This window comes from Mesorhizobium sp. P170090 (assembly GCF_057786115.1).
This window is the reverse complement of the sequence record NZ_JBYNWH010000001.1, coordinates 3731031-3786632: the sequence shown is the minus strand read 5'-3', so window position 1 is coordinate 3786632 and position 55602 is coordinate 3731031. Positions and strand designations below refer to the sequence as shown.

At 61.7% G+C, this 55602-nt stretch carries 56 protein-coding genes and 4 pseudogenes (2 of these 60 running past the window's edge); 20 read left to right on the top strand and 40 right to left on the bottom strand.

What is annotated here, in order from left to right:
- Positions 1–803: the 3' end of an ABC transporter ATP-binding protein gene (locus tag AC3EML_RS18195; protein WP_023694068.1), read on the top strand. 829 nt of this gene lie to the left of the window's left edge; the window shows 803 of its 1632 coding nt (coding positions 830–1632); its start codon lies beyond the left edge, outside the window; it ends in the stop codon at positions 801–803.
- A gap of 147 nt (positions 804–950) precedes the next feature.
- Here the strand turns inward: AC3EML_RS18195 and AC3EML_RS18190 are convergent, their stop codons facing one another.
- From AC3EML_RS18190 to AC3EML_RS18180, 3 genes are read right to left on the bottom strand one after another with little or no spacing between them, the layout of a single operon-like run.
- Positions 951–1733, bottom strand: a complete 783-nt coding sequence (locus AC3EML_RS18190; protein WP_488505282.1) for a hypothetical protein — start codon at positions 1731–1733, stop codon at positions 951–953.
- Between the two features lie 56 nt (positions 1734–1789).
- Positions 1790–2182 (bottom strand): phage holin family protein, encoded by a 393-nt coding sequence (locus tag AC3EML_RS18185; protein WP_023693628.1) that lies wholly within the window; start codon positions 2180–2182, stop codon positions 1790–1792.
- A complete protein-coding gene (locus tag AC3EML_RS18180; protein ID WP_023752870.1) occupies positions 2179–2787 on the bottom strand; it encodes a hypothetical protein in 609 nt (202 codons plus the stop codon). The genes AC3EML_RS18185 and AC3EML_RS18180 overlap by 4 nt, the downstream gene beginning before the upstream one ends.
- 347 nt (positions 2788–3134) lie before the next feature.
- Between AC3EML_RS18180 and AC3EML_RS18175 the strand changes: the two genes are divergently transcribed.
- A complete protein-coding gene (locus tag AC3EML_RS18175; RefSeq protein ID WP_023690440.1) occupies positions 3135–3458 on the top strand; it encodes a nucleotidyl cyclase domain-containing protein in 324 nt (107 codons plus the stop codon).
- Between the two features lie 262 nt (positions 3459–3720).
- Here the strand turns inward: AC3EML_RS18175 and AC3EML_RS18170 are convergent, their stop codons facing one another.
- From AC3EML_RS18170 to AC3EML_RS18125, 10 genes and pseudogenes are all read right to left on the bottom strand, one after another.
- Positions 3721–4641, bottom strand: coding sequence for a DUF2493 domain-containing protein (locus tag AC3EML_RS18170; RefSeq protein ID WP_023690439.1), 921 nt, complete (start codon positions 4639–4641; stop codon positions 3721–3723).
- A 340-nt stretch (positions 4642–4981) separates the two neighbouring features.
- A complete protein-coding gene (locus AC3EML_RS18165; RefSeq protein WP_023690437.1) occupies positions 4982–6019 on the bottom strand; it encodes a DUF7146 domain-containing protein in 1038 nt (345 codons plus the stop codon).
- Positions 6016–10344, bottom strand: coding sequence for a strawberry notch-like NTP hydrolase domain-containing protein (locus AC3EML_RS18160; protein ID WP_352521854.1), 4329 nt, complete (start codon positions 10342–10344; stop codon positions 6016–6018). The genes AC3EML_RS18165 and AC3EML_RS18160 overlap by 4 nt, the downstream gene beginning before the upstream one ends.
- A gap of 173 nt (positions 10345–10517) precedes the next feature.
- Positions 10518–10637, bottom strand: a pseudogene (locus AC3EML_RS18155) (DUF6117 family protein); the annotation flags it as partial.
- 46 nt (positions 10638–10683) lie between these two features.
- Positions 10684–12804: a ParB/RepB/Spo0J family partition protein gene (locus AC3EML_RS18150; RefSeq protein WP_023806499.1), complete on the bottom strand. Its 2121-nt coding sequence runs from the start codon at positions 12802–12804 to the stop codon at positions 10684–10686.
- 75 nt (positions 12805–12879) lie between these two features.
- On the bottom strand, positions 12880–13200 hold the full coding sequence (locus tag AC3EML_RS18145; protein WP_460221719.1) for a DUF2958 domain-containing protein: 321 nt from the start codon (positions 13198–13200) through the stop codon (positions 12880–12882).
- A 69-nt stretch (positions 13201–13269) separates the two neighbouring features.
- Positions 13270–14238 (bottom strand): ArdC family protein, encoded by a 969-nt coding sequence (locus AC3EML_RS18140; protein ID WP_023690434.1) that lies wholly within the window; start codon positions 14236–14238, stop codon positions 13270–13272.
- A 145-nt stretch (positions 14239–14383) separates the two neighbouring features.
- A pseudogene (gene ligD / locus AC3EML_RS18135) lies at positions 14384–14979 on the bottom strand (non-homologous end-joining DNA ligase LigD).
- Positions 14980–14999: 20 nt separating this feature from the next.
- On the bottom strand, positions 15000–15416 hold the full coding sequence (gene ligD, locus AC3EML_RS18130) for a non-homologous end-joining DNA ligase LigD (protein WP_155927363.1): 417 nt from the start codon (positions 15414–15416) through the stop codon (positions 15000–15002).
- A gap of 1146 nt (positions 15417–16562) precedes the next feature.
- Entirely contained in the window at positions 16563–17312 is a 750-nt protein-coding gene (locus tag AC3EML_RS18125; protein WP_023686036.1) for a Crp/Fnr family transcriptional regulator, read from the bottom strand.
- A 269-nt stretch (positions 17313–17581) separates the two neighbouring features.
- Between AC3EML_RS18125 and AC3EML_RS18120 the strand changes: the two genes are divergently transcribed.
- Positions 17582–18043, top strand: a complete 462-nt coding sequence (locus AC3EML_RS18120; RefSeq protein ID WP_023673144.1) for a Ros/MucR family transcriptional regulator — start codon at positions 17582–17584, stop codon at positions 18041–18043.
- A gap of 219 nt (positions 18044–18262) precedes the next feature.
- The gene (locus tag AC3EML_RS18115) at positions 18263–18454 is read left to right on the top strand and encodes a hypothetical protein (protein ID WP_023673145.1); all 192 of its coding nucleotides are present in this window, start codon (positions 18263–18265) and stop codon (positions 18452–18454) included.
- 575 nt (positions 18455–19029) lie between these two features.
- Here the strand turns inward: AC3EML_RS18115 and AC3EML_RS18110 are convergent.
- From AC3EML_RS18110 to AC3EML_RS18090, 5 genes are all read right to left on the bottom strand, one after another.
- Positions 19030–19692: an outer membrane protein gene (locus AC3EML_RS18110; protein ID WP_352521853.1), complete on the bottom strand. Its 663-nt coding sequence runs from the start codon at positions 19690–19692 to the stop codon at positions 19030–19032.
- 209 nt (positions 19693–19901) lie between these two features.
- Entirely contained in the window at positions 19902–20132 is a 231-nt protein-coding gene (locus tag AC3EML_RS18105; RefSeq protein ID WP_023690431.1) for a DUF768 domain-containing protein, read from the bottom strand.
- A complete protein-coding gene (locus tag AC3EML_RS18100; protein ID WP_023673150.1) occupies positions 20129–20350 on the bottom strand; it encodes a DUF768 domain-containing protein in 222 nt (73 codons plus the stop codon). Before AC3EML_RS18100 ends, AC3EML_RS18105 begins: the two co-directional genes overlap by 4 nt.
- 23 nt (positions 20351–20373) lie before the next feature.
- A complete protein-coding gene (locus AC3EML_RS18095) occupies positions 20374–20523 on the bottom strand; it encodes a hypothetical protein (protein ID WP_023673151.1) in 150 nt (49 codons plus the stop codon).
- A 71-nt stretch (positions 20524–20594) separates the two neighbouring features.
- Positions 20595–21473 carry an ATP-dependent DNA ligase gene (locus tag AC3EML_RS18090; protein ID WP_352521852.1) on the bottom strand — a complete coding sequence of 293 codons (879 nt, stop codon included), beginning with the start codon at positions 21471–21473 and terminating at the stop codon, positions 20595–20597.
- A gap of 126 nt (positions 21474–21599) precedes the next feature.
- Between AC3EML_RS18090 and AC3EML_RS18085 the strand changes: the two genes are divergently transcribed.
- From AC3EML_RS18085 to AC3EML_RS18050, 8 genes are all read left to right on the top strand, one after another.
- Positions 21600–21785, top strand: a complete 186-nt coding sequence (locus tag AC3EML_RS18085; RefSeq protein ID WP_023693356.1) for a DUF3606 domain-containing protein — start codon at positions 21600–21602, stop codon at positions 21783–21785.
- A 193-nt stretch (positions 21786–21978) separates the two neighbouring features.
- Positions 21979–22173 carry a hypothetical protein gene (locus tag AC3EML_RS18080; protein ID WP_023713737.1) on the top strand — a complete coding sequence of 65 codons (195 nt, stop codon included), beginning with the start codon at positions 21979–21981 and terminating at the stop codon, positions 22171–22173.
- Positions 22174–22216: 43 nt separating this feature from the next.
- Complete coding sequence (locus AC3EML_RS18075; protein WP_286456740.1) at positions 22217–22444, top strand: KTSC domain-containing protein; 228 nt, start codon at positions 22217–22219, stop codon at positions 22442–22444.
- Positions 22445–22906: 462 nt separating this feature from the next.
- Positions 22907–23539 (top strand): DUF4142 domain-containing protein, encoded by a 633-nt coding sequence (locus AC3EML_RS18070; protein ID WP_023689422.1) that lies wholly within the window; start codon positions 22907–22909, stop codon positions 23537–23539.
- Positions 23540–23614: 75 nt separating this feature from the next.
- Positions 23615–23971, top strand: coding sequence for a hypothetical protein (locus tag AC3EML_RS18065; RefSeq protein ID WP_023685250.1), 357 nt, complete (start codon positions 23615–23617; stop codon positions 23969–23971).
- 87 nt (positions 23972–24058) lie between these two features.
- Positions 24059–24451 (top strand): hypothetical protein, encoded by a 393-nt coding sequence (locus tag AC3EML_RS18060; RefSeq protein ID WP_023689423.1) that lies wholly within the window; start codon positions 24059–24061, stop codon positions 24449–24451.
- Between the two features lie 203 nt (positions 24452–24654).
- The gene (locus AC3EML_RS18055) at positions 24655–24861 is read left to right on the top strand and encodes a hypothetical protein (protein ID WP_023673164.1); all 207 of its coding nucleotides are present in this window, start codon (positions 24655–24657) and stop codon (positions 24859–24861) included.
- A 317-nt stretch (positions 24862–25178) separates the two neighbouring features.
- A complete protein-coding gene (locus AC3EML_RS18050; protein ID WP_023689424.1) occupies positions 25179–25352 on the top strand; it encodes a DUF3606 domain-containing protein in 174 nt (57 codons plus the stop codon).
- A 993-nt stretch (positions 25353–26345) separates the two neighbouring features.
- Here the strand turns inward: AC3EML_RS18050 and AC3EML_RS18045 are convergent.
- The 13 genes and pseudogenes from AC3EML_RS18045 to AC3EML_RS17985 form a co-directional block, all read right to left on the bottom strand.
- Positions 26346–26638 (bottom strand): annotated as a pseudogene (locus AC3EML_RS18045) (Rieske 2Fe-2S domain-containing protein).
- A 27-nt stretch (positions 26639–26665) separates the two neighbouring features.
- Entirely contained in the window at positions 26666–27760 is a 1095-nt protein-coding gene (locus AC3EML_RS18040; RefSeq protein ID WP_023685252.1) for a fatty acid desaturase family protein, read from the bottom strand.
- A 118-nt stretch (positions 27761–27878) separates the two neighbouring features.
- Positions 27879–29054 carry an aldose 1-epimerase family protein gene (locus AC3EML_RS18035; protein ID WP_023673170.1) on the bottom strand — a complete coding sequence of 392 codons (1176 nt, stop codon included), beginning with the start codon at positions 29052–29054 and terminating at the stop codon, positions 27879–27881.
- Entirely contained in the window at positions 29048–29845 is a 798-nt protein-coding gene (locus AC3EML_RS18030) for an ATP-binding cassette domain-containing protein (protein ID WP_023689425.1), read from the bottom strand. Before AC3EML_RS18030 ends, AC3EML_RS18035 begins: the two co-directional genes overlap by 7 nt.
- A complete protein-coding gene (locus AC3EML_RS18025; RefSeq protein ID WP_050586906.1) occupies positions 29842–30846 on the bottom strand; it encodes an ABC transporter permease in 1005 nt (334 codons plus the stop codon). Before AC3EML_RS18025 ends, AC3EML_RS18030 begins: the two co-directional genes overlap by 4 nt.
- A 61-nt stretch (positions 30847–30907) precedes the next feature.
- Positions 30908–31849, bottom strand: coding sequence for a sugar ABC transporter substrate-binding protein (locus AC3EML_RS18020; protein WP_023689426.1), 942 nt, complete (start codon positions 31847–31849; stop codon positions 30908–30910).
- 55 nt (positions 31850–31904) lie between these two features.
- Positions 31905–32819, bottom strand: coding sequence for a sugar phosphate isomerase/epimerase family protein (locus AC3EML_RS18015; protein ID WP_023689427.1), 915 nt, complete (start codon positions 32817–32819; stop codon positions 31905–31907).
- Between the two features lie 26 nt (positions 32820–32845).
- Positions 32846–33943, bottom strand: coding sequence for a Gfo/Idh/MocA family protein (locus AC3EML_RS18010; protein ID WP_286456739.1), 1098 nt, complete (start codon positions 33941–33943; stop codon positions 32846–32848).
- 35 nt (positions 33944–33978) lie between these two features.
- Complete coding sequence (locus AC3EML_RS18005; RefSeq protein WP_352521851.1) at positions 33979–35040, bottom strand: ABC transporter ATP-binding protein; 1062 nt, start codon at positions 35038–35040, stop codon at positions 33979–33981.
- A 1-nt stretch (position 35041) separates the two neighbouring features.
- Positions 35042–36133 (bottom strand): ABC transporter ATP-binding protein, encoded by a 1092-nt coding sequence (locus AC3EML_RS18000; protein ID WP_352521850.1) that lies wholly within the window; start codon positions 36131–36133, stop codon positions 35042–35044.
- A complete protein-coding gene (locus AC3EML_RS17995; RefSeq protein WP_352521849.1) occupies positions 36130–37086 on the bottom strand; it encodes a carbohydrate ABC transporter permease in 957 nt (318 codons plus the stop codon). Before AC3EML_RS17995 ends, AC3EML_RS18000 begins: the two co-directional genes overlap by 4 nt.
- A complete protein-coding gene (locus AC3EML_RS17990; RefSeq protein WP_023689431.1) occupies positions 37083–37943 on the bottom strand; it encodes a carbohydrate ABC transporter permease in 861 nt (286 codons plus the stop codon). Before AC3EML_RS17990 ends, AC3EML_RS17995 begins: the two co-directional genes overlap by 4 nt.
- Positions 37944–38024: 81 nt before the next feature.
- Entirely contained in the window at positions 38025–39638 is a 1614-nt protein-coding gene (locus AC3EML_RS17985) for an extracellular solute-binding protein (protein ID WP_023682259.1), read from the bottom strand.
- A gap of 351 nt (positions 39639–39989) precedes the next feature.
- On the opposite strand from AC3EML_RS17985, the gene AC3EML_RS17980 reads away from it, so the two are divergent.
- The 4 genes from AC3EML_RS17980 to AC3EML_RS17965 all read left to right on the top strand — a co-directional run bounded on the left by AC3EML_RS17980 (position 39990) and on the right by AC3EML_RS17965 (position 43618).
- Positions 39990–41018 (top strand): LacI family DNA-binding transcriptional regulator, encoded by a 1029-nt coding sequence (locus tag AC3EML_RS17980; RefSeq protein WP_023697399.1) that lies wholly within the window; start codon positions 39990–39992, stop codon positions 41016–41018.
- A 417-nt stretch (positions 41019–41435) separates the two neighbouring features.
- Positions 41436–42326, top strand: coding sequence for an adenylate/guanylate cyclase domain-containing protein (locus AC3EML_RS17975; RefSeq protein WP_023731706.1), 891 nt, complete (start codon positions 41436–41438; stop codon positions 42324–42326).
- A gap of 92 nt (positions 42327–42418) precedes the next feature.
- The gene (locus tag AC3EML_RS17970; RefSeq protein ID WP_023731707.1) at positions 42419–42685 is read left to right on the top strand and encodes a hypothetical protein; all 267 of its coding nucleotides are present in this window, start codon (positions 42419–42421) and stop codon (positions 42683–42685) included.
- Positions 42686–43357: 672 nt separating this feature from the next.
- Positions 43358–43618 carry a hypothetical protein gene (locus AC3EML_RS17965; RefSeq protein WP_023731708.1) on the top strand — a complete coding sequence of 87 codons (261 nt, stop codon included), beginning with the start codon at positions 43358–43360 and terminating at the stop codon, positions 43616–43618.
- Positions 43619–43857: 239 nt separating this feature from the next.
- Here AC3EML_RS17965 and AC3EML_RS17960 read toward each other — a convergent pair whose 3' ends face one another.
- Positions 43858–44865 (bottom strand): DMT family transporter, encoded by a 1008-nt coding sequence (locus AC3EML_RS17960; RefSeq protein ID WP_084569994.1) that lies wholly within the window; start codon positions 44863–44865, stop codon positions 43858–43860.
- 110 nt (positions 44866–44975) lie between these two features.
- On the opposite strand from AC3EML_RS17960, the gene AC3EML_RS17955 reads away from it, so the two are divergent.
- From AC3EML_RS17955 to AC3EML_RS17940, 4 genes and pseudogenes are all read left to right on the top strand, one after another.
- Positions 44976–45617 carry a CGNR zinc finger domain-containing protein gene (locus tag AC3EML_RS17955; protein ID WP_023713722.1) on the top strand — a complete coding sequence of 214 codons (642 nt, stop codon included), beginning with the start codon at positions 44976–44978 and terminating at the stop codon, positions 45615–45617.
- 272 nt (positions 45618–45889) lie between these two features.
- Positions 45890–46093, top strand: coding sequence for a CsbD family protein (locus AC3EML_RS17950; RefSeq protein ID WP_023682266.1), 204 nt, complete (start codon positions 45890–45892; stop codon positions 46091–46093).
- 172 nt (positions 46094–46265) lie between these two features.
- On the top strand, positions 46266–46601 hold the full coding sequence (locus tag AC3EML_RS17945; protein ID WP_488505275.1) for an ATPase domain-containing protein: 336 nt from the start codon (positions 46266–46268) through the stop codon (positions 46599–46601).
- A 320-nt stretch (positions 46602–46921) separates the two neighbouring features.
- Positions 46922–47071: pseudogene (locus AC3EML_RS17940) on the top strand (DUF3606 domain-containing protein); the annotation flags it as partial.
- A 54-nt stretch (positions 47072–47125) separates the two neighbouring features.
- On the opposite strand, the gene ligD (AC3EML_RS17935) reads toward AC3EML_RS17940, so the two are convergent.
- The 8 genes from ligD (AC3EML_RS17935) to AC3EML_RS17900 all read right to left on the bottom strand — a co-directional run.
- Positions 47126–48895, bottom strand: coding sequence for a DNA ligase D (ligD, locus tag AC3EML_RS17935; RefSeq protein ID WP_352521848.1), 1770 nt, complete (start codon positions 48893–48895; stop codon positions 47126–47128).
- Between the two features lie 96 nt (positions 48896–48991).
- Positions 48992–49351 carry a DUF4112 domain-containing protein gene (locus tag AC3EML_RS17930; RefSeq protein ID WP_352521847.1) on the bottom strand — a complete coding sequence of 120 codons (360 nt, stop codon included), beginning with the start codon at positions 49349–49351 and terminating at the stop codon, positions 48992–48994.
- A gap of 55 nt (positions 49352–49406) precedes the next feature.
- Positions 49407–49901, bottom strand: coding sequence for a YidB family protein (locus AC3EML_RS17925; protein ID WP_352521846.1), 495 nt, complete (start codon positions 49899–49901; stop codon positions 49407–49409).
- A 423-nt stretch (positions 49902–50324) separates the two neighbouring features.
- Positions 50325–52301, bottom strand: coding sequence for a D-apionate lactonase family protein (locus AC3EML_RS17920; RefSeq protein ID WP_352521845.1), 1977 nt, complete (start codon positions 52299–52301; stop codon positions 50325–50327).
- On the bottom strand, positions 52298–53392 hold the full coding sequence (locus AC3EML_RS17915; RefSeq protein WP_023693333.1) for an ABC transporter ATP-binding protein: 1095 nt from the start codon (positions 53390–53392) through the stop codon (positions 52298–52300). The genes AC3EML_RS17920 and AC3EML_RS17915 overlap by 4 nt, the downstream gene beginning before the upstream one ends.
- Positions 53393–53403: 11 nt before the next feature.
- Positions 53404–54252 carry a carbohydrate ABC transporter permease gene (locus AC3EML_RS17910; protein WP_352521844.1) on the bottom strand — a complete coding sequence of 283 codons (849 nt, stop codon included), beginning with the start codon at positions 54250–54252 and terminating at the stop codon, positions 53404–53406.
- Complete coding sequence (locus AC3EML_RS17905) at positions 54252–55250, bottom strand: carbohydrate ABC transporter permease (RefSeq protein ID WP_245260549.1); 999 nt, start codon at positions 55248–55250, stop codon at positions 54252–54254. Before AC3EML_RS17905 ends, AC3EML_RS17910 begins: the two co-directional genes overlap by 1 nt.
- Before the next feature lie 27 nt (positions 55251–55277).
- On the bottom strand, positions 55278–55602 hold the end of the coding sequence (locus tag AC3EML_RS17900; RefSeq protein WP_023693331.1) for an extracellular solute-binding protein. The gene runs 1331 nt beyond the window's last position; 325 of the gene's 1656 nt are visible here — the last part of the coding sequence; its start codon lies off the right edge, out of view — the gene reads right to left on this strand; it ends in the stop codon at positions 55278–55280.

Here is a 55602-nt window from a genome sequence, read left to right as displayed (position 1 = left end):
CAGCCGATGACTATCTCTTGACGATAGACAACGTCACCGCGGCTTATGCCGGAGGGGTCAAGGTGCTCCAGGATGTCTCCATCAAGGTTCCGCGCGGAAGAACAGTCGCTGTGGTCGGCGAATCCGGTTCTGGGAAATCGACGCTCGCTCGAGTCGTTACCGGACTCTTGCCGCCAAGTTCGGGTTCGATTTCTTTCGCAGGCCAGCTCCTTTCCAAGAGCCTGAAGGCGCGGCCCAAGGAGGTCCTGCGTCGCGTCCAGATGATTTATCAAATGCCCGACAACGCCCTTAATCCGCGCCAAACGGTCGAAGAAGTCTTAGAGCGGCCACTCGAATTCTACCTCGGCCTCAAAGGCGCGCAGAGAGATCGCCGGATAAGCGAACTTATGCACCTGGTCGAGATGAGCGAGGATTTTCTGGAACGTCTACCTGGCGAGCTATCAGGTGGCCAAAAACAACGCGTCTGCATTGCGCGGGCATTGGCTGCCGAACCGGAGCTTATCATCTGCGACGAGATCACATCCGCGCTCGACCAAATTGTGCAGGAGGAGATCCTCAAGCTTCTGATGCGCCTACAGCGTGAACTCGGGATGAGCTACATCTTCATTACCCATGACATTGCCACGGTGCGCGCGATAGCAGACGAGATTGTCGTCATGCACGGCGGCAAAGTCGTCGAGCAGGGATTGAAGAGCGTGGTTCTCACACCTCCGCATGCCGCTTACACCGAACGGCTTTTGTCCTCTGTTCCCGAAATGGATCCTGACTGGCTGACAAGATTGCTGGCCAGTCGGAAAATCTGACAGGTTGCAAGGTGGTCAGGAATTAAGTCCCCGTCCGCCCATCTTCCACGTGCTTTGAAGGGCATGATCGAGCTCCACGCGCAGCGATCAGCGCGACTATTATGCACGCCTTCTGGAACTGTCTATCGCTGATCCAGGACCATCAGGCTAGGTTTGACGCTGAGACGTATCGGAAATTCGTTCGCGCACGGCATGCTCGGTCTTGTCTGCTGTGGACTTCACGATCTCGCCGAGCTGATCGGCTATCGTGTCTGCTTCCATATCTTGCCGGCCAGCTTCCTGCTTGATGGTCTCATAGGCGTCGGCGGCGACCTGCTTGGCCTCATCGAGGCCCCTGTCGAGCAAAGTTTCGGCGGAATCGCGAAGCTTGTCGCCATAGGCGCCTAGTTGCTCGTCCTCCGTTGCGGTATGGGGCAGAATTGCACCTATAGCGGCGCCGATGGCGAGACCGACGGCCGCAACGGCCAAGGGTTGATCCTCCAACAGATCTTGCGCGGAGCGGCTGGCTTTCGCCGCCATGTCCCCAGTCGTCGAGCTTGCATTGGCAGCGCTTCCCGTCAGACCCGCCGCAGCGGCTCTTGCGGTGCTCGATATGGTGTCGCCGACGCTGGCAGCGCTCGAGGAGAGCGATTCCGCGGCATCGGAGAGCGTGCCGCCCAAGCCGCCGCGCTCCCCTGCTACATCATGTCGTCCCGGCGCTGAAGGCAATGGATAGCCAGCCGAACGGTGGGCGGTGTTTGAGGTACCGCTGCCGAACATCAGCCAGGCCAGACCTGCGCCCACCATGGTGACCGGCAAAGGATTATCTCGGACCTGCGTTCTGAGATTGCTGAGCATGGCCGCGCTCTCCCCTCCCGAGAACAGCCCGGTGAACTCATCCAGCAATTGTCCAGGCGTCATCTTGCCTCGAATGGATTCGGCGGTCTCCATCACCCGAGCGCGAGCAGCCTCGGCCTCGCGTTCAAGTTCGGCTGCGGATTTCTCGTTCATCTCACCTGTTCCTTAATCGCGCTCGCGTCGCGCTTGAGCTGTCCCTGGGTCCGGTCGGGGGTAAGTTCCGAAGGCGCCATGCTGGCCGTCCCGGTCCGCAGCAGGATGACGCCGAGGACCGCCACGACCACACCGACCAGCAGGGAAGACCACCCCGCGCCAAGCCCTGCCCGCGTCAGCGCGATAATGAGCGCCTGCAGCAACACCAAGAGCGCGGCGAGCAGGCAAATCGCGCCGCCCAGCACTTCCGCGGCACCTGCTCCGGCTTTGGTAAGCTTTTCAGAGAGCTCGGCCCGAAACAGCCTCGCCTCGGTTTGCACCAGAGTGGTGACATTCTGGGCCAAATCGGTGACTAGCCCGGCAAGGCTGGGATTGTCCTGGTTGTTCATCTGTCCTGCTCCGCGATCTGCGTGGCCCCATCATCGCCGACCACGCCAAAATCTTGTGGACGATCAGCGGACCAACCCTGTGGCTGATCGGTGTGTGATCTGAGGCCTCCCGGAGCGGCCTCAGAATCGGGCGTTGCCGGCGGAGAAGCCTTGATGAACCGCCCGAGAGCCAATCCGGCCAACACCGATCCCGCAAGCAGGACACCGGGATTTTGCCGGCCGAAGGACTGCACGTCATCAAGGACTTGGCTAAAGGGCTTCTGTTTCAAGGACGATGAAAGCCGCTCAAGGCCACTGGCAGCATCCAAAGCGAACTTCGATGCGTTCCTTTCATCGTTGCTGGCAAGGTGATCGCTGGCCGCTCGCAGTGCACCACCCAACGCCGCCAAGCTCGATCCGATGTCGCGCTGCGCCTCCTCCGCCTTGTCGGAGATGACCTGCGTGGCTTCAGATGCATAGTCGCCAGCCTTACGGGTCACCTCGTCCCGCGCGTCGTGAAGCAACTCGCTGGCACGCTCATTTTCCTGGCGAAGTCTTTCGGAGACGTCGCTTTGCGCCTTGTCGAATTCGGTGGGCTGTCCGCCCTGATCCTTCTCATGCTGCATGAGGCCACCTAGTGAAAACCGAGGAAGGAGAGGACCGCGAGCACGACGACGATAAGGCCGATAAGATAGATTACACTGTTCATGTGCACGTCCTCCGTAGCTTTCCAACTTCGACGAACCTGCGATGTTCCGTAAGTGAGAGCATTTATCTCAGCCGAAACGAAGAGCTTCGTCAGGCACGCACCCAGTCACCAGTGAGTTGCCCTGTCCCTCGTGCGGAGCGCCAGTTGCTCCGTACGAACGGGTGCGCCCGACATGGTTGACGCGATCCCAAAGAAAACCGGAAGAGCGGACTTGGATCGCTTGACCTGGGCAAATATGATCCTGACGCCTTGCAGAGGGACTGGATGGAAATCGGTCGGGTCGAGCGCAAGCTCTCGGCGATCCTTGCGGCTGACCTCGCCGGGTACAGTCAACTGATGGGCGCTGACGAAGAAGGTGCCCTCGAGCGCTTGAACAGCCATCAACGTGACCACCTCGATCCCTGTATTGCCACGCATCGCGGCAAGATCGTCGGCGACATCATCGAACAGGACGGTCACGTCTTGGGCGCGGGGGTCAACATCGCCGCGCGTCTGGAGAGGATCGCCGAGCCTGGCAGGATCTGCGTTTCCGAACGCGTGCAGGAACATGCAGCGGGAAAGATCGGCCTGCGCTTCGAGGACTCGTGACAGTCCGGCGGAGTGCCCAGAATTTTGCCTGGTATCGTCGCGCCTCATCCATTCGGCCCAGCTGAGCATTTGCCGCGAACATAACAGCCTGAGGGCTGGCCGTTTGGCGACGCCCGCTTTTGGTGAATGGACTGAACCGGGGAACCGACTGTCATGAGGCGCGAAGCCGCCGTTCGCGTCGTGAAAGACATACCTCCACATCGGTGAGATTGTGGAATAGCGGTGACCAACCTGGACTAAGATCTAGGGTCAAAGGGGGCGCTCACGAGCCGCCTAATCGATAGACCGGGATGCCGAGCTTGCGGGCCTTGTCGGCGAGGTTCTCCTGAATGCCGGTGCCGGGAAAGATGATGACGCCGATCGGCATGACCGCCAACATCTGGTCGTTGCGCTTAAAGGGAGCGGCCTTGGCGTGTCTGCTCCAGTCGGGCTTGAAGGCGACCTGCGGCACCTTGCGATGATCGGCCCAGCGGGCGGCGATCTTTTCAGCGCCTTTGCGTGATCCGCCGTGCATCAGCACCATGTCGGGGTGCTTGGCGCGGATTTGGTCGAGCTTTGCCCAGATCATCTCGTGATCGGCGGTATCGCCGCCGGAGAAGGCGATCTTGGGGCCGGCCGGCAACATGACCTCGGTTTCCGCGCGCCGCCTGGCCGCGAGGAAGTCGCGGCTATCGATCATTGCGGCGGTGAGATGGTGGTGGTTTACCATCGACCCCGTGCGCGGTCGCCAGGCAGAACCGGTGTACTGATCGTAGTGTTCGGCGGCCTGGTCACGCATGAGCTCGAAGGCGCCCCGCCGTTCGATCATGGTCTGGCCCTGGGCGGTGAGTGTCTCGAGTTCAACCGCCTTGATCTCGCTGCCATCCTGTTCGCGCTGCAGACAGCGCTGGGCCTGCTCGTTGTCTTCCAGTTGCCGCTCGATCCGTTGTACAGCTCGGTGGAAGACATTGGTGAGGGACCAGAGCAAGTCATCGAGGTCGGGTTCGAGGCGCGTGTCAGCCAGGGTGACGATGAGGGCGTCAAAGATGTCGGCCACGGCTCCGGCCACTTGGTCGCCACCGGGGAGCGGTCGCGGATCGGGCTCGTCCGCAAATGGTCGCCAGCCATAGAGCTGGAGTTCGGTGAGGATGTGATCGGTCGCAGAAGCGGCGTGGTGCGGTTCAGTGTCGTCGTGCTCTCTCATGGGGATGCTCCCGTCGGTTTGACCGCGACCCTCGCGGCCTTCATGGCGACGAGAGCCCACGGGCGGGACGGTCCGACACCCGCAGCGATGCGGAGGGCCGGAGCGCAGCGGAGGATGGCGGCGGCCGACTATTTTGCCTCGCGATGGAAAGGCGTCGCGCCCGATCGCTGCCATTCGCGACCAGTCGCGCGCGCCGGAAAATAGTCGGCCGCCGCCATTGCCTGGCCGGCCAGTTCGTGGGCCGATCGCCCTCTCGAAGGCCGGGTCTCGGGTCTCTGCCGGCGGGTCACTCATCCATGCGCCGCACCGGCACCGTGCGCCGCGCGCTTCCCCTCCCGGCTCATGCCGCCTGTGTCAGATATCGGATGCGATCTTTGCGCATGAGCTGGTCTGCAATCGAGGCCCGGAAGGCCGCAAGTCCGAAGCGGCTGAGGTCTTCGTTGAAGTCTTGCATCGCTGGCGACAGCACGATTGCATCGATTCCGGCGTCCGTCGCGCGCTCGAGCAGGCTGTCGCGGGCACCGTCACCGGCCGGATCGTTGTCGCGGATGACATAGAGCCGGCGCAGGGTTGGCGGGAACAGGATGGCGGCTAGATGGGCTGCCGAGAGTGCCGCAGCCATCGCCATATCGGGCAAGGCGCATCTGAGCGACAGCGTCGTCTCAATGCCCTCGCCTGCCGCCATGACGCTGCCGGGTGCACCGAAGCGGACGGCGTGACCCAGAAGGTCACCCATTGCGCGACGCGGCGTGTCGACGAGCGCCTTGCCGGTGCCGTCCGGTGCGAGCCAGGTGCGGTGCGCGCCGGTCAAATGTCCATCAAGGTCGGTGACAGCAGCGATCATTGCCGGCAAGGTCTCGGTCGGTCCATGATCGCCGGGCCGGTAGTAGCAGCGCGGATGGAACCGCAGCGATCCGGTGCCGGACAAAGTCGCAATGCCACGTCCACGCAAATAGGTTTCCACGAGGGTGCCGATAATGGGCTTCGACATGGCGACCAGTCGGCGAGCCGCTTCCGGAGATCCAATGGGGACCTGCGTGATCGGCGCGGCCGGTCGGGGTGGCATGGCATCTGGCATAGCGAGAAACAGGCGCGCCTCATTGGCGACGTCCCGGAAGTTGACCAGTCCGAGGGATTCGCGGATGACGTCGAGCAGGTCGCCATGCTCGCCGGTAGCGGCGTCGGTCCATTTGCCTGGCGGTCCCTTCGGGGATGGCTGCAGACGCACGAACGTCGAGCGGCCCGGCGCATTGCGGACGTCGCCGACGCTCCAATAGTTGCCCTGGCGACGGCCATTGGAGAGGTAGTGGCGGCACACCGCCTCGGCATGTTCGGCGAGGCGGTGTGCGAGGTCGGATGCAGCGTGACGCGGAATCATGCAGCCTCCCGCTCACTGACCCGCTCGATTGGGAAGCGGTCGAGCACGCGCTCCAGCACGGCGAGCCCGTTGGCGTCGATCGGCACGAACATCCTGAGCTTCCACGAAATGATCTCGTGGAAGAGACCGTAGGCGGTGAGGCGCTCCCGCATCATGTCGGTGAAGCCCGACAGTTCGATGCGCCACGCGCCCATGACGCGGCTGCGGCGAAGCTGGAGACCCTCGGCGAGATCAAGGATCGTCCGCCCGTCGATCAGCGCCGCGAGCGCCTGCTCGGGCGATAGCGATGCGACGCCTGTCACCGTGGCGTTGGCGGCCCAGGCCGGCGTGACAAGGCGACCAATTATGCGCTCGCCCTCGTCGGTCTGAAGTCGAAAAACGCGGGTCGACTCGTTTGGCAGACGCTTCCAGATCGGCAACAACAGGCCCGTCACCATGTGCAGCACGGCATCGGCAAACTCGGGAGTCTCGGCGACCTCCGCATTCCATGCTGCAGCGAAAGCTTCACGGTGGGCCTCGACCCAGCGGGTTTCGCCCATAGCCTTGAGCGGCATGTTCTGGCCTTCCATTGGCCGGATCAGGCGGACCCGCGGCTCGATCTCGCCGTCGTCGAGCATGATGCTGGTGGTTGGGATCTGCACGGCGGCGCGGCCAGATTGCTCGTTGATCAGTAGGATGGCGCGCAAATCGCGAAGGTGATGGAGCGCCGCATCGAGCATGACGGGCCGATTGCGCTTGCGCTGGGTGATCGTCAGCAGCCGCGTTTCGGCGCCGGTGCGCGGATGGGCGTAGATGACCTGCCGGTCGGTGATGACGAAGCTCTCGGCCCGCAGGGTCTCCAGCCCGGTGTCATAGGTGCCCGAGGCGATGGCGCCACCGATCCGAGCGGCCAGAAGCTGCTCGAAGGCGCCGAACAGCACGCCCTGCACTTCGATGGTCAGCGCCAACAGGCGATTGAGGAAGGTGGTGATCGGCGGCAACTCGTCCTTGATGCCGTTGTTGTCCATCAGCTTGAGACCGGTCGCCGCCTCGAAACGCTGGAGTGTGCAACCCTCGACCTTGCCGCGTACGATCAGGAGATAGAGCTGCCGCAAGGCATCGCCGGCATAGTGGCTTTCAAGATTGTCCTCTGGCCGGAACAGCCCTTGGCCACCGGTCTGGCGCTGGCCGCGCGTGATTGCGCCCAACGTGTCGAGACGGCGGGCGATCGTCGAGAGGAAGCGCTTTTCCGCCTTCACATTGGTCGAGATCGGCCGGAACAGCGGCGGCTGCGCCTGATTGGTCCGATGCGTGCGGCCCAGGCCCTGGATGGCGGTGTCGGCCTTCCACCCGGCTTCGAGCAGATAATGCACACGCAGCCGCGTGTTCCGTGCCAAGAGTTCGGCATGGTAGGAACGACCCGTCCCGCCGGCGTCGGAAAACACCAGAACGCGCTTCTGATCGTCCATGAAGGACTGCGCCTCGGCCAGATTTGCCGACCCTGCTCGGTGCTCGACGACCAGGCGGTCGCGCTTGCGCACGATGCGGCGCGAGTGGCCAGTGACTTCGGCGACGAGGTCCGCGCCGAAATGTTGGACGATCTGGTCGAGCGCGCCGGGGACAGGCGTCAAGCTGGCGAGTTTCGCGATCAGCTCGTCGCGCCGGGCGACCGCCTCGCGGCTCTCGACCGGCTGGCCATCGCGGTAGACCGGGCGCGACGACAGATTGCCCTCCGAATCCGTGAAGGGCTCGTAGAGCTGCACCGGGAAGGAATGAGCGAGGTAGTCGAGGACGTATTCGCGCGGCGTGATGTCGACGCGAACATCGTTCCATTCCTCGGTCGGCAACTCGGCCAGCCGCCGCTCCATGAGCGCCTCACCCGTCGAGACGATCTGGACAACGGCCGCATGGCCCTCCTCCAGATCGCCGGTGATGGATTTGATCAGGGTCGGTGTCTTCATGCTGGTCAACAAATGGCCGAAGAAGCGCTGCTTGGCGCTTTCAAAGGCGCTGCGCGCGGTCGACTTGGCCTGGGCATTGAGCGTGCCGGTGCTGCCGGTGATGTTGGCCGCCTGCATCGCAGCATCGAGATTGTTGTGGATGACGCCGAAGGCCCCAGCGTACGCGTCATAGATGCGGACCTGTTCGGGCGTCAGCTCATGCTCGAGCAGTTCGTATTCGACACCGTTGAAAGAGAGCGAGCGGGCGGTATAGAGGCCAAGTGCCCTGAGGTCGCGTGCCAGTACTTCCATCGCCGCCACGCCGCCAGCCTCGATCGCCTCGACGAACTCGGCGCGGGTCGAGAATGGAAAATGCTCGCCGCCCCAGAGGCCGAGCCGCTGGGCATAGGCGAGATTGTGCACGGTGGTGGCGCCAGTCGCCGACACATAGACGATGCGGGCATTCGGCAGGGCGTGCTGTAGCCTCAGGCCGGCACGGCCTTGCTGGGAGGGAGCGGCGTCGCCGCGTTCGCTCTTGCCGCCACCGGCATTTTGCATGGCGTGCGCCTCGTCGAAGATGATGACCCCATCGAAATCCGGACCCAACCATTCGACGATCTGCTTGACCCGCGAAAGCCTCTCGCCGCGATCGTCGGACCGCAGCGTGGCATAGGTGGTGAACAGGATGCCGTCCGCCAGCGTGATCGGCCTGCCCTGCGGGAAGCGGGAGAGCGGGGTGACCAGCAAGCGCTCCATGCCGAGCGCGGACCAGTCGCGCTGCGCATCCTCGATGAGCTTGTCTGACTTGGAGATCCAGACGGCCTTGCGACGGCCCTGCATCCAATTGTCTAGGATTACGGCGGCGGACTCGCGGCCCTTGCCTACACCGGTACCGTCGCCGATCATGAAGCCTTGCCGGAAGCGCACGGCCCGCGCCGCGTCATCTGCCGCCGCGCTAATTACGTCAAAGGTATCGTCGAGCGTCCAGGCGCCGGCGAGATACTCGGCGTGAGCATCGCCCGCATAGATGACGGTCTCGAGCTGCGCGTCCGAGAGCAGGTCAAGGACGTTCTTCGGCAGGCGCGGCCGATAACTCGGCTTGGGCGGCGCGACCGAGGCCATGGCCGCCGATTGCACGAGTTGGGTGGGGTGCGGCTGCGCGCCGGGAATGCGGATCGCCTGAAGCGCGTAGTCCTCGTAGATGGCGTCGCTGATGTGGCCGCCCTCGGCGGCCTTCCAGTCGAGCACCTGATAGGCGAGCTCAACGGCATCGGGATCAGTGAGCGGTGGCCGCGGTGTTATTCTTGCCGTGGGACCAAGATAGCCGCGCACTGTGCGGGGTGCGGCCGACGACGATGTGGGAGTTGCACCTGCGGGTATGGTGACCGGCAGCCGTGCCGGCACATGCTCGCCGACCCATGCGATCAGCGTCGCGGCATCCGGGGCAACGCCCTGATCTGCCGGGAACACGTCCGGATCGTCCGCCGGCACCCGGTCGATGACGGTGAGGCGTGTCGGAAAGGTCGTGCCATGCTTGGCGTAGGCCGAGCCGTCGATGGCGGCGGAGAAGACGATGCGGCCACGTTCCTGCAGGCGAGTAAAGGCGGCGGTCCAGGCCGGGTGGTCGGGCGCGAAGTTCGCACCGGTAATCGTCACCAGCCGCCCGCCGGGCGCAAGGCGCGCCAGGGCCGAGGCGATGTGCCGCCAGGCCGCGTCGGCCATGCGGCCCTCGACGTTGGCCATGACCGAAAAGGGCGGGTTCATCAGCACCACGCTGGGCACGGCGCCGGGATAGAGATGGTCGTCGATCTGGGCGGCGTCGAAGCGGCTGGCGCAGACGGCCGGAAAGAGGCCGGAGAGAAGTGCCGCGCGGGTTTCGGCAAGCTCGTTGAGAATGAGCGAGGCGCCGGCTATCTCGGCCAGGATGGCGAGCAGCCCGGTGCCGGCGGAAGGCTCCAGCACACGGTCGGCCGGCGTGATGGCAGCGGCCGTTGCGGCGACCATGCCGAGCGGAATCGGCGTCGAGAACTGCTGGAAGGTCTGTGCTTCTTCGGATCGGCGGGTATGCGTCGGCATGAGCCGGGCGATCTTCGACAATGCTGACAGCCGGAGAGCCGGAGACGCGGCCTTGCGGAACAACGCCTTTCCGTACTTGCGCAGGAAAAGGACCGTCGCAGCCTCGCAGGCATCGTAGGCCTGCTTCCAGTCCCAGGCGCCGGCGGCGTCGGAGGCGCCGAATGCGGCTTCCATCGCCGCGCGCAACTTTGGCGCGTCGATGCTGTCGCCGCGCTCGAGATGGGGAAGCAGAAGGCCGGCGGCGGCGAAGATAGCGCCGGCTGCACCGGTTTGGGGGAGCGGGAGCGGCGCGGCTGCGGGAACTGCCACAGCGGGCGAGATCATGTACATGGTGTGAACCTCGGGAGAGCGGGGACAGGATCGAGCCGCGCGGCGCTCTCTCTGGACCGTGCGGATTCAAAACCATCCCGGCTCGCCTCTCCCTCTCTGGCCTCCACCGAAGCCAAAATGAAACAAGCGCCCCGCCATGAGGTGGAGCGCTTGCCGGTATCAACCGATCTCGATCATATTCCGCCGTCAGGCCCCGACTTCTGTAGGAAACCATTGGCGCTGTCGGGATCGGGCGGCAGGTAGGCATCATAGGGATTGCCGTCGGCAAGATGAGCGAACGGCGTGAACTCGTAGTGAAGAAGAAAGGGCCGAGCGACCCGCGCCACTCCGCCGACGGTGCTATCCGGCGGCGACCGCGTGTGCGGCAGTCTCATGGGTGGCCGAGCCGTCCTCGTCATCACCGGCCAGGAATTCGGGGAGGTCAGCTTCCTCGCCCACATTCGGCCGGGCGGCGTCATTGCCGCGAAGGCGGAGCGGTTCGGGTAGCCAGCCACTATCGGCCAGGAGGCGCTCGGCCTCTTTGGCCATGTCGGCCTTCTTGAGATGGTCGATAAGCTGGGCGGCCTGGTCGCCGGCGCCTTCGCGCACGGCTTCGAGAATGCGGGACTTGGTGACGCGACCGAGATAGTTATCCACCGTCGGCCGCCAGCCGGCATCTACCATGTCAAGCCCGGTGGCACGGGACAACCGATCGGCTTCACGCCGGCGCTGATCGAGTCCATGCTGGGAAACGCCGCTGCCGTAGGGATTGGGTCGTTCGAACAAGGCGTTGATCCCATAGCTGACGCAATGCGCCAGCAGCGTCTGCCGGCTTGCTTCATCGAGTCCGTCGAGCCACGCCCATAGGGCCTCGTCGTCATCCAGTGGAATGTCGCTCTTCCATGCCTCATGGCGCTCATGGACGGCCTTGGCCGCAGGGCTGTCCTTGAGACCGACGTCCTGCCACGGCAAGTGGACATGTCGGACGAAGGCCTCGACGCAGCCGATGGCGGAACGCTGACCGAAGGTGTCGAGGACGAGCCGGTGCAAGAGCGCCGTGATGGCCACATGCTGGTTCTCGGCCAGTGCGTTGCGCAGCGCCAACGTGCGATGGGCAGTAAGTTCGATGACCAGGCGCTCGGGTAGCGGCTTGATGGTGTCGCCGTCATCCTCCTCAGGCTCGGACGCCTGCGCGCCGATGGTGATAATCGCGCGGGCCGAAGGATTGTGTCTGCTGTCTTCGTTCTCGGTGGCGCAACCTGGCTCGGCCGAGTGGCCGTCGACCGCCTGCATCGCTTCGTCCTCGGGGCGCACATGGGCCCGATCGACGACGAGATCGCCATCACGATCGATGCTGATGAACACACCGGCGCGGGCGATCTCGGCCCCATCGTAGTGCATCGGCCGGCTCTCGAAGGCCTCAAGCGCGGTCTCGATTTGACCGAGGCGCTGATCGACATCGTCGGGGAGTTCGTCGGATTCGCCATACTCGGCTTCCAGCCGGTCGTACTCCGCCCGCAGGGCTTCGCGTTCCGCCCGCTCCGCGTCGGTCAGACCGACGGGGGTGCCAGCGATTGCCCGCAGACCGTGATTGTACCCGTAGGGCAGATCGGCATCGACCACGATCCACTTCCAGCCCTCCGCCGCGATCTCGTCGGCGATCGACTTCAGCCTATCGCCGACCAAGCGGTCGAGCAGAGCGGGGTCCTGCAGCCAGCCGCCATTGTCGGCCTCGAACAGGTCGCGCAGCACCACGCCGCCGGCAGCGACATACGCGTCGACACCGACGAACAGCGCCCGGCGATCGCTTGCCCGCACAGTGGTCTCCGTCAGCAGGCGCCGGATCTGCTGCGGCTCCTTCGACCAGGAGTTTTCGAGCGCCTCCCAGACCTGCTCCTGACGGGCGTGATCGTCGGTCACGGTGAACGCCATGAGCTGCTCGAGCTTCATGCCATCCTGCTCGTAAATCTCCTGCAGCTTGGCCGAAACCCTGGCCAGCCTGAGGCGCTGCTGCACGAATGTTGCGGAGACGAAGAAGCGTGCGGCAATCTCCTCATGGCTCGCGCCCTGGTCATGAAGTGTCTGGAAGGCGCGAAACATGTCGAGCGGATGTAAATCTTCGCGCTGAAAATTCTCGGCCAGCGAGTCCTCCTCGATCGGGACCGCGCTGTGGGCGTCGCTTATGACGCAGGGAACTGGCTCGGTCTTGCTTATGCGCTTCTGCTTGACCAGCAGTTCCAGCGCGCGATAGCGGCGCCCGCCAGCCGGCACCTCAAACATGCCGGTCTCGTTGCCCTCGCCGTCCAACACTGGCCGGACGTTGAGGCTCTGGAGCAGGCCGCGCCGGGCGATCGACGCGGCGAGGTCCTCTATGGTTTCCCCGCGCTTGATGCGCCGGACATTGGACTGGCTCAGCATCAGCTTGTTGAAGGGGATGTCACGTGAAGCGTTGAGGGTGATCTTCTGCTTGGGCGTAGCCATGTGGACTATCTCCGCGACGGGCGGCCGAAACTCTCTCGTCCTCCAAACCCGTCAAAAAAGACGGGCGCAGCCCTCTCACTCTGAGGACTGAGCCGCACCGAAGATCCAGAGGTGGGGACAGGGCCGCAGACACGACTGCGCATCTGCGGCTTGCGGATTACAAGCTGAGATCTCACTCGCCGTCTCGGCCAGATTGGCCGGCATGGTCGAGTTGCGTTCGGCGTCGCGAAGGTTTCCGCCCCGGCGGACCGCCTCTGCCCAGACGGAAATCGGCAGGTCGGTGCCAAAGAGCATGTCCCGCTCGATGCCGATGCCGAAAGGCAGCCGGATCGACGTCATCTCGAGCGCGGTTGCGAGCCAATTCCTTCGCCGAGTTGATTTGAAGAGCTTCACCACCCGTACGTGTTCGGCGTCGCGATCGCGGCTATTGGCGAGCAGGCACGCGCAGTTCCTCGGTGAGAACGATCATGCCGCCCTCTTCTCGATTTCGACCTCATCGACGCTGGCGGGCCCTGCCCTGGTTCCGTTGTCGGGTTGCGGAAGGAAGGCGAGCAACCAGTCGGCTGCCTTGCTGGCTTGGGAGGCGGCACGCACGATGGCTCGGTTGTCTTCGCGCAGGACGTCGAGCCAGGAGGCCAGGTAATCGGCGTGGCGCACGGTCGGCGCAATACCTCGCGAGGCGCAGCAGAAGGCTGCGTTCATTTCGGCGACCAGTTCCTCGAAAGCATATCGCTTTGTGCCGAAGGCGCAGCCGAGGTCACGGCCGACGCGGGAGGGATGGCCGGTCGCATGGCCAAGCTCGTGCAGGGCGGTGCGGTGCCAGTCAATGGTCTCGAAATACGCCTGCGGAGGCGGCACCTGCACGTAGTCGTGCGCCGGCACATAATAGGCGCTATTGCCGCCGATGCGGAAATCGATCCCTGTCGCCTTGATCAGTGCCTCGACGGCCGGTTCGATCAGTCCGGGCTCTGGTGCGGGCGGAAACACCGCCAGATCGTCGGGCAGATTTTCGCATTGCGCGACGTTGAAGACGGTGAAGCGCTTCAGAAACTGTATGGCCCGTGCTGCCTCGCCGGTCTCCCGCGCGCGTTTCTTCTCGTCGTCAGGGATGAAGCGGTCAGAATAGACGACGGTGGTCCCGTGTTCGCCCTTGCGGACATGGCCGCCCAGCGATAGCGCCTGGCGGAAAGTCAGCCAGCCCTGGACGGGAAAGCCATGCTCGACGACCGCACCCCACAGGATCAGCACGTTGATCCCCGAATAGGCACGGCCAGAGGCGGCATTGGCCGGCATGGCGAGGGGTGCTTGCTCCGCCGCCGTGCCCCAGGGCACCCAGGGAAAGCGCCCAGCCTCCAGCTCGGCGATGATCTTGTTGGTGATGTCATCATAGAGGCTTGCCCGGTCGGCGCCGGCGCGAGCGTAATGTCTGGACATCTGGTTTCTCCGCGACGGGCGCCGGAGGCCTCTCCTCCAGCTCTCAACCCGTCACGGCAAACCGGTCCGTACTCTCGCTCTAGAGGCTAGCCCAGGCCTCGAAGGGGGACGCTCCCGGACTTGGGGCAAAGGCGGTCCGCGCCAATCAGTAGTGTCGCTGACCTATGGTTATTGCTGCCGGGCGTGCCGAATGCGGTCGGTAAGCGTTTGTGCGACGTCGAAATAACCTTCCCAGGCTTCGCGCACCTGAGCCCGCGCGGCGGCGGCGAAGACATCGAAGCCGTTGGCGTTTTTCGCAGGTGGGCAACTCATCCCAGCTGACAGGCACCGCGCACGACGCCCCCGCGCGTGCCCGAGTCGACCAGGGGCAGATTGCAGTGGAGCCCTGGCCGTTGCGCAGGTAATCGAGAAACATTCGGCCCTTGCGCTTCGCCTTGCTCATATTGGCGACGAAGCGCGACGGATCTGTACGGGCCAGCAGTTCGGCGAAGTCCTGGCAGAAGCTCTTGACCTCGTCCCAGTCTGCCTCCGGGAGGAGCAGGACGACCACATGAACGCCCTTGCCGCCGGACAGCAACGGCCACGACTGCAATCCAAGCGCTTCCAGAATGCTCCGAATGTCGAGGGCTGCCTGCTTGACGGCAGCAAAGCCCAAGCCCTGTCGGGGTCGATGTCGAAGATCATGCGGTGCGGCAGATCCGGCTGCTGGCGACGGCTTCCCCAGATGTGGAATTCGAGCACGTTCGTCTGGACGCCCGCGATCAGCCCAGCCAAGTCATCGACCACGAGATGCGGCTTTCCTTACCGGACACCTTCTCCAAGTGGCCATCATGGATGGCCCTGGGCACGCCTGGCAGGTTGTGCTTCTGAAAGAAGGTCTGCTGCAGGTCGCCGTGAGTATCGCGCACCAGCGACAGCGGCCGATCCTGAATGTGCGGCAGCATCTTCTCGGCGACCACTGCGTAGTAGGCGGCGAGCGTGGATTTGGTCACCTTGGTGCCTGGATACATGACCTTGTCCGGATGCGTCAGCTTGACGCCGACAGCAGCGGCGATCTCGTTGCCGGATCGAGATTGGCCGAGTCTCTGGGCCGTTTGCGCCTTTTGTTGAGAGTGCCGTCTACTCGGACATGAGGAACTCGGATACATGTCAATACGCTGCCTGGGATTCGGTTCCATGCCCAAGCACCGCGCCGGCGACCGTCGGCGCTCAAGGAAGAACGGCGCATAAGCCGCAGTCCTGCGCGCGGCCGCAACAGCGGACAATTGTCACGCGCAGGACGGAGGAAATTCGCCCCCCGCCGCGGGCGGTGAACAGGACAGCCGTAGGAGCGTCAGCATAGCGCCGGCCCCAGGACGGGACGCGGGACCGACTGTCCCCGTCCGCGGTGGTCCGCATGTTTTGGTTCGAAGCCCACCGGCTGAGATCGCGCAGTTCAGTTCTCGACAGTCCGACCGCTGATCCGCGATGATGCAAACAGGATTGAACCACACCAGAGCCGAGTTTGGCTGCAAGAAATCGATCTGGTCTTGCACCCTTTCGGCTTCTTCCTCAATTGCGTTGCAGCTTGTGAATTCCAAGCCTGACAGGCCCTCCCCTGTCACAACTCGTGCAGAAAGCGCTCGCTCGACCGAACTGAGAATGCGGCTTTTCCATTGCGCTCGATGAGGCGTTTTGCCGTTGCATGGTGCGAACATGATCTGCAACAAGCTCGCAACACATGCCACTCGCGAAATGTCGAGCGCCCATACAGGCCACCGTGAACGCTGCCAGGCGCTCTCAAGCGTCAACGCCGGTTGCTGTTTAGCTGGCGACGTCCCTTGGCACGCTTTCGGTCGGAGAAAAGCGAATATCCGCCGTCCTCCCGAAATCTGCAGCGACGCATGAGCCCCGGGCTTGACCCATTGCGTCGCCGAGATTTATTCCCTTGGGCGCCGGCATGGTGTGCCCCAGGAACCTCTTCCACAGTCGCTAGCCAATAGCGGGGCTCGAATTGATGCGGCTGAGCCCACAAATTGGTCGATCGCGCGGCCAATCGAAAGCCATGAAGAGAGGTGGAAACCCTGTAGTGCCGAAGTATCACGTTGAGGGGATGGATGGTGCTACGCAGACGGCCATACGGACAGTCAACGCCCATGTGGGCCGGTAAGCATCCGAATGCACTCTGCGCGCAAGTGAACCCCTTGCGCTAACGCTTCGACGCGCCATCAAAGCATTGACCATGTTGGGGGGCGATCGCACCGCTGATGGCCAGCGAAGGCCAACAAGTGGTCCGGCTACCCTTGGAGCCAATCCGCATTTCTGGCGATTTTTCCCTGGAGCAATCAGTGCATTGACATGAACTCGGCCGTTTTATTGTTCCTTGCTGAGTGCAGGTAATCGTGCCGGAACTCAGCAAGAAAGGCCAGTCCTTCCCAATCATGGATGGTCAATTGGCCATTCACAAGTGATGTAAGGTGCTTCTCCCGAAGAGACTTGAGCGTGCGGTTGATGTGGACTGCCGACAGCCCTGTCGCCTCGCCAAGGTCAGCTTGAGTCACACCAAAAGCGCAGGTTTGATCGGACGCAAGTCCGGCATCTTCCATACGTAGCATGATTTCACAGAGAAGGTGGGCCACTCGGCCAAGCGCTTGGCGCTTCCCGACATTGACCACCCATTCGCGAAAAATCGATGCATCAACCAGTGTCGTTCGCCAAAGATTTGCCGCCAGCCTGGGGTGGCGTTCGCAGAGCAGCCGGATAGCCGAGTGATCTATGAAGCCAACACTGCAAGCGCTCACCGTTCGAACGTCGCTATCCAACAGATCGAGGTGCAGGCTCAACAGATCGGGCATGTCGCCAGGCACATGATAAGCAGTGACCTGACGCTTCCCGTCTCCTGTTACCTTCGAGGTGCTGGCTAAGCCAGCCAGGACCATTATGCACCGGGACGGCTGGTCGCCTTCCCGGACCAAGTTCTGGTTTGCGCCAATCGCAACGATCCTTATTCTTACCGCGTCGAGAGCTTGACGCTCACCTGACGTGAGGGTGAAGGCACGATGGAACTTGGCGGTTAAGGGGCTTTGATAAAGCATGTCGGCTCTCCGTTTGGGCGGGAGCGCTATGGTCTCTCAGTCACCCGCGGCCAGCAGAACGCGAATGATGCCCGACCTTATATCATAAACACCGGACCGACTTAACCTGTGATAAGTCTGGCACTGCTTCCGATGGTCCTTTCCCCATCGGCAAACACAGGCTCAACAGGATTGGTGCTTACGAGGGAAGCGGCCCATCATCGGGCCTCGAGTTGCGCAGCTGCGGCAGCAGCTATAATAGATCGTTCTCAAATTCGAGGACTCACACCATGACCGACGCCCCCGACCACGCCGCTGAACTGGTAGAACTCACGGCGGATGTGGTATCCGCGTACGTCAGCAACAATCCCGTGCCGGTCGCGGGCTTGGCGGACCTGATAGCCTCAGTGCACGGGTCGCTGTCTGGGATTGGCCATCGCGTGGCTGCCGCGACCGAAGAACCAGTGCCTGCGGTAAATCCAAAAAGGTCAGTATTTCCCGATTACATCATCTGTCTTGAAGATGGTAAGCGGTTCAAAACCCTTCGGCGACATCTGCGCGTGGATTTCGGTCTCACTCCTGACGCGTATCGAACGAAGTGGAACTTGCCATCCACTTATCCGATGGTCGCTCCCAACTATGCGGCCTCACGGTCTGCCATGGCGAAGTCGATCGGTCTGGGTAGGAAGGCACCGCAGCCCACGGCAACTGCAACGGGCAAGGCAAGGCCGACGGCTAAGGCTAAAGCGTAGCTTCCGCGATCACACCATTACCACCGCGGCACCAATCGGCGATGTATGCATCGCGGCGGACCTGTCCGCTCTTGGCCGGTGCCCACCCAGGTTCCCCAACCCATGGCGCCGGCCATTTGTGGCCCACACCTCAGCTTCGTATTGCTGCCCAATCTTTTCTTGTTGTAGGCCGCTTACGACGTTAATCTCCGCTTGGCCTGATTGCTGGGAGGCAACGCCATGGCTGACATAATTCCAATTCGCAAAGCACGCCCTTGTGTCGAAGTTGGCAAACCCTGTGGCGAGTGGTTTGTCCGCGTGATCGAGGAAGACCAGGAACTCACCCGATCATTCAAGCTCGAATCCTATGCCGTGGCCTTTGCAGAAGGCCAAAGGTCGCGTCTGCATCTCAACACGTTTTCGCGGCTGTAGAGCAAGCCTATGCAGAGGTCCGCAGGGTTACTGGCGAATTTGGGCGATAGCATCGAAGCCATCGCCGGCCACATTGCGACCATGGAAACGCGACAACTGCACCAATAGCTCAAGTCGTTGCCATCGAGATCGGAAATCGCCAGCGCGGAAATGGTGATGGGCATCCTCGTCTATCGAGAGGTTGAACTGCGCCGCCGGCGGGGGACGGGCGGCAACGTGCTGCCCTTCCCCGGTCTCGGGACTCCACTTATCCAGCACTAGGCAGCGACGCCGGACCTGTAAGAGGCCATCGGATAGCGCATCCCTGTCGGTGATTGTTCACGTTCTTGAGCAGCACTTCATGCGGATCCTGCACGGCCTGGTGATTGTCGCAGATCGGCGACAATCGGGCCGACGATTGCCTTGTGCAGCCGTTCCGCCTCGATCTTGAAGCGGGCGAGCTGTTCCTGCGAAACGTGTTGTGAGGGGTTTTCGTCTTGACCATGGTAGCGAACTCCGTTGAGGGGATCGCCGCAAACGGTTCTTGCACAAAAAAGCCCGTCGCGGTGAGCGACAGGCTATTATGACATCAGGGATTAGAACTTGTAGGCGATGCCGAAGCGAACCTCGTTGGTCTTCAGATCAACGTCGGCATTGACCAGACCACCAAAGGATTCTGTACCGAAGTCGGTATAGCGATACTCGCCTCGCAGCAGCAGATTGTCGGTCATGGCATAATCCAAGCCCACGCCTATCGTCCATCCTGTGAGTGTATCTCCGAACGAAGGCCCGCCTCCATTATTACTTATGTCGACATCGCCAAACGCAACGCCACCCGCAATATAAGGAAGAAAGCGATCAACGGCATATCCTAGGCGCAGTCTTGCCGCCGCACTCCAGTTGAGTTCTTCGGTGGCGATGCCGCCCGGGATCGGGATACCAGGAGCGCTGAAGACTTGGCCGCTGCCATCAACATTCGCATATACGACGTCCAGCTCCGCGCCAATCACAATGTTATTGGACATCTGATAGTTGTAACCGGCGTAGACGCCACCAAGGAACCCGTCGGGATCTGTGTCGACAAAGCCCGGCCCACCGATTTCGTCTATGTTGCCATTCCCCCAAGCATAGCCTGCCTGTAGGCCGACATACCCACCCGTCCAGCTAAAGACCGGCGCGGCTTCTGCAACGATGGCATCGGCAGCATACGCCGACGAAGCCAGCAGAGACAACGACAGACCAAGAAGCAGCTTCTTCATAGGTGATCTCCTGTAACTAACCTTTTTGGTAGCAGAGCGCGCCGATTGATGCAGTTGTTTTTCTGCCACAGTTGGCCGAATTCAAATCGGCCGCCCGCACTTACATGAGAACCTTATGCCAACTCGCTGGTGGCGATCGGATCGCCCCTCGCCACAGTGGGCAACTGCTCGGCCACCCAAACTGTCCGGAACCTTCAGGCCGGGAACACTCATTCCGGTATCCCAAATTTAACATCGAGGAGGGTACGATAAAGGCTGTCGACCTCCTTGTCGTCGAACGCCTCGGTCAGCTCGCTTTCCGCAATCCCCTCAGCCTCTGCGTCGGCGATTAGGCGCTTTGCGAGCTGCTCGATCTCCGCTCGCTCTTTCGGCGCACCGGCGTCGGATAGATCGTGTTTTTTTATCCATTGGTTCAAAAATAGGACGGCCGGCTTGCTCATTCGGAAACACCTGGGGCAAAGTGCACGACGGCATCGACCAGCGTCCGATATAGGCTATCAACCTCTTCGTCGATCTCTTCGCGCTCGATCGTCAAGGCTTTAGCGTCGGCATACAATTTGTGTATGTACTCACTTACCGAAACGGCGTCGGTTTTAGCCGTTTCGGGGAAATTGTTGCCGATCCAGCGATCGAGAAAGTTGACGCCGCGTGTGCTCATGAAGCCTAAGCTCGATCCAGCGCTTAGGTTCCAGCAGGGCGCTCGACGGCAGCTTCGTCGACCTCGGCTTCCATTTCGTCGTTGACAGTCTTGGTCTTGCCGAAGGCGGCCACCGGCTCACCGTCAAAGCCCTGCAGCCACGCGTCGGCATGCTCTCCCCAGTAGGCTGGCACCGCACGTCTCCTTGCCATCCTTGCTCGCTTGGGCGTACATCCAGGCGTAGGTGGCGCGCTCCTGATCTTTCCTAGCCACGGCCATCTGTGTCATCCTCTCGGAAGTCCTGCAGTGAGGCGTGGCGCAGGTCATCCTCGCCGCGCAGGTGCTTTACGCGGCCGATCAGCCCCGGCTTGACCCATTGCGTCGCAGGCCGCTTCATGACGCCCTTGGGCGCCGTGCCTGGGTGCTCTTGGACGCGTTTCCATAGCCTCTCGCGCATTTCCCGGTTCAAGGTGACGAACGCGCTGCCGACATAGCGCCCGGTGCCGCGCTCAGCCATCAGAGCGAAAGCCGGCTTGCCCGCTTCACGCTCGACGCCGAGCAGATCGAACTCGTCAATCGCATAGCACTTGGCCTTCAGCCAGTTGGTCGACGGACCGCTTCGGTATTTGCTGTCCTTCCGCTTCGACACCATGCCTTCAAGTCCGGCCTTGTCGAGCAAGTGAAAGATGGCCTTGGCTTCGCCGGGCAGAGGCTCGCTGAACTGAATACGCCGCCCGGGCTTGATCATGCTGGCCAGGATCTCGCGCCGCACCTCAAGCGCCATGTCGCGCAGATCGTGCCCATTGAGGTGCAATAGATCGAAGGCGACGAAATAGAGGTCTTGCTGTCGGCGGGTGATCGCTTTGCGCAGATCGCCGAAGTCCGAAAGGCCAGCTTCGTTCAAGACGATGATCTCACCGTCGACAATCGCGCTTTCGGCACCAAGGCGCTTGGCCTCTCTCACCAGGTCGCGATATTTCGCAGTCCAGTCGTGGCCGTTGCGCGTATAAATGCGTGTGCCGTCTTCATCGATGATCATCTGCGATCGGTAGCCGTCGAACTTGACCTCGTGGGTCCAGCCTTCACCCTCGGGAGGGTTCTCCACAAGGGTCGGCATCAACGGCTCGATGAACTTCAAACGCATGCACTGATCCGCCCTCCGGCGATTCAATAAGATTGAGCTAAAATAGTTCCGAAACCGGAAATCAGCCTCTTGGGTGCAACAAACACGTCAACTCGGCGTTGCGGGATGAGCGAAGGAGGAATCGATATGGCCGACGACAAGAGCAAGCGGGACTTTCGCGATCGGGACCAGGTCTCGGCCGATGAGGATTATGAAGTCGAGTATTTCGCAGCCAAGGCCGGGATCACCCCGCAGCAGGTCAAGGAATTGATCGCGAAGCACGGCAACCAACGCGAAACGCTGGAGCGAGAAGCGAAGGCTCTGCGGAAATAATGACCAGGCTATCGGATCTCGGCAGACCAATAACTGGGCACCGACATGAAGGCCCGCCCGCGAGCGAACTCGCGCATTTCCTCCCTTGCCCTGTTTGCGGGCAACAGATCGATATGCGCGATTTTCGCCAGGTCGCTTATCATGCCGATCCGGATCACGATCAGCCTCTCGAACTAGACGCTTAGGAACACAAGTGCCGAAATACCACGTTGAGGAAATGGATGGCGATACCGTGACGGCTACCCACATCGTGCACGCGACAACGCCGATCAGGGCGGCGCGGGAAGCGACGGAGCGCGACGTCACCCTGCGCACCAGCGAACCCATTTGGATCAGGGTTGCCGACGAGAAGCGCGGGCACGTCTTCGAATACAGTTTCAGCCTGTAGCTGACGATCCAACTCGGCTGGCTGAGTTTTTGAATGGCATACCATGCCGTCGACCTCGATACGCAAGTTCGACTATGACCCCAGCACCAGGGTTCTCTCGGTTTGGTTTGTAGCGAGCGGGAAGCATTACGAGTTTTTGGACGTACCTGCTGAGGCCTTTGCCGCGTTCAAAGCTGCCTTTGCCAAGGGCGTCTATTTTAACAGCCACATCCGCAATCGTTATGCATTCCGGCTCGCGGCAGGGAGGGTAGCACCCGCTTCGGGCGATTAACAGAATCTCAAATTCGAGGCGGCCCGCGCCACCCCAGGGGAGCAACTGTGCGAATTGACCCAGGTTCCGAGGGCAAACGAAAGAGCCCGCCGGCCGGGGCCAGCGGGCGCGTTTTATACTAAGCTAGGTGTTGGGCCTATTTGCCCATCATCATCGCAGCTTTGCAGAAGTTTTCATGGGCCTGTCGGACAGGTCTGCCACGACGCGTGACCCACGGCGACGGGTCGGCAAACAGCGCACTCCTGCGCATCCACTGGGCTTACGAAGTCGGTCGGCTGCTCTGCGATCATAGTGCCTTGTCGGAGAACCGCGCTGAGCTCCGCGCAGTCACCGGTCCTGCAATACGGCCGGATCTATGATCAAAGCGCTGAGCAGGAGCCATTCGGGGTCTACGCCTGCCGCCCGGTATTTATTGTCACAAAAAGGGGAACAACGGCAGCTCGGCCGTGTTGGGAGCACAACATGTATTTCGTCAAAGTGCTTTTGGCTGCGATCGCCATCGGTCTCATCAGCCCGGGGGCAATGGCTCAGACCGCGACGACGTCCCCGCAGGAATTTGTCAAAGCAGCTGCGAGTTCAGACATGTTCGAGATCCAGTCGAGTGAGTTGGCGCTGCGGAAATCGAAGACATCACGAGTGAAGGAATTCGCTCGCATGATGATCAAGGACCACACGAATTCTTCCAAGCGGCTCATTGCGGCGGCAAAGAAGGACGACGTCGCAGTGGCACCGGAGATGACAAGCAAGCATGCTGCCCAATTGGAAGCATTGAGCAACGACAGCAGAGGGGCGTTCGATAACGCCTACGTCGACGCCCAGGTTGCAGCGCACCAGGAAGCCCTGACGCTGATGACCTCCTATGCGGAAAACGGTCAGGAAAAACATTTGGCGGCCCATGCGAAAAAGACCGCGCCGGCTCATCCGGCAGCATTTCAAACATGCCCAGCAACTGAGCAAGAGCGGTTCTCAGGGCTGAGTGGATCTGGCCACGACGTTGGTTCTTCGCGGCGCTGTGGAGTCTGTGCCAACCCTCTGGCACTGCCTCCGCCCCCAGGGACGCTGCAACCTTCAAGCGGTCGTCGATGCAGGCTCTAAAGGGTGCGTCGCTCAGGTAGTCCGGCGTGCAAGCACCAGCGTCGTCGAATTTGCCAAACGAACAGGAGACCTGACATGCCAAAGCAAAACGAGACCTCGCATTCGAGACGAAGTGACTTCGCCAATGATGAACCCATTCGCCCGGAGGATGCCGCCGTGTTGGACAGCCCCGTGGGCCACGAAGACAGGCACGGCGCGGAGCCAGGTTTCGGGGGAGCCGACGATGTCGACCAGCCGATCGGCGCAAGGCCCCGCAGCGAAATTACCGGTCGTCATGATGAAGGGGCAGGCGCCAATGAGACGATCGACGGCTTAAGCGAAACCGAGGAACTGACCCGCAGCTACGCCGAGGACATACCAACCGGTGACAATGATGAGGAGGAGGAAGACATCCCTGTCTTCGAAAGAGGCCGAAGCAACACCGAACTCTGAGCGCGCCAGGTTGAACCCCGCACGGTGAGGAACATGACAATGAGCACATTCGGACTTCGGGTTGCGTCTTTGGGGCTCCGGGCTTTTTTGGGACTGGCGGCCTCGCTGACTTTGGGCGTCGAGGCATCTGCGCAGACAAGTCAGCCCGCGCAGCAATCCGGCGACTCGTCGCAAACAGCCAAGCAGGGTCGACTGCCGGCGCAAGGATCGTCGCCGACCGGCAAGGATGATGTCGGCGTTGACGTCTCGCTCGGCCGGCCGGAGGTGAAGCAACAGGTTGCAAGACATCTGGGAGTGGCTGAGACCGAGTTGCCACTGGCGGTGCACGTGCCGATCGCGCTCGCTTCGCAAGTCTGCGGGCAAGAGGTATTTACCGCCCGCGCCAATGTAAACCGAAGCTGCACCGCGACGAAATTCATTCCGGAAATCGCCGAGGCGGCACGCAACCATCCACAAACCTCCGCGGTACCGGAGCAGTAGCACCGAAAATGTCCGAACCCGGCGCGACGGTCGTGCCATGCTTACCCGAGGGTAGCGCTCCAACCCGGGGTAAATCAGCCAGCCCCACCGCCGTCTGTTTTTGGCGGCATGCATGATGGCGTTCGCCGCCATCTCTTAACCAATGTGAATGCTGTTGCTCCGCAGCCACGCTACGAGATCCTGTCCGAAGCGGAGGCAGGCAGATGCCACTGGAATCCCTGATCGATCAATATGTGAGCAGCCGCAAGCGGCGGGGTCTTTTGTCGATACGGCACGCTCTCGAGGCGTTGAAAGAGGCCGTTCCGGCGCTGTCGATCGGCGAAAGCCATCTTGTCAATATGATCGCCGAGCGAGCGCTTGCCTTTGGCCTCGCCATCCACTTCGATCATTCCGGCGAGAATGCCGGGTAAGACATCCACGAGCGTCTGCTGATGCTACAGGACGAGGAACTCGGTGTTCGCGTAGCTTCATTGCCTGGTGGGCGGATCTTTCCGAGGCTGCTCCCATCCGTGTTCTGGGCGGGTGGTTAAAGTCGCCGAAGCGATGCCACGGCGTGCACCGAGCCCACCCCGGCGTTGGACAAGCTCCCCCAGCTTTCGCCAGTTGGAGCTTTCGTCTACTCGCAGCAGCCCTAGCGAGGCTCGATCAGCCTCCGCGTTGGGCGGTCTCGGGTTTTGCTCCAAGGGGGCGGTTCGGGCCGGCGAATTGAGGTTGAAAGGAGAAGATGATGACGGACAACAAAACCGAGCGTGATTTTCGCGACAGGAACCGGGTCTCGTCCAACGAACGCAACGAATTCTTCCATTTTGCCCAGCAGAACGGCATCACGCCTGAGCAGGTGATGGAGCTCATCAAAGCCGCCGGGAATGACCGCGCCTCGTTGCGGCTGCGAAGGAATTGAAATCAGTTTCCCGGGGCGGCTCGCTTACGGCATGAAGCCTCGCTGCCGAGGAGAACCTTGAGCCGTGGTGAGAATTTGAGTGTAGCATCATCCTGACGCACACGCGGAGCAGGTCGAGCGTGAAAGTGAAAATTGTACCCCTGCCCAACATGCGGCAAGCGCTGGAGGTTCGAGGCTGCGCAGATCGGCTATGGTCACCCCGAACCATAATCCACTCCAACCCGAGTCCTGGACGCACGGCGTGGCACCGAGCCTACTTCCTGCCGTCGTTCAATAATAATCCCGCGCCGCAGTCAGCCAGCGAGATCACCGTCGTCTGCCGGACGCGTGTCGGCTTCCAAACTGACAACGCACAGCCTTTGTAGCGACGCTTTCCAGCCACGTTCACCTGCGCAGCTTTGCCGCGCTCGCTGCGCACCAATAAATTCCATCTCCTTCCCTCACACTGATCTTGTTCAGGCGGTCGTTTTGCCGCTGCGGTAGGCGCTGTCCTTCCGCTTCGATCGCGGTAGCGCCCAGTATCAACGCTGCCAGATCAAACCGCACAATCAGCACCTCAAAGCTGATCAGCAGAAGCAGCAGTGAATCAGGACCTCGTCGATCAGGGTCAAAGGGCCAAGCACATATGTCTGGGCACGGTGACCGTGGCATAGCCGGCGCTGCAATGACGGCGTCGGTGCCCGTCTTGTGGAGCCGGAAAGCCCAACTTAGAAAACAGTCGGCGGTGCCGATCTCGAAGAAATTCTAGCCCGGCACGGTGAACAGGCTGGGGGCCGCATCGCGATCTAGGGTTCAGCACAACTCCGGCGGCATCGAGACGATCGACCTCAGCCCGGTCGGCGGCCCTCGGCCACGTCCATGACCAGCACGCGCAGCATGGTCAGCTGGCGCTTACCCTCCATGGCGCGCCCGTCGGCGACGGTCTGTCTCTTTCGGCTCAGGAAAACGTCACTCTGAGTTTGCTAAACGCGGTGCTGGACCGGTTACCACGCGTCAGATCTGGATCATCACCTTGCCGGCCTCGATTCTCATCGGATAGATCGCGAGCTTGACGCAGACCGGCGCGCCCTTGACCTGGCCGGTCGCAGAGCGGCCAATGTGCTTCAAGGCATTCGATGACGTCGTCGATCACCAGCCCTTCGGCTAGATGCGCCTTCTCATGGGTCCAATATCCGTCGGTGGCGAAGAGCTCGTCATCGGGCGAGCGGCAAACCGCGAGGATCGAAGCAGATGACATCCTCTTCCTCGATGTCATCGACCGCGCACGCTTCAATCCAGTCGGCCATCTCCGGCTCCCGCACCATCCGCTATGGCTATTCAGCCGCCGCCGACATATCCACCTGGTGAAATTCGCCGCGATAGGGTCTGGCTGTCGGCGGCAATTCGCGCTTGAGATAAAAATCCTCGTACCGCAGCTGCTTCAGCAGCACCGGCCAGACCTCGCGATAGGCATGCCACATCGACGGGTTCGCTACCGGCAGGTCGTGCTTGATCAGCTCGTGCAGCCTCGGCAGCGCATGATAGGGCACCATCGGGAACATGTGGTGTTCGACGTGATAATTCATGTTCCAGTAGATGAAGCGGCTGACCGGGTTCATGTAGACGGTGCGGGTGTTCAGCCGATGGTCGACCACGTTGTCGGCCAGGCCGATATGCTGCAGCAACCCTGTCAGCACCATGTGCCAGCTGCCATAGAGGCGCGGCAGGCCGATCAGCACCAGCGGCAGCAGCGACCACGTGAACAGCGCCAGCCCGACTGTCGCCGCATAGATGGCGACATGCCAGCGCGCAGCGATCACCGCCTTGTGCTGCTCCATCTCGGGGATATAGCTCTTCTCTTCATCGGACAGCTTGCCGAACGCCTGGCGCACCAGCGCCGGCAGCGAATAGCGGAAATCGAGAATACCGGTGAAGGCGAGCGCCGCCCGCAGCAGATCTGGGGGGCGCATGACGGCGATTTCGGCATCGCGGCCGACGATGATGGTATCGGTGTGATGGCGGGCATGGCTCCAGCGCCATTGCACGGGGTTGCGCATCAGCATGAAGCTTGAGATCTGGTAGACGACATCGTTCATCCAGCGCGTCCGGAACGCGGTACCGTGGCCGCATTCGTGCCAGCGCGAGTCGCTGGACGAGCCGTAAAGCACGCCATAGACGAACAGGAACGGCACCACCCACCACGTGGCCCAGAACCATACGATGCCGGCGGCCGACACCAGGATCGCGGCGACCCAGATGATCGTGTCGCGGATCGCCGGCCCGTCGGAGCGTTGCATCAACTCCTTGATCGCCTTGCGCGGGACATCGGTGTGATACCATTCGGCCGAAGCCAATCCGGTCTCAATGGCGCGCTTGGTGCTTTCACCGACCAGGCTGTAGTCGCGCTTCCTGCTTGCCGTCATCGTCATCTCCGCTTTCCCGCCTGCGCTCCGCAAGGGCCGCCTGGGGCCGGCCGGGCCGCGCCTGCTTCCGTATTCCGGCGCACTTCCCGCCCGCCGCGGCAACCGATCGTGCGTTTCAAGCCGGTCACGCCTGCAGTCTCGCAAAAGCGCCCGACGGCGCAGGGTAATCCTGTTGCGGCTGCCGGGCGATCGACCCTATCCTCGCTTCCGCTTGGGCGATCTGGCCGGCACCGTCGAGCACCCGGAACACGGCGTCATAGGAGCGGCTTTCGCCATGGTCCAGCCAGATCATCTCGCCCCGTTCGCGCGCGGCGAGATTGCCCAGAACATGATGCGTCGAAGGTTCGATTCCCAAGGCATATAGGCCGGCCTGGAAGTTCTGCCACTGATAGGTGCAGGGCAGCTGATCCTTGCGGGTAACGACCTCGAAGCCGAGGCCCAGGTGGTCATTGACGACGGCCACCGGCACCTCGCCCGCCGCATCGGAGCCAAGCTCGTGCTCCCAGACCTGCTCGCTGAACCCCAGCTGCGGCGCCGGCACGGTTCGGTAGCCGACTTTCTGCGCCTCGTAGCGTTCGCCGGCGTGCGCCGCCCAGACGACATCCCGGATCGGCGCCAGGTAGCGCGAACCCTCGTCGAGCAAGGGATGGCTGACATTGACGTGATAGAAATACATATGCGGCGTGCGGCTGAAACCGTGATTGACGACGCGGTCCGACAGGCGGATCTCGCTGCCGCCGACATCGGCCTCGATGCGGCGCAGCAAATGGAGATCCTCGCCGAACACGGTTGCCTGCTGGACGATGCCTTCCGCCCACAGCACGCAGCGGTCGCCGTCCCAGGCCTCGCCGTAGCCGGTCAGCCGCGCCGGCACGGTGCCGATGCGGCCATGCAGCGAGTGCAATACCCGCTTGCGCCCGGGATAATTGTAGCTTTCGGCCGGCACGTCTTGCCGGCCCAGTATATGATCGAGGCCGCAGGTGACGAGCAGCCCCGAGAACGACCGGCCAAAGGCGAAACCGTCCTCCCCTTCATGCTCGTGCAGTCCGGGGTGGCGAAAGCCGCTCGGCGAATGCCAGCCGATCGCCTGGCCCCGGAAGTCGCAATCGGCGATATCAAGCGCCCGGTCGACCAGCGCCGTGAAGCGCAGGCCGGAGCCGGTGCGGAACTCGAGCATCCGGATGCCGCGCTCCACGCCGTCGCCGAGCGTCATAAGCCGCACACCGGCAAACTGCGACAGCATGCCGGACCGCTCGGCCACCTGCCTTCGCGACAGCGTCTTGCCGTAAAGCTCTACCATGCGACGTCCTTCACTTTGCCCGCCTCCTTGAGCAAGGCCGACATGTCGGCGCCGGTGATGATGCTTTCCACCGTCAACAGGTCGGTGTCGGCGACCGTCTGTTCCGCGACGATTTCGCCGCGGCGCATGACGATGATGCGGTCGGCGACCTGGAACACGTGGTGGATGTTGTGGGTGATGAGCAGCACCGAGTGGCCGGCGTCGCGCACCTCCTTGACGAAGCGCAGCACGCCGTGGGTTTCCTCGACGCCAAGATTGTTGGTCGGCTCGTCGAGTATGATCACCTTGGCGGCGAACTGCATGGCGCGCGAGATCGCGATCGATTGCCGCTCACCGCCCGAGAGCGTGCTCACCAGTGCATCGGCATCGAGCTTTTTCGAAATGCCGACCCGCTTCAGCAGCGCCGAGGCGGCGTTGCGAAGCTTGGCGAGGTCGAGGGGCGCGAACACGCCGAGCCAGCCGAAATTGACCGGCTCCCGACCCAAGAAAAGATTGCGCGCGATGCTGAGGTCCGGCGCGAGCGATGTGTCCTGATGGATAGTCTCGATGCCGAGGTCCATCGCGTCGCGCGTCGAGCGGATCGACGCCTTCTCGCCGCGCACGAAGATGTCGCCGTGGTCGGCCGGGAAGACGCCGGAGATCGCTTTGATCAGCGTCGACTTGCCGGCGCCATTGTCGCCAAGCAGGGCAACCACCTCGCCTTCGTTGAGGGTGAACGAGGCGTTCTTCAGCGCACGCACGTTGCCGAAGGACTTTTGCAGGTCTTGCAGACGCAGCACTTCCATCGTCAGCTCCTTGCGGCGTTCTTCTGCAGCAAAGCGTGCAGGATGAGCATGGCGAGGATGATGACGCCGACGAAGATGTTGTATGCCAAGCCCGGCACGCCGATCAGCACGATGCCGTTGCGGATGGCGCGCAGCATCAGCGCGCCGACGATGGTGCCGAGGATGGTGCCGCGCCCCCCAGTGAGCGCCGTGCCGCCGACCACCACCATGGCGATCACTTCGAGTTCGTAGCCGGTGCCGGCCACCGGCGAGGCGGCCGAAATCCGGAACGCGCTGATCATGCCGGCCAGCCCGGCCACCACCGAGGTCAGGATGAACAGCCAGATCTTGACCGCGTCGGCCGGCACGCCGCGCGCCACCGCTGCGTTGCGGTTGCTGCCGATGGCGCTGATCCAGTTGCCGAGCTTGGCGTAGCGCAGGATGTAAATCGCCAGCAGCGACAGGCCGATGAACCACCAGAGCGAGGTGTAGAACCGGAACGAGCCTACATTGAAGCTGCCGGCAAGCAGCGTGACGAAGAAGCCGGGCTGGTCCCACGACTTCAGGGGGAATCCCTGCGTGATGTAGAGCGCCGCGCCGCGCACGACGAGCAGCATCGACAGCGTGACCAGGAAGGAGGAAATGCCGATCTTGGTGACGATCAGCCCGTTGATGGCGCCGATCGCGATGCACAGCACAAGCCCGGCCAGGAGGGCGACGCCGATGTCGATACCGCCATTCTGCACCAGCAGCATCACCACGACGGGCGCAAGGCCGAACACGGCGCCGACCGATAGATCGAACTCGCCCGCCGTCAGCAGCAGCGTCATGCCGAGAGCGATGATGCCGAGCTCGGGCAGGAACGCCATCATGTTGGATATGTTGAGCGGCGACAGGAAGTTGCCGTCGGCGATGGCGAACACCACGAGCAGCACGATGAGGATGATGAGCGAGGAGAATTGCGGCGAACGCAGCAGCGCAGACCTGCCCTTCGCTCGCTGCGTGTCGTCGTCTGCTGTGATTGCCATATCTGTCAGGACCATGCGTTTCGTCCGGCGCCCGCCATTTCGGGGCGGGCGCCGATTGTCGTCACTTGTTGTAGAGTTTCAGGATCGGCTCGACGCTCGAGGCGTCGTAGAGGCTGAATGTGTGAATGTCGTAGCCGATCGGCTCGCCAGAGGCCGCTAGCCCGAGCAGCGCCACCGGCATGAAGCCCTGCGCCGACGGGTACTGCCAGGCCGCAGCATTGACGAAGCCGGACTTGACCGCCTCGGCCGTCTCCTTTGAGTTGCCCCAGCCGACGACCGGGACCTTGCCGGCCGACACACCGGCCCCGTCGAAGACGCGTTTGATGCTTGCTGCCACGGAATCGCCCAGTGCAATGATTGCCGGCGGATTGTTGGCGACCATGTAGTCGGTCATCTTGGCGATGATGCCGGCCGGGTCGGTGCCGCAATCGACCACGTCGTACTTGATGCCGAGCGGATCGAAGACGCTGGCGATGCCCTCGGTCTCGAGCTGCTGGTAGCTGGCGCCCGGCACTTCGACCGGCAGGAACACCTTGTCGCCCTGCTTCACCATCTTGTGGTCGACGAGATACTTGGCCCAGATGACGCCCGCTTCCCTGAGGTCGGCCCCGACATAGGCCTGCCGCCCGGTCGCCGGATCGTCGGTGTTGAAGAACACGATCGGGATGCCGGCGGCCTTGGCGGCCTTCACCTCCTCCGTCCACAGGCCGGGCTGAGCCGAGGTGGTGGCGATGCCGTCCGGCTTGGCGGCGAGCGCCGAGTTGAAAGCCTCCTTCTGCGCCGCCATGTCGCCGCCGCTGAACGAGATCTTGCAGGTCACCTTGAGCTGGTCGCAGGCCTTGGTTGCGCCGGCATTCCAGTCGATCCAGAACGCGTCCGAAGGGCCACCATGCGACAGCAGATAGAAGGTCTTCTGGCCGTCCTGCGCGAATGCCGGCAGGCTCAAGGAGACCCCGGCCACCAGCGTTGCCGCAGCAGCCACTTTCAATGCGAATTTCAACATTCATTCCTCCCTTGGTTGGAGTTGCGCCGCCATGCGCCGGCGGCGCAACCGGCGCTCACAGGCCGTTGGCGCGGAACTTCCCGTCGAGGAATTTCTTCGCGCGCGGCACGTCGTCTTCCGAGAGATGCTCGATGATGACCGGGATGTTTGGGTGCTTTTCCGCCAGCCGCTGCAGATAGAGATCGTAATTCAGCGACCCCAGCCCGGGCGCCGGCAGCTCGATCTCGCCGACGCCGCGGAAGGTGTGGCTCTCCATCGCATCCTCGTCGCCGATGTCGGCATGCTTTTCCGACTTGTCGCTGCCCGAACGCTTGACGTCCTTGGCATGCGCGATCTTGATCTTGTCGGTCAGCGTATCGAACACCTGGTTCAGGATCTGGTCCATCCTGTCGATGTTGTGGGTTTCGAAATAGTTGGTCGGATCCATCAGCAGGCCGAGGCCCGGATGGTCGACCTGGGCGAACATCTTCACCGTCTCCTCGACCGAGCCCACGACGTTGTTGACGTAGGTCTCGAGGAGGAAGACCGCGCCATGGTCATAGGCGGTCTGGGCAAGCTCGGCGATCACCTTGCGGCATTCCTCGAATCCTTCCTCGGTCTTGTTCTTGGGATGATGGACCCAGTCGGATTCGGTGTTGTAGGTGCCGGTCTCGGAGATCACGTAGGGCGAGCCGAAGCTGCGGGCGTTGCGGATGATCTCCTTGAGATAGCCGACGCGCTTGTCGCGCTCGGCCTTGTCGGGATGGATGATGTTGGTGTAGCCCGACACGCAGCAGATCGGCAGGTTGTTGTCGCGGAAGACGTCGCGCACCTGCTTGGCCTTTTCCTCAGTGATCTGCCCGGCCGACAGATCGATATCCCTAAAATGCAGGTCGAGCTGCACCGTGTTGAAACCGAGCCCGCGGATCTTCTTCGCCGTCTCTTCGAGGCCGTACGGGAAATAGCCCGTGAAAATACCTGCCTGCATCATGATGTGAATTCCTCCCTGTAAGCGATTCAGTTGGCTGATTTTATCGAGATTTCGGAAAGCTTGACGGTGCGGCCTTGCGCCATCGAGCGATAGCCGGCCTCGACCAGCGCCATCGTCTTGACGTTGTCGGCCACCGATAATGCCGGCGGCGCGCCTGTCTTTACCGCATGCTGCAGTTGCTCCATGACGCCGATGAAGGCATGCGGGAACCACATCGTGTCCCAGCTCGGGCTGACCCATTCGCCGCCGGTCGTCTCGGTCGAGGCATAGGTCAGCGTCGAGGCCACGCCTTTCGGCCAGCCGATCGTGCCTTTGGCGACACCCTTGGTGCCGTCGACGCGCCAGTTGATGTGCTGGTCGTCCAGATAGCCCTCCTGGCGCGGTCCGGACCAGACATCCTCCAGCGACACGGCGAGCACGCCGGAGGGAAAGCGCAGCGTCGAGACGGTGATGCCGTCGCTATGCTCGAACGCCGTGCGCGGGTCCTTGCGTGTCAGCGTGGTGATTTCCGAGGGATCGCCGAACAGGAATCGCAGCACGTCGAGATGATGCACGCTCATATTGGCGAGCGTCAGCCGGTCGTAATCCTGAAGGAAAGTCTGCCAGTGCGGGATCGCATGCATGTCGATCTGCGCGAAGACGATGTCGCCCAGGGCGCCGCTGTCGATGATCTGCTTCAGCACGCGCATCGACTGGTCGTAGCGCATGTTCTGGTTGACCGAGAGGATCTTGCCTGACTTAGCTGCCTCGTCGCGCAGCTTCACGGCTTTATCGACCGACAGCGCCAGTGGCTTCTGCGCCAGGATCGCCTTGATGTGAGGCTGCTTCAGCGCATGGCGGATCAGCGCCGGCTGCAGATCGGGCGGAAACGCCAGGTCGACGATCTCGATCTCGGGATTCTCGATCAGCTGTTCCGGTGTGTCGTGGACGGTCGGGATGTCCCAACGCGCGGCGACCTTCTGCGCATTGGAACGGGTGCGCGAGGCGATCGCCACCACGTTGAACCCCGCTTCGCGATAGGCGGCAAGATGGCATTCGGCCATGATCATGCCAGCGCCGATGCAGCCGATACGGTATTCTTTCGTGCGGACCTTCACGTCCGGCTCGAAGCCTTCGCTCGCCATGTCTTCCTCCCGCAATTCTGTTTTCGCAGCCGCGATCATCTCGCCAACGCGCCTCCGTCCTGCCCGAAATAATGCACCCGGGCCGGCTCGCAGGATATCGCTACCACCGCATCCGGCCTGATGTCGGGCTGGCCGCGCAGCAGCGCCTTCAGCCGCGCCTCTCCGGCGGCGAGCGTTACCACCGTGTAGCCGCCAAGGGGCTCGACCTCGAATACGCGCGCCGGGCGGCCAGCGCCCCCTTCGACCCAGGGCCGGACCTTGATGTCCTCCGGCCTGAGCCCGATTTCGATCGCGTCGGCCGGAGCAGCGCGATCGTCGATGCTGACCGTGCCTTCGGCGGCCTCGAGGCCATCTTCGCCGCAAACGGATTTGAGGATGTTCATCATCGGCGAACCAAGCAGTCGCGCCACATAGGTGTTCGCCGGGCGGTCGTAGATCTCGGACGGGGCGCCGATCTGTCGGATCCTGCCATTCTCCAGAATCGCGATGCGGTCGGCGATCGACATCGCCTCTTCCTGGTCATGGGTGACGTAGATCAGCGTCTTGCCGAGTTCGCGCTGGATGCGCTTGAGCTCGACGCGCGTTTCCTCGCGCAGCCGCGCATCGAGCGCAGAGATCGGGTCGTCCATCAGATAGGCGTTCGGGTCGCGCACCAGGGCGCGGGCTATGGCCACGCGTTGCCGCTCGCCACCGGAAAGCTGCGCCGGCGGCTTGTGCAGAATATGGCCGATGTGGAGCTTGGCGGCCACATCGGCGACACGCTTCTCGATCTGGGCCTCGGCGACCTTGCGCTCGACCAGCGGGAAACGCACATTTTCGCGCGCGCTCATATGGGGGAACAGCGCCAGGTTCTGGAACACCATGGCGACATTGCGCTCGGCCGGCGAGACGGTGTTGACCGGTTTGCCGCCGATCAGGATCTCTCCGGCGTCAGGCGTCTCCAGCCCGAGCACCAGGCGCAGGATTGTCGATTTGCCCGACAGCGGCGGCCCGAAGAAGCAGAAGAATTCGTTGTCATTGACGGTGAACGAGGCGTCGTCGACCGCGAGCGTCGTGCCGTAACGCTTGCTGACATTGCGAAAGACGATATCGGCCATGTCAACCTGCCTTCATCGCAATGCCGCTGCGGGCATCGAAGACACGCACGGACGATGCCACGGGGGCGACGACGGCAAGCTCGCCGATCGACAGTCCGACAGCATTGTCGAACACCGCCTTCACGGCGGTCTCGCCATCGCCGAGATGGACGATGGTCCTCGCGCCGATCCGCTCGACGAAGCTCACCGGCATGGCGAGGCCCTGCCCGCTCTGCACCAGCGACACCTGTTCGGGCCGGAAGCCGTAAAGCACCTCAGAGCGCGATCCGCGCAAGGTGGCGGCCAGCGCATCCGGCAGCGTCGGCGTGACCCCCAGTGGCCCGAGATCGACCACCAGGCCCCGGTCGCTCTCCGCCGGCCTTCCCTTCAGCAGGTTCATGCCCGGAGCGCCGATGAAGCGGGCGACGAAGACATTGGCTGGATTGTTGTAGACTTCCAGCGGCGTTCCCACCTGCTGCAGCACGCCGTGATCCATGACGGCAATGCGGTCGGCCATGGTCATGGCCTCGAGCTGGTCATGGGTGACGTAGACCATCGTCTGCCTGAACTGGCGCTGCAGCTGCTTGAGCTCGGTCCGCATCACCGCCCGGAAGGCGGCGTCGACATTGGACAGCGGCTCGTCGAGCAGAAAGATCGCCGGCTCCATGATTGCCGAGCGCCCGATCGCCACCCGCTGCAGGATGTTGACCGAGAGCCGGTCGGCCTTGCGGTCGAGCAGCGGCGTCAACTGCAGCAGCTCGGCGATGGCGCCGACGCGGCGGTCGATCTCGGCTGTCGCCGCACCGCGCATCCGCGGGCCGTAGGCAAGGTTCTGGCGCACCGTCATGTGGGTGAAGATGGCGTAGTTCTGGAAAACGAAGCCGACGCCGCGGCGGCCCATGGGCACGCCGGCCATGTCGCGCTCGCCGAACAGGATCTTGCCGCTGGTCGGCTCTTCCATGCCGGCGATCATGTTCATCGTCGTCGACTTGCCGCAGCCCGAAGGCCCGAGGAGCGCCATGAACTCGCCATCGGCGACATCGAGATCCATGGTCTTCAGCGCCGTGAACTCGCCAAAGGTCTTGACCAGGTTGCGCAGCTGGATCGCGCTCATGCCGGCACCAGCCTTGCCCGCGCCATGCGCTTCATGGCCAATACCGCAACGATCGAAAGCACGACAAGGATGGCCAGCGCGATCGCCGCCACATAGCCCCAGATCAGGTCCTGCGTCGTGACCTTGTAGATGTAGACGGAGATCGTCTCCGTGGCGATGCCGGGGCCGCCGCCGGTCATGATGTAGAGCGTGTCGAAGATCTTGAAGTTCTCGATGACGCGGATCGCCAGCGCGATGATGATGATCGTCTTCATCTTCGGCAGCACGATGGTGACGAAGCGCTGCCACGGGTTGGCGCCGAGCAGGGTCGCCGCCTTGATCTGGTCCTGCGGCACGCCGACCAGGCCGGCAAGCAGGATCAGGAACATCAGCGGCGTCCACTGCCAGATATCGGCGATGATCACCGCGATCAGCGCCAGTGTGGGGTCAGACAGCCAGGCGATGGTGACGCGTGAACCGCTGAGTGCCGACAGGATGTCGTTCAGCGGCCCGCCCGACTGGAACAGCATGAAGAACATGTAGCCGGCCACCGCCGGAACCACCATCATCGGCATCAGCAGGATCGAATAGAAGACCCGCTTGCCCGGAAAATCGTCCGCGAACAGCGTCGCCAATGCCAGGCCAAGCAGGAATTCGACAGGCACGCACACGACCATGACGATAGCCGTGCGCCTCAGCGCGCTCCAGAAGCGCGCATCGGCGGCAAGGTCGGTGTAGTTGGCGAAGCTGTTCCACATCTCCCATGCGTTCCACCAGCCCAGGCCGGAGAGGGGCGACCAGTCGGTGACGCTGATGTAGAGCTGCATCAGCAGCGGGAAGGCGGAGATGAAGAGCACCAGGATCTGCGCCGGCAGCGTCAGCCGGAATCCCAGCCGCACTCCCTCGTCCCGCAGCGCGGGCTTGCCAAGCGCGGCCTTTGCGTCCTTTGAGACAGTCACGGTCACCGCGCTCATTGCTTGAGCGCGCCGAACGTCAGCCCGCGCACCAGATGGCGCTGGATGGCAATGCCCATGATGACCGGCGGCACCGCGGCCATAAGACCGAGCGCGGCCTTGGCGCCATAGAGCTGCCCGGTCATCGAGGAGGACAGCGAGGCCATGTAGACGGGGATCGTCACCCATTCACGCGTCGTCAGGAGCAGCGCGATCAAATAGTCCGACCAGTTGAGGATGAAGACGAAGAGGGCGGCGCTGGCCAGCGGTGCGCGCATCATCGGCAGCGTGATGCGCGTGAAGACGCGCAGCCGCGAACAACCTTCGACAAGCGCCGCTTCCTCGATCTCGCGCGGCATGTCGTCGAAGAAGGTCTTCATGAGCCAGAAAGCGAACGGCAGGGTGACGATGCCGTAGATCAGGGCCAGGCCAAACCAGCTGTCGGTGAAGTTCAGGAAGGCCCACATGATCATGACCGGGATCATCACCGCCATTGGCGGAAACAGCCTGAGCTGGATCAGCGCCAGCGGCAGGTTCTGGCCGGAGCCGAAACGCGACAGCCCGTAGGCCGCAGCCGTGCCCGCCGACATTGCGATCGCCGTGCCGAACACCGAAGACAGCAGCGACGACAGGATCGGCTTCAGCGCGGTGCGGTCGAGCGCCACGATCAGATTGTTGTTGGACTCGCCGAAGACGAACTGGAAATTGCCGAGCGTCGGGTTCTTCGGCCACCATGTCAGGTCGGCGCCGGTCGCCGACCATTCGGCGATCGGCTTGAAGGCCATCGACACCATCCACAGGATCGGTACCAGCGTCACCGCCATCGCCGCGAAGATCGCGGCGTAGCGGAATATCTCGAAGGGGACGGAACGCTTCATCTGGCTGCTTTGCTGGTGGCGTTGACTGCGGCGGGGAGGAACAGATGCTCCTCCCCTCCAGCGCTGATCCAGGGAGACGGATCAGCTGATCGGGTCGAGAACCGTCGGCCAGGCCTCCTTGTTCGTCCTGATGGCTTCGAGCAATTTGTCCTCGCCGATGCGGCGGGCGATCTTCTTCCACTCCGCTTCCGTGTCGGCCATCGCCTGTTCCGCTGTCTTGGCCTTGGTCAGCGACGCCATCAGATTTTCGTCCAATGCGTTGTGGAAGGCGGTGGCGCCGGGATAGTTGATCGTCGGCACCGTGCGGGCGACGGTCTCGCGCACCACGTCGATGTGGTAGGCGTGGTAGGTCTGGCGCACCAGCGGATCGGAGAAATCCGAGAGCCGGAACGGATCGAGATAGCCGCCCGGATTGGCGCTCATCCAGGCATAGATGCGGGCGGAGCCCAGCCACTGCAGCAAAAGGTAGGCGACCTCCTGGTTTTTCGACTGCGACGAGACCATGCCGGTCAGCGAGAACCACAGCACGGAACGGCTGATCAGCTTGCCGTCGACTTCGCGGCCGGGCGGCAGCATCGAGCCGATCTTGCCGGTGACGGCAGAATCCTTGTTGCCGGCATTGTCGAGGAATTTCGGCAGGTTCGAGAAGGCGCAGGTCATCGCCGCGCCGCCCTTGGCGAAATTTCCATACTGCTCCGGCCAGCCCCAGGAGATCGCGTCCGGCGAGTGATGAACCAGCGAGCCGACATATTCGTTGGTGGCGGCAATGCCGTGCTCGGAATTGATCAGCGGCTTGCCGTCGTCGCCGAACAGGAACTGGTTGGGCGATGCCATCGAGACATAGCGCTGATACCAGTTGGTGTAGCCCCAGCCCTGGTTGCGCAGGTCGGTGGAGCCGAACAGGCCCTTGTCGGGCCGCTGGAAGAAGCCCGCGATGTCACTGTGCTGCTTCCAGGTCTTCGGCGGCGCCAGATCGTAGCCGAATTTGTCCTTGAACGCCTTCTGCTCGGCAGCGTCGCCGAACAGGTCGGTGCGGTAGACCCAGGTCTGGAAGTCGCCGTCCAGCGACACGCCATAGTTGGACCCGCGATATTTGTTGAGCAGCGACACGCCCTTGGCGCCGTCGACATAGCCGGTCTTGGGATCGTCCCATTCGGGCTTGTACTGGGCGACGAAGTCGTCGAGCTTGGCGATGCCGCCGGTCTCGGCAAGGTCGCCGAGGCGGTTCCATTCCGTCGAGTAGATGTCATAGGCCCCACCCTTGGTGGAGATGTCCTGCATCGTCTTGGTGAATTCCTGGCCGTTCGGCAGGCCGACGATCTCGATCTGGATGCCGGTCTCCTTTTCCCACAGCTCCTTGATCGACGGCGCACCCGCAGGGAAAGGCTGTGTGAGTTGGCCAATCGAGCCATCCGACAGGCCAAGCACGATCTTGGCCGGTGCCTTGCCAGCTCCCTTCAAGGCCTTGGCCGCCTCAACGGCACGGCCTTCCGGCGTGTCGGCGCCATATTGATAGCGCTCTGCGCCCTCGAAACCGGTGGGGCCGCCGACCATGCCTGGCGCCAGCGCGTCGGCCGCAACGGCACGGCCGGGACGGATGAATTGCGGTGCGATACCAGCCGCAGCCACGAACGCCGCCGCCTTTCCTCCGGACGCCAACAAGCCGCGTCGCGATATGCGGATCAAATCAGACATTGGAATTCCTCCCTCAGGCCCGATGTTTCCTCCACGAGCCCATCTGAGGGATATTGACGGCAGCACCGGAAGGCTGTCAACATCATAAATACTCAAAATACATCGTAACACCGCAACTGCGGAGAAAATACGTCATGCAAAGGTCGACACACCGGCTCAATGCCTCGATTTGATGGGAAATCTGCATTCGTAGCACGGGACGTATCACGACGCGATTTAGCCCAACCTCCTTGCGCATCGGCTAAGGCTGGATACATCATTTTCCATCAGAATCGCTGATGGCTGGCAGCTGTGGCCGTCGGACGGGCTAGCGGCATTGTGCGATCTGATGCATTGAGGAGATGAAAGACGGTGCGTTCCACCTTGACTGACATAGCCCGGGAAGCCGGCGTTTCCGCCGCCACCGTCGACCGCGTGCTGAACAACAGGCCAGGTGTGCGGGCGCGCACGCGTGAGATCGTGCTCGAAATGGCGCAGCGCCTCGGCTACATCGCCGAGGGCCCGAACGGAGCGCCGCCCAGGCCCTCACCTGGAGAGGTCATCCGTCTCGACTTCGCTCTGCCGGCCGGCACCAATTCCTTCATCAAGATGCTGCATCGACACATCGAGGCGCAGGCCTTGGCGCGCCCCGATCTCGACGTCCACATCGCCACCATAGAGGGCTTCAACCCCGACCGGCTCGCCCGCCTGCTGCAAGAATTGCGTGGACAGACACAAGGCGTCGGCGTGATCGCGCTCGATCATCCGACGGTGCGCGAGGCGATCCGCTCGCTGTCGGCCAATGACGTCAAGGTGGTGACCATCGCATCCGACATCCTGCATGTGCCGAGGGTGGCCTATATCGGCATAGACAACCGCGCCGCCGGGCGGTTGGCCGGGTATCTTCTCAACCGTTTCATGGGATCGGAACGCCCAAGCAAGGTGGCGCTGTTCGCCGGCTCGCTGTCCTATCGCGGCCATGAGGAACGCGAGATGGGATTCCGGCACATCTTGACCGAGGAGTCGCCCAATCTCGAGATCGTCGAGATGCGCGAAATGCTGGATGACCGAGAGAAGGCTTATTCGGAAGCATCAGCGCTTCTGGACCGGCACCCCGATCTTGCCGCGATCTACAATGTCGGCGCCGGCAACACCGGCATCGCTCGGGCGCTCAAGGAGCGTGGACGCGCGAAAGACATTCTCTTTCTCGGCCACGAGGTGACAGACGGCACCAAGGAACTTTTGTTGGATGGGACGCTCGATGCGGTCATAGATCAAAATCCGCGCGTCGAGGCGCGGGAAGCGCTCAACATTTTAAGCCACTCTGTCAGGCACCTGAACTATGAACCGCATCAACCACGACTTCAGGTGATCTTCAAAGAGAATATACCTGAAATCTGATCAATGGATCCGTGATCTTATCGCAAAGCACAGCGTTGGCGTCGCCACCGGTCCCAAATACGAACGAGAGCCCGAATGATCTCGTCAAAGCCGCCGATCTGGCACTATTCCGCGCGAAGTCGGAGGGACGAGATCGGGTCGTGGTTGATGGTGCATGAGAAGGGCGTCGCTCGTTGCAACTCGTTCAGCCTTTCCGAACCTAAAAAGACCAAGTCCACTCATAGCACCGAGGTCGCGAACGATTGGGGCGAAGAGGGTTCTGGATGTCGGCACGAAGCCGACGAATGGCATACGCTCGTCCAACCCGCCACGATCACCTGAAGCATCGCACCGATCCAAGGCGCTCGAGCAGATATGTTGCAGGCGACCTCGTGTGCTATACACGCACGCTGAGTTTTCGGGTCGGACACGAGATCGATGGATCAGGAGACGCTTCTTGCCGCAGTCCTCTTAGCTGATGTCGTGGGCAGCACGCCGCTCTATGAGCGGATCGGAGACGATGCCGCTCTACAGCAGGTCTCGGATTGCCTGGACACGATGCGCGAGATTGTCGCCAAGCACCGTGGTGATTTCATTTACTCGAAAGGCGATGACATACTCAGCCTCTTCGAGAGCCCGGAAATGGCGCTGAGGGCCGTCTGCCAAATTACCCATCAACTGACTAAAGGGCCGTTGAGCGCCCGTATCGGATTGCATTTCGGGGCGGTCATTCGCGCGCGGGGCGCGATATTCGGTGACGTTGTCAATGTCACTGCAAGGTTGTCCACCACGGCGAACCCCGGAGAGGTGCTGATCAGCCAGAGCTTCTGCGAAGCCCTTTCCCCGAGAAGCCGCAAGGGCCTGCGGCTCCTCGACAAAATGGCCTTGAAGGGGAAGCAAGAGTTCTTCGATGTCTATACCCTGTGGAGCGACGATGGGGCCCCCGGTACGCAGATCACCAGCCATGGCGCCACTACAGATAGACGCTCGGTCCTGCCGCGGCAGATTCATCTGGTCATCCGCTACAGAGATCAGCTGCGATCCTGTCGAAACGGCGAATCCGTGACAATCGGCAGATCGGCGGAATGCGATATCATCGTCGAGCGGCCCTGGGTATCGAGGCGCCACGCCGCCTTCACCATATTGAATGGCAGAGCTCGGCTTCTCGAACGAAGCTCTTCGGGCACATTTGTGTCCATGGGACTCGGCCATGAAGTATTCGTACGCCGTGAAGATATTATCCTCTTCGGCTCCGGCGTCATCTCGCCTGGAGTGAAGTCGGCCCTCGACGAAGCCCAGCTTCTTCACTACGAAATTGTCTCGGATTGACCCGGCCCGGATACTAGCTCGACCGGTTTCGAGCTGGTTCGCTGGCGCCTCAATGTCGCGCCGTACTCTTTGACAGCCATTGGAATCGACCGTTGACAAATGTGCCAAGGCCAATCCAGGAACGTCTGCTCTCGAAGTTGAACTGCGAAGAGCTGACTTCCGTTTCCCTCGCTGAGTTCGACGGAGCCGCGGCCGGTGCATCTCCCTCGCAGGATGCGGAGTTCTACCTGCTCCGAGGCTACATTCTGCAGGTGGATGGTTTCGGCAGCAAGCTGGCCCGCTCGATCGATGACGCGCTAGGTCTTGCCGCGAAAAGGCCGGTGCGTGGGAATTGTGCTGGACTGTCGGCCAGACAATGAGCTGGCGACGGGAGCGGCCGGCTGTAGCGGGATGCCCGGACCAATTCCCCGCCCTGTGTCGCCTTGATATCCCCAGGCGCTGAAGGTCAGCACAGGCTGTTGCAGCCCGGGGTCGATGAACGCTTCATCAGACCATTTGCGCCGCAATAGCTCCTCGACCACCTGCGAAGGCTCGCGATTGGGCTACCGTCACGAAATTGGCGCAGAAGCGCAGACCACTGACATATCGCGACGTCGAGATGGAGCTCGATACCACCGTGTTTACAGCACCGGGGGGAGATTCCTCTTGGGCCGATCGAGTTCAAGTTGGTGCGCCACATGCTCGAGGATCCTGAAAGGTGATCAGCCGTGATGAATTCATCGCAGCTGGCCGGTCGCAGAAAGCCAGTGTGAGCGCCCAGGTGGTCGACGTTCACATGAGCCAGTCGCGAAAGTTGTTGAAGCAGTTGTCGCAGAGTTGCCATTCGCACCGTGCGGCTTGCCGGCTATTCTCTCGATGACACTGCGGGCTGACGATCTCGGCGATTGGGTTCAGAAAGGTCGCTGCGTGAGGCCGCAAGGGGACCCACGCGATGGGAACGGTCTTGGCAGCTAGGGGACTTAGCGCCACCAACATTGCAGCCGTGGCGCTACGCCAATTGAGAGAAAGTCGAGGCGTATAGAACAAGCGACATGAGCGTGTCGGATTGTTTGCATTCAAACAACCTTCGCGACGCTATCCGTGCCTCCGCCTTGCTGGTGCCGGAGGAAATCATGACGTCGCCCGACAATTCGGTCGAACTCGTTCGCGACAAGAAGTGGACGGTCCGCGTCAACGCCTACGGCAGCACCCTGACGTTTCCGTTCGAAGCCGAAAGCTATGCACGTTCTTATGCCGATGGTCAGGCATTCCGTCTCGGGGTTCAGGTGGCCGAACTGAAGCGATGCGGCTGACAGTCTGTCGACGTGTTGGCGGATAGCCTGCATTGCCATCGGAACGAATAGGTCGCTGATTGCAGCCTCGCGATTTTTCCATCAAATCCCGCCTGCAATCTTGACAGCAACTCGGCAAAAGCCCTCGCCGACTAGTGTTGTCATATGAGCTGGAGCTTTCCTCGCCGCCGGTGGTAGGTGGGATACGCTGCCGGGAGAGCGCTCTTTTCGCATAGACGAGAACCTTGTGCTTTTTCATCTCAAGGCTGATTGGCGGCTGGATGCGCGCGCCGTCTTTCATGTTCTGCCACGGCCCGCGCGGAGCGTGGAATCAACGGCGGGGAAGCGGATGATGTTTCCTGTTTGCGCTCGCGTAGCGCAAGAAACGCTGCGAAGAGCATGATAGCCATGCCGATGATGTCGATCAGGCTAACCTCCTCGCCGTAGGTGATCATGCCAAGCACGACGGCAATCACGGGTGAGACGAAGGCAAATGCTCCGGCGCGCGAGGCGCCGATTTCGTGCAGGAGCCGGATAAAAAGTGTGTAGCCTATGAACGAACCAAACAGCACGAGGAACAGCCACCCGACCCAGGCCGGCCAGCCCCAATCGCCTTTTAGAGCCGCGGCCGCGCCTGGCTCCACAACGAGTGAGATGAGAATTAGGAATGCGCCCCCGAAAAGGGTGGTGAAGCCGGCGATGAAGTCCGATGAATATACCTCAAGAAGCGGCCGCGCGAGCACCGAACCCCATGCATAGATTACAGCTGCCGACGCCACCGCTGTCATCGCCAGCAGCCGGAGCCCCCTGCCCTGCTGGTCTGCGTGTGTCCAACCAGCATAGGCCTCGGGCCCGAACAGGATGCACAGACCGGCCGCACCGAGCAAAATCGCAAAAAGCCTGCGGCCGTCATAGCGTTCGTCCCCCAGAAGCAACGCAAATCCAAGCAGCGTGACAGGGGTCAGCGAAAGCTCAAGAACAGCCGCGGTGCCCGTATCGACATAGAGCATGCCCCAAAAGAGTAGGCCATAGCAAAGCGGAATCATGAACAACGTAACAACGAAAAGGCGCGGCCAGTTCCTTTTCGCCACCCGTGGTAGAGCAGCGCCCCTTAAGCGCGTCGCACTGAGGATCAGCAAGCCGGCTACTGTAAAACGCGTGCCTGCGAACATCAGAGGCGGCACGGTGGCGATCCCTGCCTTGATACCGATCCACGTGGTGCCCCAGATCACACATAAAACCAGAAATGTCGCTGTGTTGCGGTTCATCGGAAGCAGCCTTCGCCGGGTCGTTGTTGGTTCGTTGTAACGGCCAAAAGACGTTTATTTCGTTACAACGGCCTCTTGCCAATACGGTTCCGCAAACCGATGTTTCCGGGATGGATTTTGCGAAGACTATCGTCGACATGCGCATGGTTGGCGGTCACGCCTGCCTGGACTTCGTCAACACGGTCGACGCGCGACGCGATGTATGGGGGCCAGACCTCTTGCAGACCTATGCCGACCTGGTCGTCTGGGCTGGACGTGCCGATTTGATCGACGTCGATGAGGCGCGAGCACTGCTCGTGGAGGCTTCCGCCCGCCCGCTCCTTGCGGAGGCGGCATTGGAAAAGGCCAAGATTTTGCGCGAGGCCGTTTACGCGGCTCTCCAGGCCGAGGCGGCAGGCGCCCGGGTGCCGGACGATGCCTTGCAAATCGTGCGCGATGCAGTCGCCCTAGCCCTGCCGAAGCGCTCGCTTTTCCCGTCCGGCGACCGCCTCGCTTGGCAGTGGACCGACGCAGCCAGTCTGAACACGATCGGCCACCGCGTGGCCTTTGAGACAGCCGAGTTTTTGGTGTCCAGGAATGACCGCCGCCGCGTGCGCGAGTGCACCGGGCCGAACTGCGGTTGGCTTTTCATCGACACCTCGCGTGGCGGGCGCAGGCGGTGGTGCTCCGATGAGAGCTGCGGCACACGCAGCCGGGTAAGGCGCTTCAGGGCAAAAGCCGCAGGGAACATGGCTCCCAACAGCAAGAATTAGTATCTGACGCCAGGCTTGGATGACGAACGCAGCATAGTTGGCTTCATGCTATCCCTGTCGGTGTTTGTCCAACGAAGCCGGTCTCGCGAGCGACTGTGGCCAAGACGGTGGAGAACACGGCCGGCGCGGCAAGCCATCATCGCGTTCCAGAGCGGGTTGCTTCGGGCCGCCTACCTCGCCACGCTTCGATGGGTCGATCTGCTCAAACTTGACGGGAACTCCGGTAGCCTGACGGCGTTTTTCTCAGTCCGAAACAAACAAGGATAGGTGCCATGGACTGGAACCGTGTCGAAGGCAATTGGAAGCAGGTAAAGGGCAAGGTCAAGGAACAGTGGGGCAAACTCACAGACGATGATCTGGACCGTATTGCCGGTAACCGCGATCAGTTGGAAGGCAAGATTCAGGAGCGCTACGGCATTGAGAAGGACCGCGCTCAGCGCGACATCGATGACTGGTATGGCCGGCAAGGCTGGTAGGTTGCCGGTTCCAAAGTGAACTTGAAAAAGGGCTCCGAGAGGTACGGCGCCTTTTTTTCCGCGTTTCCTGTCGCCTTTTCGTGAGTCTCACGACAAGAGCGCTCACCGAGAGACGTGGAACCGCCAAAGGTGCCCGTCGTTATCTGGTTCTCGAAATTACATCGGGGATTAGTTGGACAGAGAGGACGCCTCAGCGATCGCAACTGGAGTTAGCGCGCTCGACTACATTCTTCGTGGCGGCTCCGCCTGGAACCGCTCCCATCTCATCGAAGGGAAACCAGGTTCTGGAAAGACCACTCTTGGCCTCCAGTTTTTGATCGAGGCGCCAAGAAAGGCGAGACATGGCTGGTCTAGCGCTCTGGCCGAGCCATCAGTTCCGAAAAGACCGCCTCTCGAGCTCCCATATGCCTCTGCAACATTGCGAGAGCTCCGGCGTGGTCTATGCGGCCGACCTTGTGATGAAGTCCAACTCGTGCCTCGGCACTGTGACCCGGGTCATGCGTCGTAGACGAAACTTTGGGCTTTCCCGGAGCGCAGCTTTGTCGCCTTCGTGGTCACTGCCCGCCATTTTGCTCAAGATCCTCGTTGATAGCCCGGATGCGCATCTGAATCATCTGCGACCCGTCTGGGTTCCTACTGGCGTCGTAAAAACCAAGAGGCCCGCAGGCAGGCTCGATCAACGGTCAGCTATCCCGAACAGCAAACGAAATCACCCTCGCCTTCGGCCAACCAACTTTCGCCAGATCACCTTCGCAATGGCTGCGGCCCCAGTGAGGGGCCGGGAACATACAACGTCGGTCGTTGTTTCTCTGATCAGGAGGAAAGATAATGGCAGACGATAAGAGCAAGCGTGATTTTCGAGATCACAACCGTGTATCAGTCGATGAAGATTATGAGGTTCGCTATTTCGCCAAACAGCATCGTATCACGCCAGAACAGGTCCGCGAGCTAATCAGAGAACACGGCAACGACCGGAAGAAGCTCGAACGCGAGGCAAGAAACGGGCTGATATCGGCTGATGGTCGCGACGTATCACGCGGCTTTTCGACGAGCGGGTCTGAAAGGCTGCGCGAGCGTGAAAACGTCTGGCCGGATGCCCGCCTCGACTTGCTTCCATGTGACCGGGTGGGCAATTGGGAAGCCGGGCCGCGCTCGCGGGGAAAAAGCGCCTATTGCGGTATTGCCCCGTCCGTTGCGGAGATAGTCGAGAAAGATCCGGCCTCCTCGAGCTGCGGGGTCAGCTGACAACAGGTATCGGTCAGGATCGGTATCAACCAGACGGTGGGCGAGCGACTTGGCCAGTTTCCGGGCGCTGTCATGGGTCACCTTCGCAACGAGCTGGGCCATCAAGTGGATGCCTTTGCCGCCGGTGACCTTTGGCCAGCTCTCCAAGCCTGCCGCTTCCAAGATGCCCCGTAGCGCCAGCGTGGCCTCGATAACAGCGTCCCATGGGACGCCTTCTCCGGGATCGAGGTCGAGGACGAGCCGGTCCGCATTTTCGATGTCGTCAATCGTCGCGTTCCAAGGATGAAGCTCAACGGCATCCATCTCGACCAAGCCAAGCAGACCATCCATGTCATCTATCCATACCCGAATGCCTTCGCCGCCTTCGCGCTTTTGAACCCCGAGCTGGTGCACGGACGCCGGTATCCGAGGTAGCGGTCCCTTGTGATAGAAGGTTGCGCCGGAGGCGTGGCGGACCAGCTTCAGCGGTCGCCGAACCAGATGAACTAGAGCTTGATCAGCGACCCGCCGCCAATAGTCTGCCAGCCCTTCCTTGGAAGGTGCAACCGCATCGGGTAGCAGCTGGAGAATGTTCTCGCGCGGGACGCCGTGTTGTCCTTCCGACCTCCGCTTGGAGGGCGATGGAGGCTTGGGCGGGATTGCCTTAAGATCCTCGCGTAGTCCCTTGAAGACCGCCTCCCGCAAGATGCCGCGGTCAGACACGCCACTGAATTGTACCTCGGCAAGAACGTCTGGTTTGACCCATGTCGCCTTGGGCTTCTTGATCGGCTCCGACAGCGGTGACTTGGCGATTACAAGCGGATCAAGCCGCTCCCTAACGCGCCGGGCTGCGTCCAGCGTATAGCCGGTCTGGGCCTTCCCGGCATAAAGCAGCCGGTCGCCCTCTCGCCTGCCGATGTACAACGATGCGATGCGGCGCGGCTGCGCGCCAAGTTTCTCGACGAAAGCCACGATTGGAAAAGTGTCGCTCTTGACACATTTGACCTTGACCCAACTGGTCTGGACGCCCGAGCGGTAGTGAGCATCCGCTCGCTTGGATACGATTCCCTCTATGCCCATCCGGCAGGCATGGTCGAACATATCATTGCCGTTCACCTCCAGATGCTCGGCATAAGTCAGGGTTGGCTCGGTTTCGGTCAGCAGCTTCTTCAGCGCAGCCTTGCGCTTCACTAACGGTTGTTCCCGTAGATCACGGCCATCGAGGTACAGGAGGTCGAAAGCGTAGAGAGTCATCCGCAGCGAACTTGGGTTGCCCAGCTCACGTTCCAGGGCTTGATAGTCCGGCAGGCCGGTGTCGCCCAGGACGACAGCTTCACCATCGATGATAGCGGATTTGACCGGCAGGCTTGCCGCGGCCTGAACAATCCTCTTGTAACGGTGGGACCAATCGTGGCCGCGACGTGTGAATGCTCGCGCCTTTCCGCCTTCAACGACCAGCTGCGTCCTGTAGCCGTCATATTTGATCTCGTGAAGCCAATCTCCGCCTTCGGGAGCTTTCTCGACCAGTGTGGGCGATTGGAACTCGATGAACGAAAGCCGGTCAATGGCACTGGTCATATGCTCGCGACTCCAGGAATCGCGACTCAAGCCCCAGCGCCCCTGTCGGTTCCGAGCCTTTTAGAAGAATTGCATCGCGACGATTGCTTATCCGCCTCACTTGTTGATGTGACGGCGCAGCAGTCTGATGTTGCGATTGTTCGCCTTAAAATAGACGTCGAAGATCGAGCCGAGAATTGGGACACTTCCTACGAGCGTATCCAGCAGCACGTTGCCTAGCATGCGGGCGACCAACCCATTTCCGGCACCGACGTTTCGAGCTCGCAAGACGATGTAGGCCGAGATAATGCCCGTCGCCGCATCTCCGAGTACGGGAACCAGACCTACGAGCGCATCCAGTCCAAAACGAATTGATGTGCCTGGAATGCGCCAGCGGGAATCGAGTAGCGCGGCCAATAGATCCAACTGGGCAAGTACGTTTGCTGTATGACCACCGTGACCGCCCTGCCCGATCATGCCAACTCGCGCGCCAGTACGATTTAGTATCTCTCCCTGATGGATAGCCGTCACCTTAGATATCGCTTTGACCGCCTGAATTCGCTTGCGTCCTGTGCGATGACACGTCGTCGAGCAAGGTCGTCTCACCGGAGCTTTTCGGCGCCTCAACGGGCAATTCACCAGTAGGCGTCATCTTGCTGACGGCCTCAGGCAAATCTCGCGTGATCCGGCTTATGAGTTCCTCGCGCGAAAGGCCGGTCTGCATCGAGAGGGAAGTCAGGGTTTCTTCGTCTATGGCTGCTTCCACCTCGCTTGGCTGGATCGGCTCGTTCGGCCCGGTGCCTACCCACGAATCGACCTTCGATCCGGCGCCTGCCCCTCTGAACCGGTCGAGAATATCGCCAAGCGCGGTCCCCGAAACGCCTTTTGAAAGCTGATCCAGAATCCCGCCTTGCGGATCATTTGGGTTGCGATCACCCGCTCCACGGATCATGTCGCCGATCTTGTCGCGATTTTGGTATGCCAAGACGCCGAGCATCGCGATCGCCAATTTTCCCAGGTTAGCCATTGGTACCTCCACTGTTCAATGGACAAGGGCTCAACATCACAAAAGTTCCGATCGGCGACGATCTAATTGAATAAGGGCTGGCGTATCGACACAGACGTGAGCGGTGCTGCCTAACCGGCTTGTTTCCGTTTGCGGTGGGGCTTCGGCCTCGCAGACGCTGATCGTGCAAAGCTCGTTGCCTGCCTGATCGCGCATGCGCACTAACCATCCGGTCATATCGTCATCGCCCGATTACGCAACGGATCGCTTCGGCGCGAGCGGCCTCAAAACTTGGCGTCTCGGCAGGCGGAACCTGGCGAGCCTGGTCGGCGTCGCGATAGTAGAACGTATAAGCGAGATGGATCCCGCGCGCTGCCTTAGAGTATGGAACTACCACCCTCATCTTTGACGGGGGTTTGGCCAAACAGCGAACATCGGCTAGGCCTAAGACGATCGATCGAGGTCGACTCGCGCGACGGCGTAGGCGCCAAGCGAGATGCTTTGATCATCCAGCGGTCTTGCGGAACTTTCCATGAAGTCGGGATCGGTTGCCGCCCGCTCGAACTGCTCGGCGCCGAGAAGAGCAATGCGGGCGCTGCTCGGCGAATCCGAAAGCCTCACAGATTGCGTCTTGGCGGTAAGGTTAGCGACCCACAGGGTCACGCGGCGATCTTTTTCAGCCGCGATCGTCACGACGCCGTCACAGCCGGAAGTTCCTACGGACAGCAAGGTGGCTCCGCCGAGCTTTGAGAGACCAGCCAAGACATGGAAAGCGGGATAGACCGTTGGGCCATCCTGCTGGTCATACCATGGCTGCACGAAATCAGCCTTCCTATGGATTTGGCCAAAGGGGCCAGCGAAGTCACCGAACGCGACGGCCTCGATTCCTTCGCGAGCGCAGGCCGCGAAATATCCGACAGTCCAAGCCGCATTGAACAGCCCGCGCTGACGAGGATCAATGCGCGATAGACAGACGCGAGCGTTCGCTTCATTCGGCGCAGTGGATTTCCTTCCGTATGGGTTCTCACGGCAGCCGAGCTGGATGGGACCGATACGCAGTGGCAAGCGTTCCCCCATGAAAGCATGCGCGGAGCGGATTAGATGGGGGATTGCCTGAAGTGTCTCCATCACCGAGACATCATCTGCGGCGTGCACGCTTGGACAGGTGGTGAAGGTCACGTAGTCGAGCGCTTCGGCTGGCGGACGCTTGCGGTTGAGTTCGGTGAAGTAAGCGGCCATGCCGCCGCCCAGCGCGATGCCTGGGAAAGCCCGGCGAGCAGCGGAGTAGCTTTCGTGGAAGCTGGGCATAGTCGGCCACGGTGCTCCCGGCTGTACGGATGTCATGTCCTGCGCCGGAAATACGGAGACAGCTTCTAGTTTGAGGCCGAGTGAGTGGACAGCATCCGCGACCGGCGCCAATTCGCCGAATGGATCGCGCGTGCCCTTGGTGACAATCTCGAGGACCACGCCAGCGCCGGTCAGCCGTGCGAGCGCGGCGTAGCTTTCTAGTTCGTCCTGGCCGTGTGCGATCCGGAGATCGACCTGGCAGACCATCCACTGGGGAGCCATTCGTCGTAGGAGCTCGGGGGTTTCGAGCGCGTGCTTTGCCTCGTCGGCGGCGACGCCGACGCCAGTGCGGGGCACTCGGCCGACCGGTCCGCCGATGGTCAGGTTGATGAGTGGATTGCGATTTTCAGACGTCCCGGCAGGGAGCGTTCCTGACACGTGAAGCCGGACGGCCTGCGTGAATTTCTGGCCCCTGGGCAGTCTGTAAGGCCACGGGCGACGCAGAGGGCGGACATATGTTTTATAGGAGGCGTCAGACCAATTGCGTTGGTCCTCCATCTCAAAGGCATCACCCTCCATGGTGCATGTCGCCCAGATCCCAGGCGCGATCTCGTGCGACAACGCCCGGATGTCGGTGAACGGACATTTTGGATCGATGTGGTCCGGAAAGAACGATAGCTCGTCGTGAACATCCTCATGCAGCACCTTTATCGGCTTGCCGGCTAAGCCCTCGATCGGATGAAGGACGACGAAGCCGGTCCGATTCGTCAAAACGTCAGTCTCGGGCTCTGCCTCCGCCACAAACGACAGCGCACCATCGCCACTGCCTGAGACGCGCGCCCGGTAAATCAGGCGGCCGGATGTTGCGGCACATGTTGCACGGTATTCAATGGCGAACGCATCCGGCCTCTCGTCGATCCGGAGATCATCGAGAACGGTGGTACATGTTCCCCAGTTTTCGTCCCGTACAAGAAACGAGATTCCGCGCAAGATCTCGATCGTCCCGACGTGGATGTAACGCAACGCCCCATTGTCGAACGCGACCGACAAGGATCCGGCGCGCAGTGTGCGCAGCGGTGCCTCGAGCTCTTCGGTGCCACACAAGCGGACTGCCAGGGAAGCTGCCGAGGTCAAATTGCGCGCTCCGTCGTGGCGTCGAAGATCGAGGCCCGGTTCATGTTGATGTCGATCGCAAGCTTCTCGCCCGGACGGCTGACATCGTGCGCCTGCAGCTCAGCCATCACCGGCACGCCGGCCAGTCGGAATGTCGCGTAACTGCGCGAGCCGGTCGGCTGCAGCAGGTCGATCGTTGCCTCATAGCGAAACGTGCCCTGCTCCGGCGTTGCAGTGTGCGCACGAGTGAGGTGTTCTGGCCTCAACCCGAGCAGCACCTGCTGTCCGTCCGCGACGCCCTTCAGCCCCCTGCCGCGCGCTAAAGGCAGCAGTGCATCCGCGAGCCGGATGGCAGCGGCGCCTGCGTCCAAGGCAAGGGTACCTGGCAGGAAGCTCATCCGCGGCGAACCCAGGAACCCAGCGACGAACGTTGAGGCCGGGTGCTCGAACAACTCGAGTGGCGCGCCCTGCTGCTCTATCAACCCGTCGCGCATCAGCACGATGCGGTCAGCCAACGTCATCGCTTCGATCTGGTCATGGGTGACGTAGATCATCGTTGTCGCAATGTCCTGGTGAAGGCGTTTGATTTCGCCGCGCATTTCGTCGCGGAGTTGTGCGTCGAGGTTGGACAGCGGCTCGTCGAACAAAAAGATGCGGGGGTTGCGGACTATGGCGCGGCCGATGGCGACGCGCTGGCGTTGGCCACCGGACAATTGGCGCGGAAAACGCCCCAGCAACGGAGTGATCCCAAGCATGCGTGCCGCCTCGGCCACGCGCACCTCGACCTCTGGCTTCGGCATCTTGCGAGCCTTGAGGCCGAAGCCAATGTTCTTGGCCACGTTCATATGCGGATAGAGCGCATAATCTTGAAACACCATTGCCACGTCGCGATCGCGCGGCCGGAAATCATTAACCACCTCGCCGCCAATCTCGATCGTGCCTTGTGAGCTCTCCTCCAGTCCTGCGATGGTCCTCAGCAGAGTGCTCTTGCCGCAACCGGAGGGCCCAACCAGGACAGTGAACTCGCCGTCGCGGATGTGGAGGTCAATGCCGCGCACGGCATGGAACGCGCCGTAGCGCTTGTGCAAGCCGGTAATTCTGACTTCGGCCATGCCTTCCCTTCCTATCCGCGAACGGCGCCGAGCGTCAGCCCGCGCACGAGATGTCGTTGAGCAAGCACTCCAAGGGCGATCGATGGCACAAGGGAGACGATGGCAAGGGCCGCGGCTTCGCCGTATTGCGCGCCCTGGAAGCCGATGAAGGCGCGGAAGACCGTTGGCAGCGTAAAGGCAGTTCGGCTGGTCAAGATCAGAGCGAAGAAGAACTCCGTCCAGCATGCAATGAAGGCGAAGACAGCCGCCGCGACAATGCCTGGTGCTGCCAGCGGCACGGCAACGCGCCAGAACGCCTCCCATCTCGTGCAGCCATCGACGAGGGCCGCCTCCTCCATCGACTTCGGCATGCCGCGGAAATAAGCAAACATCATCCAAACGGACACCGGCAGCGTGAAGACCGTGTAAGCTATGATCAGCCCGATATGGGTATCGTACAGCCCAACGCCGCGGTAGATAAGGAATACCGGCAGGACAATGCCGATCGGGGGCAGGAAGCGCTGCGACAGCACCCAGAAGGACAGATGCCGGCCGCCCGTGTCGTAGCGCGCCAGACTATAGGCCATCAGCGTGCCTATCAGTGCCGAAAGCACCGTGGCCGAAAGCGAAATAATCAGGCTGTTGATGAGCCCGTCGAGACCACGATAGGCGAACAGCGCAGCTTTGTAGTGGACAAGCGTCGGAGCGGCGGGGAACCAGACAGGCGGTACGGTGAGGTAGTCGTCGCTGGGCTTGATGGAGGTGTTGAACATCCAGTAGAGCGGCCAGAGCACGAACACCAGGAAGAACCCCAGCAGCAGAATTCGGCCGATCGGCAACGACCGGCGTTTCCTGCGGCGGGCGGGCGCGACGGCGGCCATCAGACCGGTTCCACCTTCAAGAGCCGACGCACCAGCAACGTCACGATGAGCGCCGTAAAGATCAGGAACAGCCAACTTCCTGCTGTTGCCTGCGACAGATGAAACTGCGTGAAGCCTATGGTATAAAGATAATAGGAGGCCGTGTAGGTTTGTGTTCCTGGGCCACCCCCTGTCATGATGAAAATGGTATCGAACATACGGATTGCGTCGAGCAGACGGAAGGTCAGCGCCAGCAGCATCATCGACCCGAGATGCGGGAGCGTGATCGCCCAAAAAACCTGCCAGGCGTTGACGCCGTCGAGTTCTGCCGCCTCATAGAGATTGGGTGGGATTGCGGTCAGCCCGGCGAGCAGGATGACGAACATGAACGGCGTCCACTGCCAGACATCGGCGATGATCAGCGAGACGTAGAGCCACGGGCGCTCCGTCATCCAGCCGATCGTAACCTCCTGCCCCAATAGTTGCGTCAGGACATAGTTGGTCGGTCCAAAAGGCCGCTGTAAGAGCAGCGTCCAGGCTTGGCCAACGATGACCGGGCTGATGAACAGCGGCACGATCAGGATCGACATGATCACACCGCGGCCCGGAAAGCTGCGCACCATTGTCAGCGCCACCAGGAGGCCGAGAACGAACTCTATAGCGACGCTGATGCCCGACAGCGATGCTGTCAGCAACAGCGACCAACGTGCTACGGGATCGAACACGACCCGCTCGAAGTTCTTCAATCCGACAAAGGCGTGGCCCGGCACCTGGAAGTCGTAGTTGATGAAGGATACCACCAGCGAGAACAGAAGCGGATAGATCGACAGTGCCAATATCAGCAGCACAGCGGGGGCGACCAGCAGCCACTTGAAATGACGGTCAGCCCATTGGGCAAAGGCAGACAGCCGGGGCGGTGCGCCGGCGGCCTTCAAATGGCGGATCGTGGCTGTGGGCTGCATAGGCGTATCCAATCGCCGCTTAGCGGGGAGGTGTTGCGAGCCAAGCGCCCGCAACACCAATTGCTCCAGAGAGTCCGCCTCCCTTCAGAGGGTGACCGCCATGCCAAGTTTTTCCACCGTGTTGTCGGCGGTGGCGCCAGGCAGTTTCAAGAACTCGGTGTAGAAGCCCTTCTGCGAATCCACACCCAGTCGGTCGGTCGTCTCGTTCCACTCGGCGGCCGCCGTTTCAAGCGACGCCTTCGGATCCGCACCAGCCCACACCGCCGTGCACATGCGATCGATGCTCAAGAAGTAGTCCTGCGCGCCTGGCATGATCGGGTCGAGCAGACCGACGTTTGCCGAGTTGTTGAGGTTGGCAAGGTACTCCTTGGCACTCGGGAAGAGCGCGCCGTAGAGCTCGGACTTGAAG

Bases quoted from the DNA above. Each gene is read 5' to 3' on its own strand.
- AC3EML_RS18190 (WP_488505282.1), bottom strand. From the start codon at position 1,733: ATGGAGACCGCCGAATCCATTCGAGGCAAGATGACGCCTGGACAATTG.
- AC3EML_RS18185 (WP_023693628.1), bottom strand. From the start codon at position 2,182: ATGAACAACCAGGACAATCCCAGCCTTGCCGGGCTAGTCACCGATTTG.
- AC3EML_RS18180 (WP_023752870.1), bottom strand. From the start codon at position 2,787: ATGCAGCATGAGAAGGATCAGGGCGGACAGCCCACCGAATTCGACAAG.
- AC3EML_RS18175 (WP_023690440.1), top strand. From the start codon at position 3,135: ATGGAAATCGGTCGGGTCGAGCGCAAGCTCTCGGCGATCCTTGCGGCT.
- AC3EML_RS18170 (WP_023690439.1), bottom strand. From the start codon at position 4,641: ATGAGAGAGCACGACGACACTGAACCGCACCACGCCGCTTCTGCGACC.
- AC3EML_RS18165 (WP_023690437.1), bottom strand. From the start codon at position 6,019: ATGATTCCGCGTCACGCTGCATCCGACCTCGCACACCGCCTCGCCGAA.
- AC3EML_RS18160 (WP_352521854.1), bottom strand. From the start codon at position 10,344: ATGTACATGATCTCGCCCGCTGTGGCAGTTCCCGCAGCCGCGCCGCTC.
- AC3EML_RS18150 (WP_023806499.1), bottom strand. From the start codon at position 12,804: ATGGCTACGCCCAAGCAGAAGATCACCCTCAACGCTTCACGTGACATC.
- AC3EML_RS18140 (WP_023690434.1), bottom strand. From the start codon at position 14,238: ATGTCCAGACATTACGCTCGCGCCGGCGCCGACCGGGCAAGCCTCTAT.
- ligD (WP_155927363.1), bottom strand. From the start codon at position 15,416: ATGGAACCGAATCCCAGGCAGCGTATTGACATGTATCCGAGTTCCTCA.
- AC3EML_RS18125 (WP_023686036.1), bottom strand. From the start codon at position 17,312: ATGCTTTATCAAAGCCCCTTAACCGCCAAGTTCCATCGTGCCTTCACC.
- AC3EML_RS18120 (WP_023673144.1), top strand. From the start codon at position 17,582: ATGACCGACGCCCCCGACCACGCCGCTGAACTGGTAGAACTCACGGCG.
- AC3EML_RS18115 (WP_023673145.1), top strand. From the start codon at position 18,263: ATGGCTGACATAATTCCAATTCGCAAAGCACGCCCTTGTGTCGAAGTT.
- AC3EML_RS18110 (WP_352521853.1), bottom strand. From the start codon at position 19,692: ATGAAGAAGCTGCTTCTTGGTCTGTCGTTGTCTCTGCTGGCTTCGTCG.
- AC3EML_RS18105 (WP_023690431.1), bottom strand. From the start codon at position 20,132: ATGAGCAAGCCGGCCGTCCTATTTTTGAACCAATGGATAAAAAAACAC.
- AC3EML_RS18100 (WP_023673150.1), bottom strand. From the start codon at position 20,350: ATGAGCACACGCGGCGTCAACTTTCTCGATCGCTGGATCGGCAACAAT.
- AC3EML_RS18090 (WP_352521852.1), bottom strand. From the start codon at position 21,473: ATGCGTTTGAAGTTCATCGAGCCGTTGATGCCGACCCTTGTGGAGAAC.
- AC3EML_RS18085 (WP_023693356.1), top strand. From the start codon at position 21,600: ATGGCCGACGACAAGAGCAAGCGGGACTTTCGCGATCGGGACCAGGTC.
- AC3EML_RS18075 (WP_286456740.1), top strand. From the start codon at position 22,217: ATGCCGTCGACCTCGATACGCAAGTTCGACTATGACCCCAGCACCAGG.
- AC3EML_RS18070 (WP_023689422.1), top strand. From the start codon at position 22,907: ATGTATTTCGTCAAAGTGCTTTTGGCTGCGATCGCCATCGGTCTCATC.
- AC3EML_RS18065 (WP_023685250.1), top strand. From the start codon at position 23,615: ATGCCAAAGCAAAACGAGACCTCGCATTCGAGACGAAGTGACTTCGCC.
- AC3EML_RS18055 (WP_023673164.1), top strand. From the start codon at position 24,655: ATGCCACTGGAATCCCTGATCGATCAATATGTGAGCAGCCGCAAGCGG.
- AC3EML_RS18050 (WP_023689424.1), top strand. From the start codon at position 25,179: ATGACGGACAACAAAACCGAGCGTGATTTTCGCGACAGGAACCGGGTC.
- AC3EML_RS18040 (WP_023685252.1), bottom strand. From the start codon at position 27,760: ATGACGATGACGGCAAGCAGGAAGCGCGACTACAGCCTGGTCGGTGAA.
- AC3EML_RS18035 (WP_023673170.1), bottom strand. From the start codon at position 29,054: ATGGTAGAGCTTTACGGCAAGACGCTGTCGCGAAGGCAGGTGGCCGAG.
- AC3EML_RS18025 (WP_050586906.1), bottom strand. From the start codon at position 30,846: ATGGCAATCACAGCAGACGACGACACGCAGCGAGCGAAGGGCAGGTCT.
- AC3EML_RS18020 (WP_023689426.1), bottom strand. From the start codon at position 31,849: ATGTTGAAATTCGCATTGAAAGTGGCTGCTGCGGCAACGCTGGTGGCC.
- AC3EML_RS18015 (WP_023689427.1), bottom strand. From the start codon at position 32,819: ATGATGCAGGCAGGTATTTTCACGGGCTATTTCCCGTACGGCCTCGAA.
- AC3EML_RS18010 (WP_286456739.1), bottom strand. From the start codon at position 33,943: ATGGCGAGCGAAGGCTTCGAGCCGGACGTGAAGGTCCGCACGAAAGAA.
- AC3EML_RS18005 (WP_352521851.1), bottom strand. From the start codon at position 35,040: ATGGCCGATATCGTCTTTCGCAATGTCAGCAAGCGTTACGGCACGACG.
- AC3EML_RS18000 (WP_352521850.1), bottom strand. From the start codon at position 36,133: ATGAGCGCGATCCAGCTGCGCAACCTGGTCAAGACCTTTGGCGAGTTC.
- AC3EML_RS17995 (WP_352521849.1), bottom strand. From the start codon at position 37,086: ATGAGCGCGGTGACCGTGACTGTCTCAAAGGACGCAAAGGCCGCGCTT.
- AC3EML_RS17990 (WP_023689431.1), bottom strand. From the start codon at position 37,943: ATGAAGCGTTCCGTCCCCTTCGAGATATTCCGCTACGCCGCGATCTTC.
- AC3EML_RS17985 (WP_023682259.1), bottom strand. From the start codon at position 39,638: ATGTCTGATTTGATCCGCATATCGCGACGCGGCTTGTTGGCGTCCGGA.
- AC3EML_RS17975 (WP_023731706.1), top strand. From the start codon at position 41,436: ATGGATCAGGAGACGCTTCTTGCCGCAGTCCTCTTAGCTGATGTCGTG.
- AC3EML_RS17965 (WP_023731708.1), top strand. From the start codon at position 43,358: ATGAGCGTGTCGGATTGTTTGCATTCAAACAACCTTCGCGACGCTATC.
- AC3EML_RS17960 (WP_084569994.1), bottom strand. From the start codon at position 44,865: ATGAACCGCAACACAGCGACATTTCTGGTTTTATGTGTGATCTGGGGC.
- AC3EML_RS17955 (WP_023713722.1), top strand. From the start codon at position 44,976: ATGGATTTTGCGAAGACTATCGTCGACATGCGCATGGTTGGCGGTCAC.
- AC3EML_RS17950 (WP_023682266.1), top strand. From the start codon at position 45,890: ATGGACTGGAACCGTGTCGAAGGCAATTGGAAGCAGGTAAAGGGCAAG.
- ligD (WP_352521848.1), bottom strand. From the start codon at position 48,895: ATGACCAGTGCCATTGACCGGCTTTCGTTCATCGAGTTCCAATCGCCC.
- AC3EML_RS17930 (WP_352521847.1), bottom strand. From the start codon at position 49,351: ATGATCGGGCAGGGCGGTCACGGTGGTCATACAGCAAACGTACTTGCC.
- AC3EML_RS17925 (WP_352521846.1), bottom strand. From the start codon at position 49,901: ATGGCTAACCTGGGAAAATTGGCGATCGCGATGCTCGGCGTCTTGGCA.
- AC3EML_RS17915 (WP_023693333.1), bottom strand. From the start codon at position 53,392: ATGGCCGAAGTCAGAATTACCGGCTTGCACAAGCGCTACGGCGCGTTC.
- AC3EML_RS17910 (WP_352521844.1), bottom strand. From the start codon at position 54,252: ATGGCCGCCGTCGCGCCCGCCCGCCGCAGGAAACGCCGGTCGTTGCCG.